Origin of the sequence: Chryseobacterium sp. Y16C (assembly GCF_022488405.1) — a bacterium.
GTDB lineage: Bacteria > Bacteroidota > Bacteroidia > Flavobacteriales > Weeksellaceae > Chryseobacterium > Chryseobacterium geocarposphaerae.
The window spans coordinates 4,266,606-4,324,276 of record NZ_CP092711.1 but is presented as its reverse complement, the minus strand read 5'-3'; the positions used below and the strand labels follow the sequence as shown (position 1 = coordinate 4,324,276).

Here is a 57,671-nt window from a genome sequence, read left to right as displayed (position 1 = left end):
CCACTTTTTTAAGTAACCTCATGACATAGTCCTTTTTATCTCTTAAAATAGTAAAGTGCTTTTTATCAAAATCAAAGCGCTCTTCTATAAAATCCTTTAGTAACTCTACTTTACTGATATTGAGATCGCCCTTATATTTATATTTTCGTAGTAGCACCTGAAGAAAGAACGGCTGTGCAACAAGATCTCTAAAGCCATTTTGTTCTACTTCGTGAAGAAAAGTCTGAGCATTAACCGAATAATGTGCCTTTACAAAATTTTCTATCTTTCCCGAATCAATATCATCTATGAAGTAAACTGAAAAATCCGTAAGTGTTCCAGGCGAAGTTGCAGTAGGAAGGTCATAGAAATTTGTCCGACAAGAAATAACAGATTTAATCTCCGGATGCCTCGCAAAAAAAGTTGAGATTTTTCTTACAGCTGTATTAAAATTAGATGGTTGTATTTCGTCAAGGCCATCTAGAATTACAAGGCAGGTGCTTTCTGGTATCTTTTCCCAACCTAGTGGTAGAAAGTCTTCAAGATTTTCATCAACATAAGTATTCATCTTTTGGAACACAGGGACAAAAATCGAATCTTTCTGTGTAAAGTATTTTGCAAGATTTGAAAGTTCAGTGGATTTTCCTGATCCTGCATTACCCAGTAAGACTATTCTGCTTTGCTTTTCAACGACTTTCTGAAGATCTTCTCCTTGTCTTTCGATATAAAACAAATTGGTTCTCTCTTTGCTATGGTCAAATTGACTGACAGTACGTTTAATAGCATCCTCCAATACTACAGCATATTTCGTGAAGCTATCTATATTAATCTCGCTAAAATCAGTTCTGATGTATTCGAGGTCTAATAAAAAATCTTCTTTTTTTGCTTTAATGTTATTGTTTCTTATACCAAAAACAAAGTCATTCAATATTGAGTAAATTCTAAAAGGAAACTCTTCAGAGTTCGGAATAGTGTTGTACCATCCCGCTTGAATATCTTCTTTAAAATTTTCAATCTTTAATAGCGACTCTACTTCTTCCTTTCCTCTTGTTGCCCTAGGCTCTTTAAAGAAAAAATAGATCTTAATATTAGCTCCCGCTAAAAAATTTGTCTTAGCAATGGAAAACTCTTCCTCTGTTCCTGATTCATATGGCTTTCCTGTTAGCGGATCAGATCCACCACTCGGAGACCCAAATCGCATCCATAGCAATCCAATGTAGATATCATAATCTTTAAATCTAACATTAATGTCTTCTTGAGGCCTTCCGCCCCACGCACCAACAATATCTTTGAAATCAAGTACTTCAAAGTGTATGTTAACATTATTTCTTTGGAGGTCTTGACTAAGTGATTTACATACTTTCTTGATAATTTCCTTCTCAGGAGTTACATCTCCAGGGCATGACACAAATACCCTTACCTGCTCAACAGTGGTCATTAGTAAAATTAATTTTGTTTATCAGCCTCCTTTTCTTCGTTATTATTATAGGGGTGGAAGTCTTTTATGCTTCCATCAGGCTCTATTTGTAGTCGATAGTAAGTTCCATCAACATAAATAGCTCTTTGTCCCATTCTTAAATATGCCATTTCGGGATTTTGGCGAAAGAATTCTTGTATATTCTGTCTATCCTGATTTACTACCATTTTAAGTACGTGTAGTATATCTTCATATTTGTATTGAAATACAGTTTTCCCACTAAATCTATCACCTATCTGAGTTTCGCTTGTATGTCGCGCATAAATATGGACAAAGCGGTCAAAAGGTAAATAGATAGGGATCTCACCTAATGCAATGATTTCTTCATCAAACTTATAGCAAGCCTTTTTCAATTCTTCCAATTGCACCTCGTAATGATCTGCAATTTCCTTTATCTTCTCATGAGACTTTTGAATTTCTAAATCAATTACCTTTTTTTTATGCAATCTTTTATCTACACTCAATTTTACGAATTCAGTAACTTCTGGCTCAGTCATTGTCAACTCCTGAAGTTTTGTTTCAAGTTCTATTAATCTGACCTCATCCTTAAAATTCTGATCGGTTATTTTTAAAAATTCTTGATAATCTTCTGCCTCTGTATACCAATGTTTAAGTGCGTTCTAAATGCCCAATATTCAGCTTTTTGCTTAGGTGTTAATCTAGTTCCCTTTTTATAGAGAGAATTTAAAAATCCGAACCTTACTCTATTTAGTTCCTCCCAGCCGCTAAATGAAGGAGCTTTAATTAGAATTTGATTTTCAATATTCTTTTTTTTGGTTATACTAAATCTATTCTCTCTTTTCCTATCAAAAAATGACACAAGATTAATACTACTTGCCTGAATTCCTTCTTTGTCTAAAAAGATCACATCTTCTTCTGATAAATTTTCGAGTTCGGAAGGAATAAATTTAATTTTTTTATTGTTGCGTGGCATTGCGAAAGTATCTCGAATTTTTTCACAATCTTCTCGCTCCTGTTGAGTATAGCGGAAGACTCCCATTAGCTCACTCCCGAATTTTTTAAATTCATCAGAATTTCGGTCAAAACGTAGTGTGACGAAGGTGTCGTATTGTCCAAAATCAAAGTAGATTTCTTCGTAAGAAAAATTCATATTATTTAGATTATTAGTGAGCTAAATATACGCAAATAATATACTTTCATTCCCAGAAATGTTAAAAATGCTTGAGAATATTTGCAAATGTTTACTTAGTGAAGTTAGTTTGCTTCAAATTTAACCTATTAACTTGCTTGTTTTTAGTTCTTCACTATCCAAATTTTAAAATTGTCTCTTATAATCCAACACATTTTTTAGAACTGACATGTCTTCACTCACTTTTTTATCCAAAATTTTTGCATAATGCTGTGTGGTCTTTATATTCTTATGTCCTAACATTTTACTTACACTTTCGATAGGCACACCATTAGCCAAAGTAATGGTGGTCGCGAAAGTATGACGAGCAATATGGTATGTTAATTCTTTATCAATATCACAGAGATCTGCAATTTCCTTTAGATAAGCGTTCATTTTCTGATTGCTAAGTACAGGTAGCAATTTACCACTATTTAAGCAGGCAGGATGATGTTTATACATTTCAACTATTTTCTCAGCTTGCGGAAGCAAAGGAATGTTTGAAGTTGTTTTCGTTTTCTGTCGTTTTGTAAAAATCCACTTATTCCCATCCAAGCCAACACTAATATTTTGATGTGTCAACTTTTGCGTATCAATATAAGCTAAGCCAGTAAAGCAACTGAATAAAAAGATGTATCTGACTTGTGAAAGACGTTCGTTCTTCAAATCTTTCTTAAATAATTTATTTATTTCTTCCTCGTTAAGGAACGCTCTTGTTACTTCAGTAAAAGTTGAGCTGTAGTGGATAAACGGATCCTTCTCTATCCAGCCACTTGCTAAAGAGATTCTGATGATCTTTCCAAAATTTTTAACATATTTAACCGCCGAATTGTTGTTACATTTCTTTTCCGTTCTGAGAAACATTTCGAAATCGTTTAGAAATGTATAATCTACTTTCCTGATATCAATATCGGAAAGATTATACTTCCACAAAAGGAATTCCTGGGTATGACTTAGACAAGTGTTATATCGAGTCAATGTACCTTTTGCAAACTCAATTCCAACAAGTTTCTCCATACGGTCATTATGGTCTTTGAAAATATTAATTAAAGTTCTAACTCGCTCATGATTACCAATCAATTTATTCTTAAGTATTTCACAGGTGACAGTATCATCCGTTCTCAGCAAAGTATTGTAGGTGTCAAAAACCTTTTGTTCGAAAGTTTTGAGATATAAGTTGTATGATTTGGCGGCCTCTGATGAACCAATTACTTTCTGCGCTCTCGAATTCCACTTCGTTGTATGCACAGAGCGTTTAGTACTTATTTCACATATTTTACCGTCAATCGTAATTCTCAGATAAATGGGAGCTTCACCTAGTGAGTTAACTTTGGACTTTTTAATATAAAAAAGTAGGTTGAATGTCTTGTTCATATATTCTGTTTTTAATGGTTTAAAATAACTTCAGTAAAAACATATTAACAAGATATTCACTTTCTAAACAGGCTTGTAGACAGCGTTACCAAACATTTAGTGACCTTGCTCAACCAATTTGGACAGGTCACTTCCATGGGTCACTTTAGAGTATAAGTGACACGACCTTTCCATCAAACATTTTAATAATTTAGTGACCTATTTTTAATAAATTTTGTAGGTCACTGAAATAGGTCACTTCTTAAGTCACTAATCTTAAAAAAATACCTCTTTGAAAGTTTGAATTTTTCAGTGACCTATTTTATCAAATCTTTTAGGTCACTGAATAGGTCACTTTTATTTTGTTAATTATTAGCTCAATTTCAACAGACATAAAACAAAAAAACGCTTTAAAACCTATGTTTTAAAGCGTTTTGCACTATTTTAATGTAATAGTTGCGATCCGGACGGGACTCGAACCCGCGACCTCCGCCGTGACAGGGCGGCATTCTAACCAGCTGAACTACCGGATCAATTTTTTAAAAGAAATTGAGAAAACTTCTGCGATCCGGACGGGACTCGAACCCGCGACCTCCGCCGTGACAGGGCGGCATTCTAACCAGCTGAACTACCGGATCAATTTTTTAAAGAAATTGAGAAAACTTCTGCGATCCGGACGGGACTTGTTCTTATTTGAAAAACTCCCTATCCATAAGCTTTATATCGTTCTCTTATTTTTAGGTCACCGAATAGGTCACTTTTTTAAATAAGATTAAGATTGTTTGTTTTTACTGGTGCAAATATAGGTCTTTTTTCAGTTTTTGCAAATAAATTTACATATAACAGTAAAAAAGGTTTATAAACCTCACGTAATCAAAGGTAAATATTACATCCAAAAATCGTAAGTTAAGGAAAAATATTTCTTTCTTTAAACATCCATCCACTTTCTCATATTTGCTTGTAGTCGCATATTTTTGTTGATTGTTGAAACATCAACTCTGTTATTAGGTGTTTTTTTCACCCTTTTAATATGTTCTGCAGTAGCCCAAACTGCATTTTCAATTCTGTCCTTATCTCCAGAATTTATCCTTTGGTTAAAGTCTTCGAGAGCCAGAAAAAAATTATGCTCCATTTCAGATCTTTTTTTTGGTGGAATCATATACTTTAATTAAGATTAATGTCTTGGAAAACGGGCAGACATAGCCATAGCCCTAACTATCTCAGAGATTGTATTTAGGTCAAACCGTTTATTAGGTGAACTTCGAACTTTAAACAAGTCCTGTACAACACCCTTTGTTTCCGGAGAAAAAGTCAATTTTCCTGATTTAACATTTTCCACCAGTATATTTAGTTCTCTCTCAAAATCAATACGAGAATCCCTATTTCCTTTTCTACTTTCAAACATAATTAACTATTTTATATAACTCTTCTATATTATCTGCACTAACTCTCTTGCACAGAGCTTTGTTTAATGAATGCCTCACGATTTCATTATAGGTACCTTCTATCATAGTTTGATCAGGAAAACTTCTTCGTAGGTATCTATCCGACCTTTTTACGTCTTCTTTTTTCTCCGGAAGACAAAATTCATTGATAAATTGATCAATATCATTCGAAAACTCAGAATTAAGGAACATTTGTGAATTCAAATCATCAATGATATCATGAATATATACTAGATGGGAGTCATCTTCAAAAGTAACCTTACCTGTTAGAATTATGGTATTAGGTAAAATACGTTTAATTGCTAGATACAAATTTGCAAAATCTACTCGATTAAGTTCGATTGACACATCCAGCAAATTTTTCTTGATGGTTACATGTTGTACAGCTGCAAGATCCGGAATCAACCGAATATTTTGACTTAAAAACTCTTTTATAGCATCTGGTGAATCAGTAGCAATATTTTTTATAATATAACTGCACAACTCAGTTGATGGTTTAGGAATGTCCGATATACAAGTTTCAAATAAGATTTTTAACGTAAAATCTGTAGAGATTGACAATCGTTCCAAAGCACTCATTGTTTTATCTCTAATAACTTGAACCGGATGATTTAAATGCCAAATTATAAATTCAACTACTAACTCATCGTTATTTTTCGCTGTTGTTTCTTTTTCAATCCACTTATATTTGTTTTTAATCCCCGAAGTCGGTCTTACAATATAATTGAAATGATTTCCAACAATTTGATGAATTTCAACAACCTGCTGATGATCTAATTTACCTTGTAAAAACGCCATCAACTCTTGACAAATATACCAGTACTCATTATCAAAATTCAATATATTGGGTCCAAGAAGTTGGACCACTGACTCATGATCTTCAAATAATTTTTTAATATTTGCTTTAGCCGCATCAGTGCTGGTTGACCAATTGTTCATCCATATACTTCTTTGGTCATTTTCGAAGACCCGAAGCCCTTCTTTAATTTTGTCCAACTTGTTATAAGGCCTCCCATCTTTTAAAGAATCATTAAAAACATCATAACTGTCCTTCCCTTTTTCATGCGTGATAGTTTCATGCTCTTCAGGATTATAATCAGCTGCCCAGTTAATATTGTGAACTTTTAAACATTCTCTAAGCTTGATAATATTTGCAGAAGATAATGTTGAGCCTAATTCACCGAGCATCTCTCTACGAGAATCGATATCAATTTCTTCATCAGCGATAAGGATTGCTACAGAGGCACAAGCTTTGTCAATATTTCCATCTTGCAGATTTTCTATTTCATTGAGCACATTTCCTATTTGTTTTCCAAAATCGTAACTATACCTTGAGATATCGTCATTAATTACAAAAATTTCGCAAAGAGCAAGCTTCAAATATGGGTTACAATCAATAGTCTTAAGAATTACCAAGATACCGTTTGTATCGCTAATATTTTTTGCACCCAGCGTATAACCATCACCCAACCTTGGCGCATCAAAATGTGATGATTCCGCATTATGATTTAAAATATTTGGAGGAGGAAGCAATTCGAATTTATAATAATCAAGAGCCTTTTGAACATGTTCATTCTCTATTAAGGAACCTATAAACTCCTCTTTACTGTTTCTGACGTATCTTTGAAATGTCATTTCGCCGGAAGCCTGATCTAATATTGAAGCGTAATCAGCCAAGGTATTGTTTGGCGCTTCTTTAAAATCTTCTAATGCAACATTAATGAGCATTAGTTGCGATTCTTTATACCAAGTAGGTCCCATTGAAGTATTAAGCATTTCTTGAAAGACTTCTTTAGACTGATCCGGCAAATTAAGTAAAGCATAAACTTCCGTTATTTTAAGCAAATCTGCAGTTCTTTCCCATCTGTTTTGCACACCATCTAAAACATGTTTTTTCCAAATTTGCAATAATGGAGTTACAATTTTTTCTTCACACCTTAGAAGCAGTAGAACATGAATAATTTCACACAACGACGTTCTGTACCCTTCAGAAAATAACCCAAGCTGGCTAACAGTATGATTTTTTAAGGTATCTAAAAAGGTTGTTAGATTCTCAAAATCAAATTCATGAAAAAGATGGACAAGCTTTTTAAAAAGTTCAGGCATTAACTTTTCTGGAAATTGATACCCTCTATCCCAGTAACTTCTAAAATCAAAGTTAAAATTAATGGACTCTACTATTTTTTCAAGTGTACTACGAATAAAATCTTTCTTTATATCAAGTTGATTGGAAGCTTTAAAAAAGTAAACCAATCCTTCAAAATAGTAGATTTCTGATATTAAATCAAAAAGATCCTGTTCCCAAGTTTTAGTATGCCATTGTTTATCTTTTACTGTGAAGTCCTCAGCATTATCTTTGAAACCCAAGCAATTACTTTTTAAACATAAATTAGTGAAGCTGTCCATATCCACATCAACACCATTATCAGCTCTCAAAATAGTTTTCCTTTCGTCCTGAAGATATTCATCAATTACATTCCTTAAAAGGTCTGGCTTAGTCATTGATTTAAGTAAAGAGGAGATAAGAATTCGTCTTGCTTGGGGTGTTGGAACATACCTGAACTTTTCCAACAAATTTTCAGTTGTATTGGACAATTTAGTCTCAATCTCCAGTGTATTAAAATCCGGCAAATTATAACCGTTCAATTCTTCACGGTAAATAAGTAATGAGGTCGCATAAATAACCGACCAGGTATCGTCAATAGCTATTCTACCATCACCTACTACCTCCTCTACATCAAGGACAAGATCAAAATTTCTAGCTAGAAAGCCATTATTCCAAGCTGTAGAATGATTGATTACATATTTAAGCAGAGGCGATTTTTTTAAACCAATAGACGTACTTCCTGTATCCTCTTTAGCTTCGAATAAGTTTAGATATTCCCAGGTCTCGGCCTGCGCATTTTCAAAATCAGCCCTAGTTCTTAAAATAATTGATCTCGCTTTCGATATGAATAGTGATGGTCTTACTCCTTCTGAACTTTTCATACCTTCATAAACAGATTTTCTGTACTCTCTCTCTATTGCATCATTTAAGATTTCTGCTTCATCATATGCATCATTCTCATAGAAATGTTGTAGAAATAATGTCGCATCGCTGATGCTAACCAACAAAATATTTCGTCTTACTAAATATTTAAGGGCATTAGAATATTCTTGTTGAGCGATTAGGGCAAGAGCCATTTCATAGGCATATTCGACCCATACGCTGTTGTATCTGAAATCAATTCTTTGTAGTAATAGCAGTAATCTTAAAAGATCTGTTGTTTTTCTAAGTTGAATAGACATATCAATAGCCCTCTTTATATCATCAATAATAAAATCAGGCTCAACATGACGAACTGCTAAATTATCTGCCCATTGCTGATTACAAGCAATTATTGCTTTATAAGGATTACTAGACATGGCATTATGATAAACCAGATTAACCACAGAATATAATCTATCCGGAAACTTTTCACAGAATTCTGCAACAATGTCATTGCATTGCTTTTTGTATAGGGGTAGTTTTTTAAGAATGTAGTCTTTAAATGAATTATGGTATATTTCTAATTTATCATTTTTTATCAGGTGAGAAATCTTAGGGATTACTGCGTAATAATGTCTTTTGATATCTTCGGGTAAGATATCGAATAAATCCTCTTCAGAGACAGCCTGCCTCAGATGTGATAAGATTAAGCAAATCCAAAGTTTGTTGCTATCTTCATAAATACTCTCCCAAATTACATTATAGTAGTTTTCAATATCTCCGCCTATTAACGGTATATTTTCAATCCATACTTTCAGCTCGTCTTCATCTTTTATAAGCTCAGAATTTAGTATAAAATTTATCAGATAATTTAAATATAGGGGATGTCCCTCAGATTTGATCACAATTCTTTGAATATTTCCATAATCAACCCTTCCCTGAAATTTGTTTTCACAATAGTACTCGCAAAGGCCAATTTCCAAAGGCTTTAAAACAACACTTTGGCTTTCGTCTATTTTGTTCCTAATGTCAATAGGCAGAATATTTTTTGAAGTACACGAAAGTACAATTCTCAAATTTTCAGACAATATATCAGGAATAACTTCCAGAAAATCTTTAAGCTTATCAACATCATCTAAGCCATCAATAAAAAACAAACCTAACTTGTTCTTATTAATCAGATAATTGTCCAGCGCTTCAAAACTATCTCGCAAATCAACTAATCTATTTTCAAAAGGCTCTGAGCTTTTGGGAGGTAGTTTTCCCGTTATTTCTATTGAAATGGATTCTTCAAGCCAATTAAGAAAATTTTCTTTTGATACCCTTAAACTCTTTGGTCTTTCATCATTTGGAACCTTTGTAAAATATCTACCTAACAATAAACTGTTATCTTCAGGAGCATATGAAGCAACATTAGTTGTTTTACCAGTTCCGGGATTTCCTTCTATAATAATCCAATTATTTTGATTTAGAATAACTTTGTTCAGCCTGTCGACAAAATCATGGTTTGTCACAATTTGAGATATTTCTTTTGCAAACTGAGACGGTATCTCATTTAGTTTTTCTTCTTTAAAAACAGGTATAGAAAACTCTGCAAGTAATTTTGAAATTTTATTAATTGAAATTGATCCAATTTTGTCATCAATCTGTTGCAAAGCTACACCAATCACTCTTCCAGAAGATATAATAGGGGCACCAGATAACCCCTTATAATCGAAACCAGATTCTATATTCGAACTATTTACTATAAAATCGTACCTCTCATTTTTTACTTCCTGATTTACAGTTCCGAATATCCTGACGCCTTCTTGATGACCTAGATAAGGAAAACCAAAAGAATTCCAGGCTTCATTTATTCTGATTGAGATTTCAGTCAGTGGCAGAAAAAACAAATTTTTGCTACTTACTTTTAGAAGGCAAATGTCATTGACTTCGTCGACATGAAAAATTGAAGCTTGCTGTGTCTCTTGATTATTGCTATAAACAACTATGGAGTTTTCGTCAATTTTTGAATCTAGTAATATATGATAAGCAGTTATAATAAGATTATCTGTGATAAAAAAGCCTGTTCCGCTTTCCTTATTTTTATAAACAATTTGTACTACAGAAGATTCGACTGTAGCCGAACTGATGATTCTATTCATAATTAAAGATCAAATATAATTGGACTATTAGTTTTGTTTTGCAACATTTTGTAGTTGTATTTTTTTTCTAAATCTTCATCTTCAAATTCTTTCAGCGAATCAAGATTATAATTAATGTAAATATTCCGAGTAAATGTAGATTTTCGATGTATAATTCTTGCGATGGTTTCCAAATCAGGATGATTATGAGTAACTCCATTAGTACTTATTATATATTTTTCCGAATCTATTAATTCGAGCAATTCTCGACAAGTATTATTTTTACTACCATGATGAGATATCTTGATTAAATCAAATTTAACCGGAAAAACTTCGTTTTTATAATGCTCCTGAATATTTTTGGCCACTATCGAAGGATGTGAGTCGCTAAGAAATAATAACCTCAACTTATTATATTCAATTACAAATGCTATTGAGCTGCCATTGGTTGCAGTATCATCTTCAGAAAAATCTTCTTCTGCAAGAGATTCGACATCAATGTGGTGACAAGCACTAATATTTTTTTTTCGTAATCTTTTTTTCTCCTTTTCAAGTGATAAAATATATTCAAAAACGTCTTCGTTAAAATCAGACAAATCTTGATCGGACGAAAATCCTTTATTAAACAGTTCTTTTTTCCAATATTTTTTCAGTTCTAATAGCTTATCGTCATCGGGCGACAAAATTCTGAACATAACCTTATCACATTCAATCACTTTGGTTCTATCGAAAGAAATATAATTGTTAGTGAAGAAGTCATTTTTATTTTGAAAGTTATTCTTTTTCAACAATGAGGCTAATGTTGAGCCCTGAACGGCAGAAATATTTTTAGATGATAGATCCTCTTCATCCTTTAACTGATAGTTGATGCACATTGTATCAATTGACTTTCCATTAAAATTAAGACCATCATCAATCGATTTTAAGTGGGAATAGGAATTATGCCATACGTTTTCTACTTCAACAATTTTATTTCCAGTATTCTCTTCAAAAAATTTTATTATTCCGGATATATGATCATTGTCAATGTGTGTCACAATCAAATGGTTCAGAGGCCTGTTTTCTTTATTTAATTGCAGTAATTTAGGCTTAATATACTTTTTATAGGTTGATACATACCCTCCATCAATAAGTATGCTGTCAGAAGCAGTTTCCAAAAAAAAGCTATCCCCGTTATTAGCAGGAAAAAATGTGATCCTCATTTATTAAATAATTAATATTGTTAGCAGGTTGTTTTCTATGGATTTGATGAACGTAAATTTAAGGAAAGTAAATGCACATTTTTAAATAAAAAATAAAAATTCAAAATATTATTTGTTTTACAGGCCGTTTAGTTAAGTTGTGTAAAATCAGTAGAATTTTTCGTAAAAAAAATCAAATACATTCCACCTTATTTCTAAACCTAATTATTTGAAATAATAGAAAACTAATGTAAAAATCATTTACTAAAAAATCATTGTAAACTAATATTTTAAATTTTGTTTGAATAAATTAGCTTTTTATAAGCAAAATAAAAAAACAAAGCTAAGTTTAAATGAATAGACTTTATATAATTGGCAACGGATTCGATAGATACCACAATCTTCCAACAGGATATAATGATTTTCACCAGTTTGTTATCAAAAATCATCCGAGTTTAGAGAATACTTTTGAACGATATTTTGAATTAAGTACAAAATTAAATACTGACAATAAAAAACTATGGGCCGATTTTGAAAACGATTTGAGCACATTTAATTGGAAAGCTTTCTTTGATGAAAAAAACCAAATTGATGTACTTGACGACAGTTTTAGACCAAGTTTCATCTATGGTCTCGAAGATGACTTAGAACAAGAAACTGATATTTTGATCAGCAGTATTAGAGAAGCATTTGAAGATTGGCTGACTGATTTAAGTCTAGAATCAACTACACGAAAGCTCTACATTGAAGAAGATTCATTGTTCATAACCTTTAATTATACATTAACATTGGAAGAAGTCTATCAAATTACAAGAGAGAAAGTATTGCATATACACGGAGATGTTGAGAATGATCAAGGATTTTTAGTTTTTGGACATAATAAGAATCTAAAAGCGAAACCAAAATTTGATAAATATGGAGAGACGACGAGAACTCCGTTTTCTGACTCTGAAGCCATTGCGCAACAGCCTTTTTACAAATTACAAAAACCTGTAAAAGATGTTATTAGCGAAAACGAAAACTTCTTTAAAAATCTAAAAGACATCAATGAGGTTAAAATATTAGGACATTCACTTAATACGATTGACCTACCTTATTTCAAAAAAATTAAAAAGTACGTTCTCGGATCCCCAAAATGGAAAGTCAGTTTTTATAGTGATGCAGAAAAAATTAGACACTTACATAGTTTACAAAAAATTGGAATAGATGAACATAGAATAGAATTTTTTAAAATGTCTGATTATGATTTACTTTAGCAATTATTATGGAATATAGTTTTAGAGAAAAAAATTACAAGGTTTCCAGATTTAAAACCTTCCTGACAAATCAATTAAAAACGCAATCATTTGAAACAGTTTTTAATTTTCTAAGCGAGTTCATAGAGCAAAATAATTTTGAGTTCAGTGATCTATTATCAATTCTAGACAGATACATTGATTACTCAAAAAAAATAAGTCTTGAGAATACAAAACTGTTCGCTTTTGTCGATAGTAAGATCAAAAAACTATCTGACCCTAACAACACAGAAAACCTGTTAGCTATATCCCGTTTGTATCACAAAATTGAATCTAAATATGCATTGAATTTCATTGAATATAATCTTGATAAAATACCAAATAACACTAAAGAAAAAGTGTTAATATTACTTTTCAAGGCAGGCATACTCTTAGAAAATAAAGAATCTGATAATGCTTTTTCGGTGCTTAGAGATTGTTCTAATCAATCTTATAATTTGTATATTTTTGATTCTTTAGAGCTAAAAAGAACAATCTACGAAAAGATGTCAATCATAGGTGAATTGGAGAATAAGAGTGATGTCGCAATTAACTATTATACATATTACTGCGCTTTCCAAGCAAGTGTAGAATTCCTGCATTTCCCCTATTTAGATTCTTATCGGAATTTTAGAATTCCGTATTCAATAGTTGAAAATCCTGACCAAGAAATTATTCAGATAGATAAACATTTGAAAGCAAAAAATTTTGATATTCGTTCTTTTAATTCATTTTTACAAAAACTGTATCACAATGAAATTCCAAACGCATTTAAGCTCGAAAAAATTGATATTGATACTTTTACTGTCTCAAACCTATCAATAAAAGATTTGACATATTACTCTACTTATTTTTCGACACTTTCCGTTAGAGAAGTAGTATCAACAATAGAAATAATTGTATCTCGGGAAATGAAAAATTTCGTTTAAGAATTTTTAAAAAAATACCATTGAAAAAATGAAATATTATTTAGATACTGTAGCAGTAAGAAGGTTGAGCAAAGAATTACCTAAATTAAAAGATAATTCATATACTTCAGCACTAGTCATATTAGAATTAATATCTGGAATTAATGAAAGAGAATTTAAGATAAGAAAACAAGTCATAAAAAATTTACTTGAATGTGGATTTCCAATAATATGGAAACTACCTGAAACAATGAAAGCTGAGGCCTTTCCAATTATTGAAATAAAAGAAAAAAGAACACTCGGTCTACTAAAAATTTGTTACGAGCTACTTAGAAGTGAGAACCTCGAAACATTAATATTAAAGACTGAAAATGAAGTTTATAATATTGATTTTTTTAAAGAATGGGATAGTACTCATTCTTTTGAATTTGTTAACGCAACATCTAAAGGAAACGAAGAACTAAAAAAAATATATTATGACGAGCGATTAAATAATGGAGAAGCTTTTGAAAATTATGCAAAACAATTTGTAAAGTCTTTAGCTTCAGATTCTGAACTGAATAATTATATTACAGTTAAAGGAATGGCAAGTAATTATGCTGCCCAGGCTTCTATGAATGGTGAAAAAGTTTCCGAAGAAGAAATACATAATAGTTATAATCATAGCATAGACATTTTCTTAGAGTATTTCTCTCTTTTTTCAGCTAAAAAAAGTGGAGAACTAGGTACACCAGCAAAAAATGACTATGTAGATTTAAATCATTTATTGTATCTCCGTGATAACCTCAATTTTTTTATTGTGACCGATGATAAAATGATTTTAAATATTATTACCAAACAATCCATGACAATTCAAAAATTTAAAGAGATAAATGGTATTTTGTAATTCACACATTTTGAAGTAAAAAACTAAATCCTGCACATTTTGCAGGATTTAGCTCTAAACTACATTCTAAAGTTTTTCAAGGCCAACAATATCTAGCCTGCAAGTGTTTTATTAAAATTTACTTTCCTTTTAATTTTGTTTGTAGACGAAGGAAGTTTTGTAAATTTTAAAAAACTTATTCAATAAATTGCGGAAACCCGTAATTTTTCAGTAATAAAATAAAATACTTTAGCTAATTATATTCAACATGTACAATTTTATTCATAAAAATTAATAATTTTATAAACTTACAGTTCAACTAAAACTAACCATGTATATATCTCAGATTAAAATTACCAATTTCAGGAATTTTGAAAATACCACCGTTGATTTTAATGACGGCATTAACGTAGTAATAGGTCATAACAATGCCGGAAAATCAAATTTGGTTTCCGCTCTTTCATTAGTTATGGATAATTCAAAGTCAAAACGTCTTAATATTGACGACTTTTACAAACTGATTCCTACAGCACATTTATTGACCTCTCCTCCAAAAGTGAGCATTGAAATCACAATAAAAAAAGGATCTTACGAGACTGAGGATGACTTAGTAACTGTTTCAACTTGGCTAACCAAATTAGAGGAAGATTACGAAGCTAAATTAACGTATGAATTCTTTCTTCCCGAAAAGCATGTCGAGAATTATAGAGCATTAGTTAGGGAAATTCCTGAGAACGAAACCCAAAATAAAAATATTTGGAATACGATTAAGCATGATTTCTTAAGACTTTATGTAGTAAAGGTTTGGGGAGGAAATGTTGTGAATCAATCCACAGCAGACGTAGACTCATTACAAAAATTTGATTTTCAATTCCTAGATGCCATTAGGGATGTCGAAAGAGATATGTTGACAGGGCGAAATACTTTGCTGCGAGATGTTTTTGATTTTTTCATGGATTATGATATCAAAATCCATCCAACAAAAACAGCACCTGAGAAACATACGGATATTAAAGAAAGAAAAATTGAGTTTTCTGAAAAAGCTGAAGAATTAGTAGGTTTGTTACACAGGAGAATTGCATCCGGAAAGGAAGAAATATTATCTTATGCAAAAGATACGGGAGCGTCATTTAACAATGCTGTTCCAGATTTTGAAGGAATAATATCAGAGACAGAGTTGTATAGTGTTCTAAAGTTAATTGTAGAATATGAGACAGGAATAAAAATTCCTGCAACACGCAATGGTCTTGGTTACAACAATTTAATTTACATGTCTCTTCTTTTAGCTAAAATGCAGGTCAATAATGACGTTAATTATCTGGATAGCAATGCAAAAATATTTTCAATGCTGGCTATCGAAGAGCCAGAAGCTCATCTACATCCGGCAATGCAATTCAAGTTTTTAAAATTTCTCGATGAAAATAAAACTAAAAGAAAAGTAAGACAAATCTTTGTCACAACACATTCAACACACATAACATCTGCAGTTGGGTTAGACGAAATTATTTGCCTGCACAATAATGAAGGAGAAACTATTGTGGCATATCCCGGAAAAACATTTGTTAATGCAGAAGGTCAACCTTTAGATCATAGCAAGAAGTATGTTGAGAGATTTTTGGATGCAAGTAAGTCAGATATGCTTTTTAGTCAAAAGGTACTATTTGTTGAAGGACTTGCCGAACAAATCCTTGCGACGGTATTCGCAGGTTACGAAGATAAATCTTTAGAAGACCATCATGTAAGTGTCATTAATGTTGGAGGAAGATATTTTAAACATTTTCTTTATTTATTCGATTCTGAAAAAGATTTCTCAATATCAAAACCTGTCGTATGTATGACTGACAGGGATCCTGAAAGAAAAAACAGAACAGTAGAAAGATCAAATTTTCAGAAGTGTTATCCATTTGAATATAATAGTGAAGCTGAAACCTTCGATTACCAGCAAAATTCTTTTAGCAACGAATACCAGCCGGAGACTCACCCGAACATTACAGTATATTCTCAAGATTCGGAGTTAGGAAAAACATTGGAACATGAAATAGCATTTTCAAATCCATCATTAAAACTAATTCTAACGGATTCTATGAAAAATAGAAATGAGCTAGAACGTCTAATGGATTTGTACGATCACGAAGATTCAACACTTGAAAATTTCTTTGAAATCCTACGTGAAAGTGATGAGAATGAGAGAATAATTTCCGGCATTACTCTCAACACCTCGCTTGATTTAGATGGTAAGAAAAGATCGATAATTGCAGCAAGATATCTTAATTCCATTGGTAAAGGCGAAAATGCTTTAGAATTGGCAGTTGTGCTAAAGGATAATTTATTAAAAAAAGGTACTGAAGAATATGTAGAGTTCAATGTTCCTCAGTATATTAAAGATGCAATAGAAAAGTTATGCCAGTAGAAATATCATCCGATTCCTTAATAGAGATTAATAAACATTTTAAAGTTAAGGCTGGACCTGGTGCTGGTAAAACGCACTGGCTAGTTGAGCACATTAAAAATGTTACAAGAAATTCCACACTAATTTCCGGCGCAAAGAAGATTCTTTGCATTACATATACCAATATTGCAGCTGAAACAGTTTTAACAAGGCTTGGAAGTTCGGCAACTCAGGTTGAAGTATTGACAATTCACAGTTTCTTTTATTCCCATATAATTAAACCTTATCTATCATTCATTGCTGAAGAATATGATTTTGATGTCAGCTCGCTAGATGGTCATACAGATATTATAGTTTCTGATTACTCATTTTTGCAGGAGTGGAAGGCATTAACCGGTCAAAAAAGAATTACCGATGATAATTTAATTACTTACGCCTTTGAAAGACTCAGATGGTTACTAGTAGACGATGAATTGATTGTCAGAACAGATTATCCTGTCAGATTTGGGGGTTATCCTATTAAAAACAGCTCATATTTTGATTACAAAAAAATGACTTGGCAGAGGGGTATACTTCATCATGATGATGTATTGTTTTTTGCCTATCAGATTATCAAAAAGTTTCCTTTTGTTATTAAAATAATCAATAAGAAGTTCCCTTACGTATTTATTGATGAATTTCAGGATAGCAACCCTATACAGGTAAACATAATCGAAAAGTTATCAACTGGTTCTATAATTGGAATCATCGGTGATGTAGCGCAATCCATATATGCATTTCAAGGTGCATCACCTGCACTTTTCGATGGGTTTACATTACCTGAAATGGAGCATTATTTTTTAAAATTTAATCGCAGAAGCACTAATGAAATCATTGATTTCCTAAATATTATCAGGCAAGATCTTCCTCAAGATTATCATAGAACGGTTTCTATATCAAAACCAGTACTTTACGTGGGTGATATGGTCGAAGCTCTGAGAAGAGCCAAAACCTCTTGTCCTGATGGGTATGTGTATACATTATCTAGAAATAATATCACTTCCAATGCTATGAAATCAGAAATAAACGGCTCTGGAATGGACGATAAGCTTTTACGGAAAATCAAGTTAGAAGACTCGACTAAAAAAAGGGCTGATATAATAACAGCGTGTATTACTGCTGTTGCTCTCGGGCAGCAATCTAAATTTAAAGAATCCATAAAAGTTTTAGAAAACGTAATAAATTATAGACGTAATAGGTTAGAAGGAAAAAAGAAAGCTTTACATTACTTAACGATCTTAATGGCAAAATTCAATGACTATAAAGATCTTTCTATGCTTGAATTCTCAGAATTTATCAGACTGAATATTAACGATAGTATTCCAAAAGCAACAAAAGGAAAAGGAAAGATTTTTTATGAAAACAACACATTCCAAAGCGTCTACTTATGTGTAAATATATCTGAAGATTTAAGCTATCACAGAACAGTCCATAAGGCAAAAGGAGATGAATTTGATAACGTTCTATTAATTTTAAAAGAAGAAAAAGATTTAAAATTTATGTATGAACCAGATTTATACAATTATACACAGGAAGAACATAGAATTTATTATGTAGGAGCAAGTCGTGCAAAAGATCAACTTTTTATTTCAGTTCCAACACTTGATGCTAATGTTGAAGACATAATAAAAGATATGGTAAACGTTGAAAGATTTTAATAGAAAATTCTATTATCGGAAGAATAAAAGTTGTAAATTTTATTTTAACATTTTTTAACATTTGGCATATAATTCGTATTTATCATAGAGTCTAAACTAGCCCAACAATGACATTAAAAGTAGTAGGCAAATTAAATTAAACTTTATGAGTAATTCAAACAAAAACTGGCCAAGTAAAACAGAGGGGAGACCTTCAGGAGGAAACAGAGATAACAATCCTCCCAAAACATCGGGAAACGGCAGTAAGCCTTCTACTTCTAAGAAATAATTTTAAAAGTCTGAATATTTATTCAGGCTTTTTTATAATCTTTTTTTGAGAGAAATGAAATTTATACTAAATTTCATTCAAAACTATAAACTATGATATGTGCTTTATGTAATACCAACGAAGCTAATAAAAAGAACACACATTATCTAACGGATTCAATTATAAGAACCTGTTTAAATGAGGATGGATCTAACGTTAGAGAAAAAGGATTTTACTTTAAGATGTCTAGTAAAACGCCATATGTAAATTTTAATTTTCAGCGAGGTACATCTATTCAAAATCTTGAGGAAACTTTGGGAAGACTACCCACGGAAGATGAAATTGAGAAAGCAAAAAAAATTCCCTACTCCGTTGATTTTGTATTTTGTAATGAATGTGAGGATATTTTCACAAAAATTGAAACACCTTTTATCGAAAGAATTTTACCTACTCTAAGAGAAGAAGATCATGAAGAAACGAACGAATTGGAATTAGAAGATGTAAAGGTGATTAAAATGTTCTTCTACTTACAAATTTGGCGTACTTCTATAAGTGTGGATTCATTTAAAGTAAATACTGACTCATTGGAAAATTTGAGGATTTCAATTCTTAACTATGAACAATTAAACATTGAAGACATTCCAAATTTTCCCATTCACCTAACTTATCTTAATGTCGTTGGAGAACAAATTAATTACACATCAAATATTATTTGCACAATCAATGAACAAAATTCAAATATTATAATAATGAATGATTTTGTTCTTCAATTTTTTGAAAATGCTGAATCAGTAAATAAAATTGATTTTCATGGCTTATATGATTATGATAATTACTTAGAGTTGGTTAATAAAGACAACTCAATTTTTAAATTTAAAATTTTCAATAATGAAGAACGTGTCGCATTTATACTTAAGTTACAAAGAATAGAAAAAGTACAAAAATCTATTTCTGCTCTACAACAAATGTTTGTAGAACTTTGGGTTTCAATTTTCAGCAATGTACCGGCTCCTCCAATTGTTGATTTGTATGTGGCATATTTAATTGTTGATAATAATGATTTGCTTTTATTAACAGAAGAGGCTGTGACTCACAAGACCACTGAATTTATTGCAGAATTTTTAAGATAAAAAAAACTAAGAATTTATGAACAGTATAAATGAGATTGATTGGAAAATTTACGAATCCCTCACAAAATACATTTATGAGACCCTACGAAAAGACTATAAGATAAATATTGAAGGTTATGGACATAACTGTAGAATTAAAGGTACTTCGGGCGTAATGCATCAAGTAGATGTTCTAACTTCCGAGGTTGATGGTCTGCATACATATAGAACAGCTATTGAATGTAAATATTGGAATAATAAAGTTAATAAGGATACAGTAATGAAACTGCTCTCAATTATTAATGATTCAGACATACAACGTGGAATAATTGTCTCTAAAAACGGTTTTACTTCTGATGCTCAAAAATTTGCTGAACATCATAATATAAAAATCGTACAATTAAGAGAATTGAATAAGCATGATGATGTTCAAGCGGAAGTTGAGTGCGGAATCATTGACTTCTTTTTTAAAATAAATATAAGAAGACCTGAAATCACAAAGATAATGGCAAAAACAGTTAATGACATTGAAATTTCAATACCTGAAAATCTGCAATATCAAGCTCTTATTGAGAACAGAGATGGAGTAAAAATTAAGCTATTTGAGTCAATAATTGTTTTTAAAGATTTTCTTCATACTCAGAAAGAATTTAAAACAATTTCAAAATCTTACAGTTTTCCAGATCACATAATATATTTATCAAACGACAAGCATTATATTAATAGTATTACTTATGAAGGTTTACTGACTATAATAAATAACGATCACATAAAAACTTTTTCTCTGGTCGACAAGGTTTGGATGATTATGAATCAAATTTTTGAACAACAGAAATTTCTAATTACCAAGAATGGAATTATAATAAACAAAAATGAAAATTTCTCTGATAAAATTTAAGTATTTTAAACATTTATGGTTTCCCATAATATTGATTACAATTTCAGATTTATATTTGAATAAATTATAAAAATGAAAACATTCTATTACTTATCTTTATTACTATTTACGTTATCCTGTTCAAGTCCTACGCAGAGAAATACATTGAAATTTACAAAATATGAATATGGTGACAAGTGGCCATTTTCAGTGAATGAAATTGAAGTATACTGTTCAGGTTATAAAGAAATTTATTGTAAAACTAGTAATGGTAAGACCTATGCTTTAAATGGATCAGCTAAGGGCGTTTCCAACAATGACCCTACTGTAAGTAAGGTCGAGGAGATTTGGTTGGATGATCCAAATTGGGATGGGTTAAAGATTTCATACAGCGAATTCATTACTAAAGGTTTAGAGCTTTGTGAAAATCGATAAAAATATATACTCAACGTAAATTTCATCAGCTTAAAAAAAAGAAACAATTTAAAAACTATATGAATGGCTAACTACAGAGATCCCAAAAAAATTTATAGTCCTCAGGATATGATTACAGATGTTGATGTAATTTTCGAGGATCACGATACCGTTTCAATTGCAAAAATCAAATGGAACAACAGCAATGTAATTGGAATACGTTGGAATATTGCATTACGAGAATGGGATGATACAGATAAAATTAATGGTACAAAAGAATGCTTAGGTATGCCTATTTCAAGAGGATATCCGACTTGGTTTATTCTTCCAGATCAAATTTTGGATAAAAACTCCGATATACGCAAAGCTATCGACAGTATTAAATTATAAAATCTAAATCATATAAAATCCTGGCAAGAGTCAGGATTTTGAGTTCTCCTAAATGTTATGTTGGTAATACAAGTCGAAACGTGAGATTGATTCTTTCTTTCATAAAAAAATTTGATTTGGCAATTCGATGTTCCCAATTCTCCTGTAGATCACCTTTCATTATCAATAAGGAACCATGAGGAAGAGGCAAACTATATTTACTCCGATGATGATCTTTTTTTCTAAAATCAAAGTTTCTGGTTTGTCCTAAACTGATAGATGCAATGACAGGACGTTTTCCATATCTGCTCTCTTTATCTCTGTGCCACGCTACAGAGTCATTGTTATCACGATAAAGATTTAAAAGAACACCATTAAACTGATAACCAAACTCTTTTTCTATTTTTTCTTTTAAAGAGAACAATTCAGGTGTCCAAGGATGTGCACCTGAGACATTACCATCCAAATCAGAAGATGAATTATCACTAAACCAAGCTGTAAGACGCGGAGTTAAAACCGTTTTGTCATACATTTTCTGAGTACGCTGCTCCCAAGGAGTGTTCTTAAGAAGTAAATTTTTAAGAAAATCAGCTTCTTCCCTGCTCAGAAAGTTTTCCTTGTATTCCAAAAGATCTTTTGGAAATTCATAAAATTCTTCTGCATCAAATAAACTCAGCTGGCTCATTGCAATTTTCTTTTGAAATATTTATATTTGTTATATCCCGTATAAACGGGATTTTTTTCATCATTTGTGTTTTTAGCTTCCCCTCGGGGAAGTTTTTTGATTAATGAACTTTGGCATTATTCAAAATGAACTCAATTCTTATCCCGAATTTTTTCTTTAATCTGTCTTATATCAGTTTTAATCTCTGTAATGAAATTTTGAATATGATGTTCTGCAAATTCATCAGGTTCGTATTCTTTTGTATTGATACTGCACGCAAATTCCCAGATTTCTTTAATTTCAGGTAATGGAATTTTATATGGCTCATAAAATTGATTATCGGACTTAACCCAAATACTATCTGCTTCGTGAAACTGGAATCTTTTGTAAGTAATCCCATCATTGGATGTAATAAAAATGTAAGTTCTATCCGCTTTCAATTCAGAGAGATCTTCAATATATTTTCCTACAATATAGGTTCCATCTTTATAAGGTGGCATAGAATCGCCGCCAGCTGGAAAAGCTCTAAATTTACCATGGTGTAAAAATGGTAACGAAATAGTCTCAAGACTTTCTATATATTCCGGATCACTATATCCGTTCAGATATCCCATTGAAGCTTTTTGCGGAATAATCTCAATCTCATTGTTTCCATCTTGATCTACCCTAATAGGCAGCACAATCCTATTATCGGGAAGCTCCATAATCTCATCGATTGAAAATTTGCTGATATTTATTGTTAAAAGTAAATCGATGCTGACATTATAATATTTAGAGATTCTGATTAAAATCTCTTGAGGAGGCTCCGTGGCACCGTCTTCATACTTACCATATCTGCCTCTGGTAATTAAAAGATCATCCGCAACCTTTTGTTGTGAAACATCTAGCCTACCTCTTAAATACCGCATGTTTTCTGAAAAAATTGACATTGCTATAATTTATAGCAACAAATATACAAAAAATTGCTACAAAACGTAATAATTTTGAAGCATGGAAAAATCAATTGTTCATATGGATCTGGATACATTCTTTGTCTCTTGTGAGAGGCTGAAGAATTCCAGTTTGAACAGTATTCCTGTAATCATAGGAGGTGGAGACCGTGGTGTAGTAGCATCCTGTTCATATGAAGCAAGAAAATTCGGTGTTCGTTCTGCGATGCCTATAAGAATGGCTTTACGTTTATGTCCCGAAGCTCAAGTTATCAAAGGTGATATGGAATATTATTCCAATATGTCGCATTTAGTAACAGAAATTATTCAGGAAAAAGTACCTGTACTGGAAAAAGCTAGCGTAGATGAATTTTATCTTGATCTTTCCGGGATGGATAAATTTTTCGGATGTTATCAATGGACTTCCGAAATTGCGAGTACTGTTATGAAAAACACAGGCTTACCTATAAGCTTTGCACTTTCTATCAATAAAACGGTTTCAAAAATAGGAACCGGAGAGGCTAAACCTACAGGAAAATTAGAATTAAAACCCCAATTCATTCAGCCATTTTTAAATCCTTTGTCTATCAGAAAAATTCCTATGGTGGGTAATGTGACTTTTGAATTGCTTTCAAGGCTGGGTGTTAGAAAAATAGAAACATTATCTCAAATGCCTCCTGATGTATTGCAGCAATTGATTGGAAAAAATGGAGTTGAGCTGTGGAAAAAGGCTAACGGTATTGATAATAATCCGGTCGTTCAGTATTCAGAAAGAAAATCAATATCTACGGAAACAACTTTTGCAGTAGACACTATAGATGTCGATAATATAAGAAGCATTCTTTCGGGAATGGTGGAACAGCTTTGTTATCAGCTGAGAAACGAAAAATGGCTAACCTCAACGATTTCTGTTAGAATTCGATATGCCAATTTTGATACGGAGACCAAACAATGTAAAATTCCCTATACCTCAGCAGATCATACCCTTTTAAAATATACATTGGAATTATTTAGAAAGGTTTATACAAGAAGGATGAGAATTCGTCTCGTAGGTGTCAGGTTTACAGGACTTGTTCATGGAAGTCATCAGATGAACCTTTTCGAAGATACGGAAGAAATGATATCCTTATATCAAACTTTGGATAAAATTAAAGACCGATTTGGAGCTAAAAGTGTAGGAAGAGCTTCAGGTTTTATAAATTAATGAATAGTTTATGTTTCTCAATTGCCATACTTATCATAGCTTACGTTATGGAACCATTTCTGTCGAAGATTTGGTTCAGCAGGCTGTGGATTATAAGCTGAAAGTTTTGGCATTGACTGATATTAACACAATAACGGGAATCTATCAGTTTTATAAATTGTGTCAGGAAAGAAACATTAAGCCAATTGTTGGGGTTGATATCAGGGTTGAGAATGAACAATACTTTATATGTTTATCTAAGAATCCAAAAGGCATTGCTGAGATTAATCGACTGTTGACCGATTATATTTGTGAGGGTGTTAAAATTCCAAAAGCAAATCCTCAACTGGAAAATTGTTTCGTAATCTATCCCTTAGGAAATATCCCAGAGAAATTATTAGAGCATGAATTTATAGGAATAAGACAAGAAGAATTAAATCTCCTTATCAATCGCAAATTTAAGTCTCTGATTCATAAAATGGTCATTCTTCATCCAGTTACGATAAAAAAAAATGAGGAATATGAACTTCATAGAATCTTACGGGCTATTGATTCCAACATTTTACTAAGTCAAGTCAATCCACATGACTGCTGCAGGAAAAATGAAAGTTTCGTTGCCAAAAAACAGCTTTTAGAAAAATTTAACCATTATCCTCAAATCTTGGATAATACAAAATACTTAGTAGATAACTGCAGTTTTGATTTCGATTTTAAAACACCTAAGAACAAAAAATATTTTACAGACAGCAAGGAAAATGATTTTAAATTATTATCAAAATTAGCTTATGAAGGATTAGTAAAAAGATATGGTCAGGACAACAAAGACGCAAAAGCAAGACTGGAAAAAGAATTGGCAGTTATTGATCAGCTGAACTTTTGTGGCTATTTTTTAATTACATGGGACATTGTTCAATATAGCATGATGAGGGGTTTTATGCATGTTGGCAGAGGAAGCGGTGCAAATTCAATTGTCAGCTATTGCATTGGAATTACTGAAATCTGCCCTTTAGAATTAGACCTATATTTTGAACGCTTCTTAAACCTTAACCGTAAAACGCCTCCTGATTTCGACATCGATTGGAGTTGGGTCAATCGGGATGCAATTTTAGCTTATATCTTTAATAAATATGGGAAGGATCATGTAGCTTTTTGCGGTACCAATGTCATGTTTAAAAGAAAATCCAGATTTAGGGAAATCGGGAAAGTTTTCGGTCTTCCTAAAGAGGAATTGGATCAACTTTCAAAAAACTCAAACGAACAGCACGATCAAAATTCAGTTGTTCAGGAAATCTATAAATATGAACAGTTATTAATAGGTTTTCCTAACCAACGTAGTATGCATTCCTGCGGAATTCTGATTTCTGAAGAGCCAATAACTAATTATTCGGCTTTAGAATCTCCTCCAAAAGGTTTCCCTATCGTTCAGTTCGATATGCATACTGCTGAAGATATAGGATTGGAAAAGTTCGATATTCTTTCACAGAGAGGTCTTGGTACCATCAAAGATACTGTTCAGTTTCTGGAAGAAAAAAAAGGGATTTTTGTAGATATTGAAGACACTAGAATTTCTAAAAATGAAGCCAAGTGTAATGAATATTTAAGTTTAGGAAATACAATCGGATGTTTTTATATTGAATCTCCCGCTATGCGGGGATTATTAAGAAGGCTAAAATGCGACAACTATAAAGTATTGGTTGCTGCATCTTCTATTATTCGCCCAGGTGTAGCGCAAAGCGGTATGATGAAGGAATATGTTTTCAGGCATAATCATCCAGGGCAATTTGAATACTTCCATGAAGTTTTTGAAAAAGAACTTGGGGAAACTTATGGCATTATGGTCTATCAGGAAGATGTTATAAAAATTGCTCTCCATTATGGAGGAGTTTCCGCTGCCAACGGTGATGTTTTAAGAAGAGCTATGAGTGGCAAAGGAAGGTCTCTTTCAGCCCTCCAGAAATTAAAAGATGATTTCTTTGAGTCCTGTAAGAAAAAAGGACATCCTGAACAGCTTTCAGAAGAAGTCTACCGACAGATCGAATCTTTTGCTGGATACTCTTTCTGTAAAGCACATTCAGCATCTTATGCAGTAGAAAGCTATCAAAGCTTATATCTAAAAGCCTACTACCCTATCGAATTTATGGTATCCGCAATCAATAATGGTGGTGGGTTCTACCGGACCGAAGTTTACATTCACGAAGCCAGAATGTCAGGAGCTCAAATCAATAACCCATGCATCAACCTGAGTTTATATCAGACAACAGTATATGGAAAAAATATCTATCTGGGTTTAATGCATATCGTAAAAGCTGAAAAAAATTTAATGCAATTCATTATAGAAGAAAGACAGGAGAATGGAGACTATCAATCATTGGAGGATTTTGTCAAAAGAGTGGATATTGGTACTGAAACCTTGAAGTTATTGATTTTGGTGGGAGCATTCAGATTTACGCGAAAAAGTAAAACGGAGCTGATTGTAGAATCAAAGTATTTATTATCAAAAACTACCGTTATGAAGTCCTTTATGCCATCATTATTTGAGACACCTCAAAAAAACTATGAGTTGCCAATTATAGAAAGACATCCTCTTGAAGATGCTTTCGATGAGATTGAAATTATGGGACTTCCTGTATCTAACTCAATATTTGATTTATTAAAAACAAAATACAGAGGTCATGTATTGGTGAAGGATTTACCCAAATTTCATAAAAAGCAAGTTAAAATGCTGGCTTATCTCATCTCAAGAAAACATGTTCCGATCAAGAGAAAAGATCATCCTTTGGGAAAAGACTTTATGTATTTCGGAACCTGGATTGATTGTGAAGGTAAATATTTCGATACAGCTCATTTTCCTAAAAGCCTAGAAAAATTCCCTTTTAGAGAAGGTGGTGTTTATCTTCTTCTGGGAACTGTTGAGATTGATTATCACTTTCCCACAGTAACCATTACCAAGATGTCAAGGATGCCACTTAGGGATGATCCTAGATATGCCATGGATAAAGATAAATCTAAAGAAGTTGAAAACAGTCTTCGTGACGATGTAAGTTTAACTTTCCGAGAGCCCTATCCCAAAGAACATGAAATTGGGCTACCCAGAAAAAAATACAGATAATTGCAATCCAATATTCTATTAATATATCTATTACTCTCAAATATATCTTCCCAAAAGAGTTTCCGAATCTGAGAAAAGGAATTCATTATATTCATCACGGATTCTACTATTTAAAAAGTGAATTTCATCAGCATTTAAAATTTGATGCTGATACTTTTCATCTGATTCTATAAATGTAATCTTAATTGCGCAGTTTGGGGAAATAGGATAATAAAAAAGTAAATCTTTTGATATCCCATCTTCATCAGTTTCATTACCCAAAAGATTAATCACAGGTTGATCCCCCGTTATAAAAGAAATATCCGACTCTACACTTTTTTCTAAGAAAATATATCGAATCCGCGAATCAAAACATATACTCTGACCAACTTTAGCCGCATTAATAATTGCCATAGGACTGAAAATTACATCAATATCAAGATTATCATCTTTAAAAGCTTCAAGCAGAGAATCTCTTAGTTTTTTAGTTCTATAATATTGATAACAGATAAACATTAAAGTCTCATATTTTAACATATCATCGTCAAACAATTTTATATCTTCAAAATTCCTACAGTTGATTAATGCCATACCAGACCTTTCTATTTCGGTATGAAGCACTTCAAAACCATTTTTCTCTAGAGCTTCAAAGTCATTATTTTTAACATTAAGTTTTTCATTGATTTCTTTTACACCTGTAAATATTTCTGTTATAGTAATGATATCATCTATAACTTTCCCGATAGGACCTTTAACGTTTTTGCACTGGGAATCTAAAAATTTCTTTTCTTTTCCTGAAATCTTATAAAACCTATTAAAATAATTCTGTTGAGCAACATTCATCAAATTAGATGGTACAATTTTTAGAATATGCTTATTATAAGAATATATTTTATCATTAAGTGTCCACGCTTTCAAATAAGCGCGCCACACATAGTGCTGTCGTTTTGTTATATTTTGAGCCATTTTAGTTTTTGATTATCTTTAAGTTTTAGTAAGACTCTGTAATAATAAGAGTAACGGAAAGTATTACATCATTTTAAGATTTAGATTGATTATACTTCTCATACAGTAGCTCATAAGTCTTAATTGCTTGTTCACTATCATTTTTATCAAACTTTTTCATTTCGGTATTAAATTCGAGTAAATTTTCTTCATAGCTTTTGCTATTTAGTTCACTTAAATTAATTATCGCATTACTAATAAATGTTTCTGCCAAATAGTTAGCCATAATAGATCTATATGAATCATAAAATTCAGAATTTGTAACTATTTTAATTTCTTGATCAATAGTAATATTATTGATATAATCTCCAAATATATTTTTCGCTTCAGCAGAAAGCTCTCCTTTAAACAATAATAAGATTGGCTCACAGAAATAAAAAAGATAAGGATTATTAAATTGATTAGCTGAAGAAATAAAAGAACCATTAGTATTAGTTTTATCAAAAGTAATAACCAAATTAAAGTCTTTTAGAAATTCTTCGGCGGCTAATTTATCTCCGTAAAGGTAACCGTTTAAGTAAAGTCTTATATTCTCCAAATCAATTTTTTCCATGAAGAATTCCCCGTTCTTCTTTCCTGAATCCATACAGAAACGATATATAATTGAATATAGATAGAAATATATTTTCTTGTTATCAAAATTTAGAGGAGTTAAAATTTCAACACCATGTTGATTCGTTTTTACAGTAAAGTTTTGCTTGTATTTTTCTTCCCTAAATTTTTGAAGAAAATTTGTAGAAAAGGCACCTTCTATCTTAGCAAGATTATCCTCACAGTCCTGACATAGAATAAAATCTTCTTTATAGTGATTTTCTTTTATTTCAGTAGAAGTATTTTTAAGGTTGTCTCTTCCAAAATAAACATCAATCTCAACATTTTTTGCATCTATACTATAAGATTCTTCTTTATAATGTTTTCCAACACAATTTTGAATAAGACTAGCAGGAACAATATGTGACCCTGTTGCATTAGCATCGTTTGAGCAAATAATACATTTCATAATTTATTAGTTTTTGTGGTTATGCTCAAATATAAGTAATAATACAAATATCTATCAAGAACAATCCGAAATAAAAACCTGTAGAATTAAGAAAATTTGAAGACTTATAAGTTTAAAATTTATTACCTTGATACATTATAAACTATCTCTTAATTTTAGCATTACTTAGTATTTTCATATTCTCTTCATTGCTAATTTGTTTACTGTTTTTAAACTCTGGAATATTCAATTTTTTATCACTTAAGGCAAATAACCTCAAATTTTCTTCTGACCTTTCTTTTGCATTATCTACACTTTGATTCTGCCTTAACTTTTCTTCTTTTTCTTTCTTATACTGAACAATTAACTCTACTTGGATATTAGGAAGTTCTTCTATTTTTTTATCTAATTCACTAATTTTATCTTCAGTGCTTTTGGTTTGAACTTCTATTTCTTCAACGTTTACACCTTTTTCAGCTAAAACTTCGATTGTTTTTTGAACTTCAGATTTAGCCAAGTCAATCGTTTTTTGATAAGATGGAAGCTGATTTTTCCAGTAATCAGTGTTTCCATCGACATTTTTAGAATAACCCACGATTCTGCTATATGACTCTTCGGCTTTGGTTACCATCTCCTTCACTTTTAGAAAGTCATTGTGTTTTCTGAGAACAAAGGCAATATCTGCAAGATGCTTATTTTTTTCAATTTCAATTCTTTTCTTTAAAAGTTCTATTTCAATGTTGGCTCTAGTTTCAGGATCAGTAATAATAGAGGTCTTGAGTTCCTGCGTACTTATATCAGAAACGTCTAATACATTTGCTCCTTTCTTCATTGCTTCTAAATATCTTGCCTGTTTAGATTGTAGCTTTTGAAGCATAAACACATCAATGCTGTCATTAGTCAGCATAAAATTAACCCTAACATTTTCGTGTTTGTTTCCTTGCCTCCAAGCACGACCTTCAACTTGTCTCAAAGTTGTAAAGTTGTATGGAAGTGAAAGCATATATAGATCAGTTGTGTTTTCTTGTAGGTTCATTCCCTCCTGAATTGCTTCACTACCAATGATGATTTTAATTTTTCCCGAATTAAAATCATCCTGAATTTTCAATCTATTAGGTTTAGTCGTTGCCCCTGTAATGACACCCACTTCTTCTGGCTTATAACCTACTTCGGTTACAAGATAATCCTTCATTTTTTGAAATTCTGAGACCGCCAATTCAGAATAAATGATTTGACCTGAATCTGGAATATCATTTTTATTCTGCCTTATCAGATTCATTGTATCGATCAGCTTTGGGGAATTTTCAATAAATTCTTTTACTGAAGGTAATTCTCCATCATAATAGGGCGATAAGTATGGTGAAATTGCAATAAGCCTCGCATTTAGAATGTGAGTCAAAATTGCTCCCTTTTGAGTTTCTTCGAAATTTTCTTTCAGTAAATCGTATTGCTCTTGAGTTAAATCATTTTGCTCAATCTTATACTCCTTATTGATTTTGTTAGGACGGATCAATTCTGGGTTGTCCTCTTCTCCCTTAATATCAATAAACTCAGATAAAAGCTGTTGAAACAAGGAATTATTTTTAAACCTCCGAACATTGGCTTTGAACTTGACATCTCCTCTAGCATCAATTTCCATATCAGTATCAGCCTCCATAAAGGTTTCAAAGAATGTATTCACATTAAAGTAGCCTGATTCTTCCAACCGCTTATTAGCAATCAGTGATAAGATTGAATAATATTCCAATGGTTTATTGGTAAAAGGCGTAGCAGAAAGCAATGTAACATTTCTGCCATCGTACTTATTCTGTATATATTGCGAAGCCATCCAAGTATTCATACCCAGTTTGGAAGTCTGTTGATTTTGGCTTCTAAAATCTGAAGCAAATCTTCGATCCTCTATTCTCACTTTTCCCACAATATGATTGGCGTTGTGTACTTCGTCAAAAGTCATATGATCAAAACCAAAATCTTCCCAATCATAGATTTTACCACGCTTCATTTTCCCTTCCAACTCCTTCTCTTTTTCTAACTCTATCTGAAAATCTCTCTCGCTGATAGAGTTCACACTTCTTAATTCGCTTTCGGAGATGTAAGAATATTTTGAAGCCAAATCTTGGGTAATGTTTTCTGAAAAACCAATATTATTGAAGCCTTCATAGGTAACAATAGTTATTTCTCCGTCCCTGTTATCAAATTTTGAAAGATCATAATCCTTTCCAAGATTACCCAGCACATTCACTTTTGCATTTGGAATAGTTTCAAAAACTGTTTCTACCCACTGTTTTAAAATGCTGTCATTAGGAACAACAATCAAAGGTCTTTTAGCATTTCCACGCTCCATCGCTTCGTGCATTGACAATATTCCAGAAAGCGTTTTTCCAAAACCAACTTCGTGCGCCAATAAACCCACTCCTTTTGTGGTCAATCTTCCAATTCCCGCTTTCTGAACTTCAGTTAGCCTAAGTTCTTTTCCTTTGAAGTTTTGAAAAATTTTGGAGAATAGTGGAAACTTGGAATAATCCGGCACATAAATGCTATTGAAATTTCTATTAAAATCCTTTATAAAACGTTCCCTCAATTCATCTGATAGTTCTTCACGAATGAATTTTTGAAAAAGATCATTAGCTGCCACTTTTCGTCTTTCACGGACCAACGCATTTCGCTCTTTATCACTGCCTGTAACGGTTTCATTATCTACGAAACTTTTGACCTCCCAAGCTGAAGAACCTGCAAACGCATCACTTGATAAGTCTCCTACAAAATCTTTAAACTTTTCTGCAAGATTATAGTCAACAATGACGGTTTCTACGAGCCTTGTGTTACTATTGTATCGCTCTTTTTCGACCTGACCAAGTGCAAACTTGTGTACAAATTCGTGATTGGGACTAATAAATATGTCATCCAAAGATTTAGGAATGGGTACAACACTAAGAAGCAGATTCATTTGCTTATCATATTGGTCTTCCGTTCCACCAACTGCATACTTGTCTACAAAGTCCTTTTCTAACTGCTCCAGCTTTGCATAAATATTTCCTTCTGCGTAATAAAAATCGTGTACCCATTTTCCGTCAATGAAATTGGCAAATTGATAGTGTTTACCATAATTATTCAAAGTCCCGTCATAATTGGTATCTCGAAAAGCTTCAATTTGTTCTTTGGAAATCGATGAACTGTTTTGAAGTGAGGTATTAACAACTTCATCTGACTTCGAAAATAGATATTTTAAAACCCCTTTTTTAATTTCCGGTTTTGTCTGAGTTCTGTATTCTGAATCTTTCCTGTTATAGGTTTGAATAATCTTCTCGGATTTATCAAAAACATCCTTTAGCTCTTTGAAAGAAAATGAATGAACATCTTTCTCTATTTGTCTTTGCAGCTTGGTATATTTTTCAATTTCTTTAATAACAATCGGTGATTTGAATTTAATTTTCTGAAAAGTTGAAAGAACTTCTTCTATTTTCGCTTGAACTTCATTTAGACCTATTTCAAATTCAGAATTAGTTTCTTTAATATTAGCGATTGAATTACCCAATTTGGATTCAGACTTCTCGAAAAATAGATCTTCAAAAAGATTACCAATTCTTTCTGTTCCTTTTTTAAATTGGAGCTGTTCCAAAATGGCTAGAGCATTGTCCAAATTGCCGTGAACATACTGCTCCATCCTTCCAAAACGATTACTTTTCTCCCGAATTTCTCCTAAGATATTTTCAGGATTTTTTATGAAATAATCAGAAACATCCTGAGTAATTTTTTGCGATGATTTTTTAAGGATAATAATGTCAGTTCCGATCTGAGTTCCGGCAAAAGCTCCAGATGGTAATCTGTAAGCTTTCATAATCTCGGCATTTTCTAACTTCTTCTGTCTGTTCAACCAACCTGAAGGAAGTACCATTGCCATAAGTCCATTTGACTTTAAAGAATCTAAAGATCGTTTGACAAAATAATCTTCGAACTTACTAATTTTGGGTTCTTCACCTAATCCTTTGTATAGACCACGATGTTCTCCATAAGGTGGATTACCAATAACTAAATCATATTTATCAGCGTATTGGTTACGGTCTGTTTTGTAACCTTTTTCATTGATAAATTCAGTTTCAAATGAACGTAGATTGATGTCAGCTTCAGGATGGAAAATTTTAGCTATTTTGGCTGTGGTATCATTGATTTCAAAAGCCGTAATATTAATTTTTAAAGAAAGGTCTTTTATAGCATAAAGAAAATTTCCGGTTCCAACACTTGGCTCTAAAACTGAAATCTCCTTTTGATTTTTGAATTGGTCTTTAATGAGATTACGAATCGTTTCTACAATCTTGGAATCGGTGTAATACTCATCAAGAATCCCACGCCCTTCCTTAGCAGTACCGCCACTTTTATACTGATTACAAATATTTTTTATGTCATCAGTAATCTCAACATTTTGATGTAAAGCAACTTTTTTGTCCTCGGAAACAAAACAAGCTGCAGAAACCACTTCTGCAACTTGTTCATTGGTCAGTTTTCGACCTCTATATTTTGAAACGAGGGAATTTAATTCCTCAATATTCTTGGAGTCATCTACTCTTCTTTCGATTCTATCGGATACAACTCTCCCGGGTAAGATTCCGCCCAAGGAATCTTTTCTTCCTTCATTCTCTTTAACATTGCCAGGTTTTGCTCTGTAAATGGGTTCGCTTCCTCCGTTTCCACTATCGCTCCGCTCTGGCTTTTCAAGTCCATTTCCAGCATTGTTGCTGCCCAAAGTTTGTCCTCCTGAGTGATCTCCGTTTTGTTCGGATTGGCTTCTTTGGAGAGATTCTCCAGAATTTCGTTCAGAAAATTTGGATCCCAAGTGCTGAGTGTCGGAAATTCTGTTTGATCTAATGCTAACATCTGCATTTTCTTCATTTTTTGGTTCAACTAAATTAATATTTTTATTTTGAAGATTTAATTTGTTTTCAAGATATGTACTCAAGTCTTTATTTCCGGCTTGGGAAATCTCATACATACTTCGAATATCTTTAACATTTTTCTCTTTAAATTCTAAAAGAATTTTAAGCGTAGCCGCATCTCCTATCCTATCTGCTTCCAAACAAAGAAAAATTTTCCCATCAAAATCTTTATAACGATTAAGAAATTTATTTGTATTAGTTGCAGAATTAAGCGTAATGAGGGTCCTGTTATTGTTCTGATTATTCAGTTTCAATAACTCCAGAAATGATAGTTTATCGGCTTCCTTTGAAAAAACTATAAGTTCATTCTTACTTCCATTTACAATAGAAATATCATCCGTAAAATTTGAAGAATCCAATGACATACTCAATTGCTTTTTCTATTTGTTACAAAGTGGTTAAAATCAAATAGTTCTTTTGCCTGATCATCCCAATTTTTTCGGGGTAAAAGTTGAAGGGTTACAAAAATGTCGCTTTTCTTATTATAAGAATCTATGCGCTCCAATCTTCCGTGATAATCGTTTTCAACGTGCTTGTAAAAAGAGTAGGGTAATATAGTATCGGTAGGATACACATAAAAACGTGTATAGTTCCAAGGAGAATTTATTTCAAAGCGTTTATACTTTTTATTGAATAACACTGTATCCGACAAATTTCTTCTGTTTCTGTAATTGAGAATCCAATCCTTTGAAAATATAGCTCCCGTTTTTTTGTTCCAAATCGATAATGGTTTTTGCTTTTGAGAAACTTCTGAAAATATGATATTATTCTGGGATTGATCCAGTTGATAACACGATGAATCCTGAATGTAATACAACTGTTTATTAACATCAGGAAATGCAGTATCAGGAACTAATTCTATCAGTTGATTTTGAGAATAGTTTATTTTTGATAAGTGAAAGCTCTCCATTTGATCTAAACCTTTAGAAGCATCGAAATAGACATTGGAAATAAGATCAATCCCTCCTTTTTCAGAAACAATTTCTTTGTGGCAAGAAACTATTGTTAAAAGGAATGCAGTTAGTAAAAATATTAATTTTTGCTTCATTTCAATTAAATTTAAAAAGCGGCAAATCTTTTTAAGACTTACCGCTTCTGATGAAAATATAAATAAGTAAAATCTTTATCGTTTAATGCTTTGTTCCCTAACATTCGCCTTTTCGTGCTTGTTATCCTGCTCCAAGCCTTCTAAGGGTTTGTTTGTATTAAGCCTGTTCATCTCATTGTCGTAAAGCTTAAGGTTTCTGTTTTGAGGATCAAGTACAGCTTTTCCTTCTATGACCTGATCATTTTCTTTGAACTTCACTTTTAGTATATTTCCTTTCTCCAAAGATTTTATGGCACTCCCTTTCCATTCAGGTTTGTCAAATACGAGATTAGATTTTTCAACAATCTTTGCCGTATCAACGCCATAGTTTTTGTAGAAATTCTGAAATAAATAATTTCCTTTGTCGGTTTTCGGTTCATTGAAATTAAATTGAACAAATGCAGGTTCTATTTCATTATTCTTTTTCGGATTATAAAATTCAATTTTCACACTACGACCTTCCAAAAGATTAATTGCTTCTTTGGCAGTGAATGAGCTGTTCTTGCTCACTGAAAAATTATGAGAGAGTTCCTCGTTTTTTTCATTGATCAATTTCGCATTATAAGAATTAAAAAAAACTCCTCCATTTTCGGTTTTATTGAATTTTAATACAAAATCAATCTTATTTTTGGGTAACGTTTTGTCAGATGTCGTCTTAATTTCAAACTCTTGTTTCTTTGAATTAATACCTTTTTCCAAATCTTTGTGAAGTTTTTCATCTTCTCCAAAACCAAGATATTTCATTTGGTCTTTTAGGTATTTTACTTGATTAAAGTCTTGCTGTGTTTCCATAATGTGTGGGTTTTGATTGTTAAACTTTATATCATTGACTGTTAATATTCTATATTCTGGTAAACTCTCTTCGTCCAGATAAGTTTTTAAAATTTCACCATTGCTTAATAATTTATATGATTCTCCATTCTCTTTTTTTTCCAATAAACCAAAAGCCAACTCAGATTTATCATTTTTTGATAGGAGATGTCCGTCAATAACATCCGGAATTTTATCTAATTGTTCCTCTGTCAACGAGTAATCTCCATCCGTTGTTCCATATTCCACATTTTCGGAAAAACTCTTTCTTTGGTTATCAGATATGTGGAGTTTTTCTAGGATGAATTCATTTTCTTTATTTAACCGTCTGTAATCAAGTAGATTATTTTTTTCGTCTTCTGAAAGCTCCGGGAAAATGTTATTTTGTGCTGCTTTTCCTTTCAGATCATTTTCCGCATAGGTTTTGAATTCGTTCAAACTTTTAGATCGCTCATAAAGATCTTTCATATCAGTCCACCGATTGCCTACTGAGGATGACCTATATTCTTGGGTTTGTAAATCATAGCCATAATAGCTATTACCAGTTGGACTTTTCAGAGAACCACTTCCATCATCGTACTCGCGCCAACACCATCCTTCAGGAAGACCAGAGGCAGAAACCAAGTTCTCGTTGAAGTCATCTTGCGAAAACAGATCTTCAAATCCAAGATTGTTTTCTTCCCAATCGAGTTGATGGGTACCTTTTCGGCTTTCGTTAGACTCTTCTTTAAAAGGATTGATTTCGATATTTATTTTATTCTCTGCCATTTCGTATTTATGATAATGATAAATCATTTGTTCCTCGATCTGTCTGTAATCTAATCCTGAGCTTAAATCAGTCCTGCTTTGAAATTCTTTTGCCCAGGAATCTGAAAGGAATTTTTGCTTTGAAACTTCATCACTAATAGGTACTTCAACAAAGGCAGTATTATCTTGTACTATTAAAAATCTGTCATCAGTTCTCTGCTTATCGACAAATCTTACAACTTCGCCAAAGCTTTTAAAATTTGTTTTAATTAAAGCTTTACTATTCGAATTAAAAATGGAATTAACAGTATATGCTGATCCTTGATACATTTGACTTTCTTTAGATTTATAGATTTGCAGAAATTTTTTTTCCTGATCAGAAAATTTTCTTTCTCCATCTCTAAAAAAAATTTCCGGAACTGTATTTTTTATCTCTTTTTCAAAATCTCTGTAAGCCTTGGTTTTTGGAGTAATCACTCTGTCGAACCAGGATAATTTCTTCTCCATAATTTTCATTTATAGATCTTTGAGAATTTATCTTCTGAAGCCTCTTCTTTTCTCTTGTTCCTCAGATTTATCTTCTTTTTTCTCCCTATCTCTGTTAGCGTCTTCATACATATCTCTGTCATTCACATTCAGCTGAACATCTGAGTTGTTGTTTTTGGAGCTTTGTTGTTGGTTTTTAGAAATGGTATTGACAGAATTAATTTCTCTGGAAACTATACTCACATCATTCTTGATTTCCTTAGCTATTTCAGGGTACTGATCTATCTTATCTTGTAAATAACCTTTCAGTTTTAACAGTTCATTCTTGTAGCGGGTAAATTCTTCAGGATCTTTTTTATCAGCAATGATGGCAGTTAGCTCTGTTGCATTTTTGATAAAATCAAACTCAACGGTTTTTCCTGTCTCACTGTCATAGATAAAAGCCTTTTTTTCAAAAGAAGGATTTTCATTTGAAAGTTCTTTTACATTGGTGTACTGAACTTTTTCTTTGCTGTCTTCAATAATTTTTGAAAGACTTTTGTCACGTTCAAGAAAAATGACCTTAAGTTTAGTATTATCATCAGTGAGCTGGAAAGTCGCCCTGTTTTTATCATTGTCCGCGACAATGGTATACCCCTGAAGAAACTTCTGAATGTCATCATCGCTCAGTTTCTTAGAAAATGTATGGTCTTCATTAATGATTCCAAAGCTTTTAAGTTCATCAGTTGGCAAATTGTGTTCTTTCATAATCGTAAGTATTTTAATATTGAATATTTGAGTTGCTGCCTGCTTCATAATAGGTGGCAATTAGATTATTGGCTTTGATCAGATAATTCAGAAATCGAATTGGATTGATATACTTTCCGTTTTCAGTAACAGAAAAGTGGAGATGTGCACCTGTGGAATTTCCGGTATTACCGCTTTTTGCGATAATGAATCCTGCCTTCACAGCTTCTCCGGCTCTGTAGTAGATTTCGGAAAGATGCAGATAGGACGTTTCAAACGTACCAGAATGTCTGACTTTAATATAGTTACCTCCTCCACCTGAATCCCAGCCTGCCGCAGTTACAATTCCATCCAAAACGGCATATACATTTTCATAGTTGGCTTTAAAGTCTGCACCGTTATGTAATTTAGTAGCTCCAAAAATAGGATGAACCCGCCATCCGAAAGGAGATGTAACTACAATCTTCCTATTTAACGGCATACTTATTTTTGAGATAGGTTCTTCTTCATTAATTAAATCAAATTTTTTAATCGACTTTACTATGCTTATGTTTCCCTGATTACTTAACTTATCAACTTCCATTTTTACAGGAGAATCATCATTGTTTGTATAACTTTCTTCTTTTCCCTCCGAAGTTGATACACTGTAACGAAGCACCATTGTTTTCAAAGAATCCATTTCCTTTTTTAAGTTTGTTTTGGTGGGAGAATTGAAAAGTTTATTAATGATATTTTTTTTATCTATCTCTTTTCTATCCCTTTGCTCTTTCTGAAAATTTTGTTTTTCAGAGTTTTCATTAGCTTTAATTTCCTTTCGGGTAAGTGTATTGAACTGAGCAAAAACCAATGAATGGCAAGCTAGAACAAACGCTGTCATAAAGTATTTTCTTATCAATTTCATTTTATTATTCTTTAATATTTTCATTGACGATAAGCTCCACCTCTCGATTGATTTTTCTGAAGTTCGTCATTAAGACTTCCTCTTTTCGATTAATACCCTTTTTGTCTGTAAATGAATAGTAGTTAGGCATCTCTACATAGTTTTTTTCCTCTTGCTTAATGGCCTTCATATCAAGATTGATCTTGCCCTTTATCGCAGAGGTTTTATACTCTTCAACATTGTTCTCTTCACCCTGCGCAATCATTCCAACCATTTCACCGGTTTTGAGGGCAGCAATTTTTCCTGCAGGAATCATAAAGTCCATTTTTTCATTGATGCTTGTCGAAGTTCCTTGCTGAGAAATAGATTGGGAGTAAGACTTTTGTTTGATTTTCCCAAACAATTTTTCAAGCCAATCCAAGGTATTTTTATCTCTTACAGAACCGGAAAGAACATTTCCTACAATGGCAGAAATAGTATCGGCAACTTCCTTTTTGTAAAACTGTCTAAGCTGTGGAATTTCCTGAAGTCCCAGTAATACAGCAACCTTGTTACTTCTTGCAGTTGCAATCACATTGTCTATTTTATGGATGTAGATGGTTGGAAATTCGTCACCTATGACTCCACCCGGTAAATTATGTTTGGAATTGATTAAGCGTAAAGCTCTGTTCAAAATTGATGAATACAAAGCTGAGTTTATATCCTGCGTACTTGGATCAGAAGCTAAAATCAGAATAGAAGGATTTTTTCTATCCGTTATTTTAAGTTCAACTTCATCTCCAGAAAATACCCAAAAACTTTCCTTAGTTGCCAATCGGGAAAGAAAGATTTTCAAAGTTCCAATTTGTCCTTCCAATTGATCGAAAGCCTTGTTATCATAGGCTGTTTTGAATGGTGAAAGCAAAGACAAAATCTCTTCATTAGTAAAAAGTGTATCAAAGATCTCTTTATAACTGCAATTCATAAATGATAATATATGAGGCAGGTCTGAATATTTACCATTTTCTAATCTTGCAAAAAAGTAAATACAAGATGACAAGAAATTAATTGCAGATTGTGTGAAAAACGCTTCTGAACCACCTCCGGAACTGGATCCGCCTTTTTGTAAAGACGAAACCATTGATTCTGCCATTTCCTGAGCTTCAGCTAAGGTCTGGATGTATTTTTTATGAAATGGATTAACTCTTCTTGACTTTTCTACTTCATTCAGATTGATAATATGAAAACTGTAGTTGTAATCTGACTCTTTACTCTTCTTCAATAAGTAATGGTAATAGGCAATTTGTGCCAGATCAGGAAACTTGAAATCGTAAATACAAAGACAAAAACCTTTAGCAATCATCTGTCGAATGGAAGGATTAATTACCCCAAAGGATTTTCCCGAACCTGGAACTCCAATTACAATGGTACCTCGAAAAGGGTCTATGTTAATATAGCCTTTATAGGTTTTGTTATTGTATCTGAAAACATATGGGATATTAATTGAAGTGTCGGTATTTACAAGCTCCTTATTTTGGTCAAAACTCTCTTCTTCCACATTCCATCGGTCTTTTCCCATTTTTTGCTGCATCAGTTTTGAAATACTGTCTGCACCCATCTGAAGGATAACTGCTCCTAAAAAAGAAAGAACGGCATAAATGATTTGATACAAATTAAGCCCTGGGAAAATATGAGGTAACTCTCTATTTCCTGCTTCATTTTGCCAGATCAATGATGAGAAAATCATCAATAATCCTAACACTATAGGGATTCCAATCTCACTGTAAATATTGAGGTCTTTCTTTTTCTTAGCTTTTGTTCCAATGGCAACCAATCCAATTAAAATCACCGTGGCAAATTTTGCATTGACGGGAGGATAGATGAAACTCATCCTAGAGAAGTTCTTCAATAAATTGGAAACTACAGGTACATCAGCATTCAGATAAAACAGCGAAGCACAGTCCAATGCAACCACAGCATAGACCACCTTTTGCAGGAATCCATAGATTTTGATTTGATGTTGTTGCTCTTGCATTTTGTTATTTAGTATTTATAAATGGAGGTCGAACCTCGACTTAGAAGGTGTCAGCTTTTAGAATGTCAGAATAATTGACTTTCATTTCAATGGTTCTGCCCGAAAGCTGTTCCTCAATTAATCTTATCATCATTACCTTAGAATTTGGGTAAGTGAACTTTTTGAAGACATAAATGTTTCTGAAATTCTTCTTGAAATGTTTTTGGGAATTAAGCTGAAAAAGCGGAGTCATCTCGATGCTTTGGTTATTGGTAGCCTTATGGATTTTTTTATCCTCTATGGAAAATTTTAACGCTTCAATGTCATAGCTCAGGTTGGAGTTATTTTTAAATGTCATATCAAGAAAAATGTAATCGCTGATGACATAGACATTGTTGAGCTGAAAACTGAGTTTAAGATTTTTCTCCTCTCGGATTGGATTGCCTTCAGATTTCTTCTGAATGACTCCCATCGCAAATCTTCTGAGCTCAAGATTGGAGAAGACCATTTTATCAAATTCAATAGGCTGCATCGCTTCAGGCTGAATATGAATATTGGTGATTGAATTTAAGTTTTCAGAATTTCTGTAAACCGCTTTATATTGAGCAATAAAAGATTGTCCAACAACGGTAATAATTCCAATTTGATCTTCATTGAAAAAGACGGACAATTTCTTCTTTTGATCTTTTTCTTCAGATGTCTGGTTGTCTGTAACTTTGATTCTTGCAATATTGGTCGTCGGTAAATCTCCAGTCAGTTTTTCAGTAGATAGATCGACATATTGAATAGGCTCCGGAGAAATAATATGCAGGTTGATTCCCTCCGTAATTTCTATCTCCGGTAAATCAGAAATAATCTGCTCTTTGGTTGCTGTCTGTGCATTGAGAGTTGCCGAAAATAGTAAAAGTGTATATAAAAATGATTTCATTGCTTTTAAGGTTTTGGTTGGTTTTGTGAATCTTTCAGTTGTTTTTCATCGATCAGAAATACATAAGAATTGTACTTCAACTTGGCTTTGTTAGTTTTGATGAGATTTGCAATCGACTTAGAAGTTGATGTAAATAGTTTGGAACCAATGGTGGTAAAAAATCCTTCTCCACCCATATCCATTTGGGTTCCCTGAACCGAGTTGCTTCCCATTTCACGGATCATATCCCTAAAAACACTTTGTGGAACATATAATCCCTTCATCCCATCAACATCGTAGATAGAAAGGTTAATCGGAAAAATCTCTCCTTTCGCAAACACTGAGATGATTTTCAAATCGACTCGCTGCATGGTAAATCCTGAAATTTGACCATACAAAATGGAACCTTTACTGATTTTCCTGTTTCCAACAAAGATGTCCTCCAGCAATCGAAATCTTATTCTGCTTCCCAAAAATCCTTTGTTGTTTTCATCAATAACAGCCTTGATAAAACTATTTTCCTTGTCTTTATAAACTGCGTTGAAGTCATTATTTATCCCTGACTTACTGACATTGAAAGTCGAATTAAGGAACTCGTCCATTTTATCTTTGTTTGCTTTAAGCTTTTGCTCAGCCATCAACTTGTTTTGATATTCGGGGTCCCTTGCTTTTTCTAAAGAATCCATCACCAGCATTTGCTGTTTTAGATATTTTACAGGATCTTGCTGTGTAATTTGTTCTTTTGTTTTAGACTTTTCAGTCTGAATATTATCTTCTGCTTTCCCGTAGGATTTATCATTCAGCATCTTTATGATCTCTGTCGATCTTTTATAGTCCTGTTCTTCTTTACCTTGTTTAGGGTTATAATAGGATGATGGATTTCCGTTTGCCTGATATTGATTCTGCCTTGAATTGATAGCTTTTAAAGAATCGATCCTTCGTTTCTGAGCTAACGACAATTGGTCATCATAGCTAAGCAGGCTGTCCTGCTCCTTGTCCAAGCCACCAAGCATTGTTCTGTTATCCTCTTTTTTGAAGAATGCATCATACGCATCATTTTTGGTCATAATCGAATCCTTAGATTCCCCTAGTGATGTGGCAAGCTCCTTTGGTTTTTCCTTGGGCTTATCATCCTTTGTAAACTGAGCTCCTACGTAAGCAAATAGCAGAACAAATGGCAAAGCAAGAAGAGGCAGAACATATTTTTTTTCTTTAAAGTTGATTTTCTTAATGTCCATTTTTTAAGTGTTGGTATTGGTTAAACAGATATTCTATTCTCAAGCTGTCTTCTTTTCTTAGGTCTTGCCTATCTCTTTTTACTTTCAGTGATTGGAGTTCAGCAACTATTTTCTCCAGTTCCTTGTCATTATTGGGTAAAGTATTTTGAATGACTGAACTCTTGGAATAAATAATAGGAGGCTTGATTTTGAATGTCATATCTGAAGGAAAGAAGACCCCTTGCACAATAGATATGATGAAGGAAACAGATAAGAAAGCCATCGAATACATAAAAAATCTCTTAGGATTTCTGACTGCCCAACCAAACAATTTTTGTCCGTTTTTTTTAACAAAAGCATTCATCTTAGTATGAGTTTTTATTTTGGTTAGAAAGTTCTTCGTTATTGATGATTCGCCAGTTTTTGAGAAGTACGCCGTGAGGATTGTTTGGACTTCTTATGATGTCATCAAAAAATCCTTCAGTAAATAATTTTCGTGTAATAACAGAAGATTTTCTTGTTATCATCTGTTTTCCGAAAAACTGAAACTTCTTGTTGTCCATATTCAGAGTAATGGAATCGGTATGGATACTTACCATCGAACTTGAAGCAACGATCTGATTATAAAATCCTTTTTCTCTTAGGTTGGTATATTCTTTCTTTCCGCTGTCATCAATGAGATATAGTGATTTTTGAATATTCTCTTTGATGTAAGAATCATCGGGAGCCAGAGTAAAAAACAATCTGTGGAATAGTTCGATTTGCGCTTTATATTCCACAGGTCTGTTCAAAAGAACATCGGTTTGCTTTGCTAAAACAGGAACTCCGTTATCCAGAATATAAATCGATTTTCGGGAGTCCTGAATCATTCTGTAAGCAAAGAAGAAACCTGCAATGATGATGAAGACAGCAAATGCAATAGCTCCCAATGACACTGCCTTATTGATCTTGATTCTCTGTTCAATATTTTTTATAAGCATTTCTTAAATATTTTTAGTCTGATTACTTTTTATTTTTAATTGCATTATTTACCCTTCCCGATGCAGAATCCGCCACTGCAGACTTCACAGCGGATGCTCCGCCTGTCTTAACCGCCAAAACGGCTGTTTTTGCTCCGCTTGTTATTTTGCCTGCCGCGCTTTTCATTTTAGTCATCGCTCCTGCTCCACCCGCAGTTACAATTGTATCGGCAATCGTTGGAGTCATCAGAACTCCGATACCTGTAACGATGTAAGCCACACAGGTAAAGAGCTGGTTGTAGATCATTCCGGAATTTGAAACATAGACCATCAAAGCATCCAAATTGGTAATGGTTCCGTTGGTTAAAAGTGTATCATATCTTTCGATTTCCATTGTGTAGCCTGAAGCAATCAGCTGTTGACCGATATTGATAATGGTGTAAGCAACAAAAGTGTAAAGATTGATATTGATGAATTTTGAAACCCAGCTGTACAAAGAGTTTTCAAATCCGGGAATCAGTGACATCCCAACTGCAATAGGACCAAGAATGATTAATATATATGCCCAGATCTTTTGAATAAAGAAAATGAGATAGACACATATTCTAAGAATTGAAAGACAGATAAATTCGATGACTTCTGCTACTAATTTCTGCAATTGAAATTCCATTCTTATTTGCCATTCCTTGATGGGCTGCAACAATTTATCAATGCCATCACTGATATCATACCACGAATCATCTGCATCTTCGCTGGTATTATTGATCACTTCCTGCTTGGCATCCTCTTCAGCATTGAGTTTTATCACGGCATCCAATAATTGCTGCTGTTTCTTGAATCTCTCAATTCTCAAGTCATTGACCTCAGATTCGATATCACTAAAAATGGCTATTCCAGGTTCAGCAAGTGCTTCAAACGGAGCTTGCAGTAGATTAACAAATCCCATCCAATAAATCAGTGTAAATCCAATAAGGATAGGTTTGAGCATTGGTGTAATCTCCCACTCACGATCTCCTGCTGCCATTTGCCATCCCATATATCCAAGATACATCAATGCACCTAATCCACCTATCGCTCTTCCAACCAATGCTGAACCTTCGGCACTATCCTGCACACTGTTATCAAGTTTAGTGAAGACCTCCATAAACCATTTTTCAAAAGCACCGTCACCTTTTAAAAACTGCAACAGATTACTGTAATCACTATCGGTCTGGGCAAAGCCCATTATCGGCAATCCTATTGCCAAAAGGCAAAAAAAGTATGTCAATTTTCTATTCATCTCAGTATTTGTGTTTGTATTGCTGCATAACATTTTGAACGATCTGTTTATCTGAAGCAGGCGTCCATTGTGTTGGTAAAGCAGTGGGTAAATGGCTATTCAGAATATTTTTGTAATCCAAAAGCAAAGTTGTTTTATTATTATGCTTTCTTAATTCCTGAACAAATCTTCTCCATTTGATAAGAGTTTCGTGATACATTGCAAACCTTTTTCCTCTTGGTATATCCATCGAGCGGGACATCAAATACTTATCTTTAATGAGATCCAGTTCTTCCTGCAGTCTTTTTAATGTACCCGTCGTATTGAGCGTTTCATAGGTCTGCTGATCTTTCAGTCTCCATTCAATAAAATTCTGTGGCGTATCCGGAAATTCAGTGATTGGTTTTAACATTCGCTTGTAGTACAAAAGCCAGAGTGGGTCGGCATCGACAGTTGCTGAAGTCCAATGCGCAAGATCCTGAACACTTCTTTTGTAAATTGTATCAGAAGCAGCTTTAATTTTCTTCGCTTCTTCTTCCTGAAACTTAAGTTGGGCAAATCGCAGGTTTTGTTCACCTGTTGGTTTGAGTGGTCTTATATCGTCACCGTCCTTATAGTCTCGGTTAATTTTAGGAGCCCACATCCCCCAAACTGTTGCATAGGCAAAATTGGTTTGAATACCGAGAAAATATTTTGGATAAGGTCGCCAGTCTCCCCAGCTTTCAAACGTCATCCTTTTATGCTGGGCAACGATAGAAGGGTCATTCAATCTCTTTACACTGACCTGACCAAAAACAATTATTACAGCAAATAGGAAGAGGAAAATTTTTCCTTTTTTAAATAGATTTTCCATAAGTCTAATTGAATAGGTGTTTGTATTTTTGAATAATATCTCCGACAATGGCTTTATCTACATTGAGGTAATTTCTAAGCACAGGGACTTGAAACAGGTATGGGATTTTCTTGGCATTCTTTAATCTTAAAATGATGTAAAGGATGTTACCATTGATATTTCTTACCCGAGTAAATACCTTTTCAATCAGCATTTCCCTATCCATCGCATCCATCAGGAAATCTTTGTCTTCATTCAAGACATCTTGGGTAACCTCCTGTTGGAGCTTAATGACTTGTTTGCCTATTTCGGTATAGTATTTTGAGACTAAGACAGCGTATTCCGGATGTTGTGCCGACAAATCCAGCATCTTGTTGGAATTGGTAACAATCTTTCCTAAGTACTGATACAGATAGATTAATTTTTTGCTTTGTGTAATTGCCGAATTGACATTTTTAAGCTGTTGATAGATGTATTCCTGAATTGCAATAATTTGAGTTGTTTTATTATTGATATCGTCATATAGCTCCTTTTGTTTTTCATAGGAATCCAGAAAAGCCTGTTCACTTGCCAATCGAACACCGTGATTAAGTGTGATCTGTGAAAGCAGTTTATCATTGATAACAATCTGCTGGCTTTTGACGAATACACCAAAAAGCGCAACGATTCCGGCGGTTACTATTTTCTTCATCTTAAAAGTTTTTGATGTTGCTCATAATGCTTTCCACGACCTGTTTATCTCTATTAACATAGTACTGGAATGCTCTTTTGTTTCTTAAGACCTTCGCTTTGATGTCCCTTATTTTTAAAAGCATATGGGTAGAATTTCTACTGATTGCTTTGACTTCTCCTAATGCATAATCAAGCAAAATCTTACGCTCCGATTTTTCCATTTGGTTGATAGCTCCATAAGACAGGATGATTCCGGTGATTAATCGAGTGACCATTTGGAGGTCATCCACAAACTGTACTTGCGATGGCAGAACGGTTATGATAGAATGGGGCGCAGTGCTGATCTCATTGATAATAGCGGTCTGATTATCCGTTATCTTGGTTATCTCCCTGCTCATAGCGATTCCTGTGGGTATTGCCTGAACAGCAAATGATACAATACGCAGCCTGTCCTGTACTTTGGTAATTTTATCCTTGAAATCTTTCCACTGCGATTGATTAACAGTTTCCACAGTCGCATTTATAGTCTGCTTCTGTCTCATTTCTTTTTGTCGGTCGTGCTCTTTCATCGCTGCATTGATCTCTAAGTCCATCATCGGGAAAGAAACATTTTCCTGCTCCCATGCAGGTGTAGAACTACCTCCTGAAGAAGTCATCACGATGTAAATGGGAATAATCAGGATTGGAAAAATCTTCTTCATCTCTTGACTTTTAAAAATTCCTCTTATACTTGTTCATAATATTTTCTACAATACCTTTATCGGTATTGATGTACCCCGCAAAAGGATTGATGGAATTCCAAAACCCTAATCGATTGGCTTTTTCTAATCTTAATTTGATAGCCAAAAGCCATAGTTTCAGATTTTTCACATTTCCCGAAATGTTATGAAGGATTTTATAGCGGTCTCCTGCAGTCGCTAAATTCAGTTCTCCCGATGCAAGAATATCTGTGATATCCGTTACGATTTTCAGACTCTGCTCATACGTTTTTTGCGATGCCTTAGTTCCGAATATGGCATACTGAGGATGCTGTGAAGCTAATTGGACAACCTGAGCAGAATAATCGTAGCATTTGTTTAGCTCAGTGTAGATCTGCTGTACCTGAATTCCATTTTGCAGTGTTCCGGAAACTTCCTTCAAACCTTTTAATATTTTATTTTGAATATCATTGGCGGCTACCATCTGGGTTCCGACCCAAGTTTGAGCATCTTTTAATTTGGATGTTTCCTCGATGACTTCGTTCTGTTTCGCTTTTAGATTTTCTGAATACAAAATCATTGCTGCGGTGACCGTAGGATCGATATAAGTGTTCTGAGCAGATAAAAAACTTCCTAATCCTAAAAAGAGCATACTAAACTTTTTCATACTGATATTTTTTAATGATTAATTCTAAAAAACTGATCTGATGGTCTTCAAGTTCCTGTGAAATGACCTTGAAAACATTTTTCCCTTTGTTCTCATTTTTCATCCTGCGGTAATAGGAAACAATCTTTTGGTCTAAAGGATTCTGATACAGATTGACCAGCGAAACAAGATTTTCAAGGCTGTCTCCAAAAACTTTTAAATCTGAGACAATCTTTATAAGCGCCTCATCATAGCTTCCGTACTTCTGCACATAATACTCTACTGCCGATTTCTCGGGTTTCTCTGTTGTATAGGTCAAGTACTGTTCTATTGAAACTTCGTTACCATAGACTTCACCTTTAGAACCTCGCTTCAGATAAAATTCCTTGAACCTGCTTCGTCCAAACTTGTTGTTAAGGTTATTGATCGTGAAAATCTTATTTTGTTCGACTTTATTCAATGAAAGTAATGCTGCTATCCTATCGAAATTGTCTTTGAATTTGGTCTGGTCAAGAAGAATAAACGTATCGGAATTATTAATGATAGAGTCTTTCACAACAACATTTCCAATGATGTCGTCCAGCTCCTGTGTTACCACCACTGCTTCTCCCCAAAATTTTCTAACTGTTTTATAGAGATACAAAATGTAGCCTCCCATCAGTTTACTGGCAATTGCCTTCCAAGCCTCTTCAATAATCAGAGCTTTTCTGCGGTCTTTTCGAAGTCTCATTTTCTGAATGAAGGTGTCCATAATGATAAGTGTCACAATGGGAAAAAGTTTGGGATTATCCTTTACATTGTCAATCTCAAACACGATAAACGATTCATCAAACAAAGTGTTATCAGCAGATTCATTAAGTGTTGTTCCATATCGTCCACCTTTATAAAAATCACGCAGAACAAATAGAAAAGTTCTCAGATTAAACTCTCTTTCTGTGATACTGTGTTTCTTATTATTCAGATAAAGAGGTAGGAATTTGTCGCAATAATCATAAAAACCATTAAAGGAAAGTTCTTTTGCATCCAACTTCTCTTCCAGTTCTTTGATTTTTATGATTATGGCTTTCCTAAATGATTCATTCCAGTTTTCATCCGTTTTAGGTTGCTTTACAATCTCATTGGATTTTATGAGAATCAATTGGGTTTCATTATAAATTCTCCTTTTCTCTTCATCACCCAGCGTTTCATAAGCTTCGTAGACTGTATAAAATTTTTCATTGTCATAATCAGGATTATTAATGTTTTTATCAGGATGATAGAATTTTAATAGTCTTCTTCCAGCATCTTTGATCTCTTCCGAACTTGCATTGAAAGCAATTCCTAAAACATCGTAGTAAGTTCGTCCCTCATTGACTTCATTCTCATATTGAGCATAAATATCTTCTTCGTGAATGTTGTATTTAATCAAATAAAGAATTAATTCTTCTGAAGTTTTATTCTCATACCATTCAGTTCCAGAGTTGAAATATTGATGGTAATAGGACATCAGCACATTATCCAATATTGATTTCTGGGCAGATGACATTAACGCATCAGGACCTTGCCAGATAAGGAAGATCAGATTAGTTAAAAATTCTATTTTCTCAATATTGAATTCTTTCTTATCCATAAGGAAAGGATTCATCGTGATCGGCTTTTCTTCAGTGTACAGAATGTATCTCCCACCTTTGTATTTGCAGGTTCCGGAATAAGAATCTCCGGTATCGACGATAACAACATCATAGTTGTAGGTGAGATACTGCTCAATAATATTGTTCATTAAGAAACTCTTGCCTGAACCACTTGGTCCTAGAACAAACTTGTTTCGATTATTAATTCTGCCAATTTTCATAGGCAGGTCAGCAGGGTCGACTTTTAATGGAACACCTTGTCTGTCCGTAAACCTCAGATAGAAATTGGATTCTTCATTCACGGGGTAACTCTCTTTAAAAAAAAAACACAAGGCCGCTTCGCTTGTCGTCATAAATAGATCGTATTCTCTAAGTTCCGTGGCATTGCCTGGAATGGCTGATCGGAAAAGTTCCAGTTGATTGTAGGCATTCTTGGAAACGATGATACCTTTTGTAAAAAGCTTATTTTCGACCATTGATTGAATAGCTTCCATTTTTTCCAGAGTGTCGGTTGAAAATAATAAGGAAAAATGCGCATTGACGACCAATTGACCATCAGTAGCGATGTTATGCAGAAGAGTTTGTATTTCTTCCGCTATAATGGCATTAGACGGAGAATTATTGGCTGCGCCTTCGTGCTTTTTCTTTTTCTTGTCCAGTTCTCTCTGTTGTTGTGCCTGAAGAGGAATTGTAATCACCTGATTGTAAATGATGGTTTCGTAATCCTCCAAATCATTAATGAATGTAAAATTATCGACAGCCGTTTCCGATGCTGCGCCATTTCCTCCCAATATTGAATAAGGCTCTATTTCAGAAGGCAGATCAATATTTTCAACATCTACATAAGAAATATTCTTAACGAACTTATTTCCTATCTGTAGATATTCATTGGTTGATTTGATGTTATCGAAAGCGGGAACATCTGAAAACTGCATCGACAATACGCCGGAGATGTAATGTTCAAAATCCTTTTCAAACAAAAACTGCGGTTCACAGTTATTTTGTTTTAAAAGCATGAATACCTTTTGGCATTTATCACGAAGCTCTTTATAACTCTTGTCAGAGAAATGGTAGTGCTTCATTTTCTTTTTCAGCTTATCATCCACAATATCTGTGAAAAGCAATACAGTCTCAATAGTTTTGAAAAGCCTTCCTTCAAAATGTTCTGAGTATTTCTGCTGTAGAAATTGGTTTGACTCTTCAGCACTGTATTTTTTCTTGGAAAAGAAATCGAGTTTCTGGACGATTCTGCCCTCTCCTATAATGGATACAACTTGATTTAAAACAGTATGGAAATTCAGATAATTGTCAGGATCTGCCGAATATTGTTCAACAGGATTTTTTATTTTGATTCCGATAATAGGATTTCCGTACTGCCCAAATAAAACATCAAAGTCCCACCCGAAATCTTTTCCAATATCAAAACCGATAAAAGGAATATCAAATGCTTGTTTTTTTATTTTGGACATAACCTAAAAGTGTTTTATTGTTTATTTTTTTGGGAAAAATCAAAACCTGATCGAAGTTTTTGGTCTTAGCGTACAAACCGTATTTATCCTGTCTTTTGAAGATGAAATAGACGCCTCCTGCTGTAACTGCCAGTCCTAAAAGAGAACCCAGCAATCCGAATTTGGATAATATGAGGGCTGCGATGACACCGACTCCAATGACTCCTACTGCGTAAAAGATGTATTTGCCTTTCAGCCCGAAGAATACAAGGGGTTTTTTAAGCCCCTTGTAGAGATAGAATCCCATATTAGGCAAAGAATGCTGTTACGAATTCCGGAACTACCAATAAGAAGATCATAGCACCTCCATAGCCCAAGATTTCTTTGTTGACATCCTGATCGCCATTCGTCCATTTGTTGTACACTCGGAGACCGCCGATGAAACCAACCAAACCTCCTACTGCTTTTAGGATAAGCTTGATCGGATCCCAATAGTCTTTGATGTCATTGGCTGCATTAGAGATTGCCGTTGCTCCACCTTGTGCAAATGCAGGGGTTACAGCAAAGAGAATTACACAAGCAGTCAATAACTTTTTAAACAGCTTGTAATGTTTCGATTTGTAGGTCATAATGATTAAGGATTTATGTTTAGAATTGTGTTTATTTTCCTTAGAATTAGGCATAAGGGGTGTGCTATCCGCCTTTTATGGGCGGATCGTTTTGGTAGTAAAAAATATTGATTAACCTCTTAGATCATTGATTGATAGACCCTGTATCCGTTGCGTTCCGAAAGAACCTGAACGCTTGTTTCAGCGAGGTTTAGAAAGTTTTTAAATTGTTTATGTAAGGCGTCAAGGTTTGGGGATGGAATCTCTTTTTTTTCTTGCTCTTGACCAATGTCTTCCTGTTGGGTATCAGGTGATACAGTTTCCTTTTGTTCTTTTTCATTTGGCTTTTCTTGTATTTCGGGAACGTTATAAAAATCATCAATATCCTGTTCAGACTCGAACTTCTTTCGAATGTAATCAAGGTCACGGCTTTCATCTTGCTTCTCCACCTGATTAGCCGGGAATAGCTCTTTCTTGTTAAAAGAATTAGGAGTATTGATGCTTTCTACATCATCGATCTCTATTTTCCGGACTTCATTTTTGTTATCCTCAGAAAATTCCGCTAGAGAATACTCTTCTGTCTCATCTGTTTTTTTTGAACTGTCTTTTTTCAAAAAAAGATCATACAATACATTGCCTGCATAATAAAGCAGATAAATGGCTATGATAGAAGTAATTATTTTAATCATATTCTGTAATGAGTTTATAGTTATCCTTTATAATGTAATTTCAAGGCATTTATTAATGTGGTCAATTAATTCGGTGAATGATTTCTCTACAGCATATTTCTGCTGATTAGTTAATTTTCTGGTATCAAGAATTTGTAGACAATTTCTTTTGAATACAGGATTCTTCAATAGCAGTCCATACCTGCTAATTTCGGCATCCATTCCCTCCTGATTTTGGTATAAATAGCCTTTATCATATCGAGAGCGAATGAATACCCTTTCTGCCTGACTTTCCAAGAGTCCCAAAAAATTAATGAAGACCAAAGTTGATTTTGCTGAAACATTGGAATATTCAAAGGGAATGACAATAAAATCACTGTAAATAAGCAGGTCGCTATACTTTACATCCAAGGTTCCTGCAAGGTCGAATATGTTGATCTCTTCACTTTCTTTCAATGCTATCAAACTATCAAAATCCGAGAAGGGCTGCTTATTCTCTTCATCAATGATTTCAACATCATATAGTTTAGGAGTATCAAGTAACTCATCTTCTTTCCATTTATGATAAAATGACTTCTGAAAATCGAAATCGAAGACCTTGATCGTTCTTTTAGAATGGGCAGAAACATAATTGGCAAAAGCAATCGCCAGAGTTGTTTTACCCGTTCCTCCTTTCTGTGTGGCAAATGTGATTATCATAATTTTACATTGATTACAGATTTTTAAAATTAAGACTTCATTTTATCGTCCTTTCTTTTTCCTTCTCCTCTTCAATTCATTTTCTGCCGGATCTTTAGAATTGCCTGAACTTTTCATCAGTTCAAAAAACATCTCATTGACAGCTTTTTTCAATTCATTCCCTTCTCTATTTTCCTTAGTAGTTTCTAATTGAGGATTTAGGAATTCCTGATATTGCTTTTCCCCAATCATCGGTTTCAATTCGCCGATGTAATGAAGTCTCGAATGAATGACGTAATATTTTCCATCTTCTGATTTTACAATACTGACATCTTCTTTATTGTGGGTTCTCAGGTATTCTTTTAAATCATTTCTGATAGCTGTGAATGTCTCCTTATTTTTCAGCTTTTTATTCCCAAAAAGCATAAAGTCTTTTATTTCATTTTTTAGATTTTTATGTTTCAGAAACCTTTGCAGTACTGCTTTAGTTTCATCATTTGGAATATTATAATCTTTCAGACTTTCAAACAGTTTCTTATCCAATTTCTCGGAAGTGAACTCAAACAACTCATTCATTTTCATTACTTCACTTCCTTTATAAACTGCGCCTGTTTTATGGTCAATCACAGTATAGCCAAAAGGTTGAAACTCGTCTTTAAAGTGAAAAACCAGGTCAATCCCAAAAACATCTCTCAGCTTCTTCTGAAGCTCACTTTCAAACTCAATTTTCGGTGTCCAATCAGCTTTTCGCTTTTCTTCGGGAAGCATCGCTTCTAGCTTTCTAAAATCCTCAGCTTTGAAAACCTTATTGGAATAAATATCTTTATACTTGGAAAAAATGGCTTTCAGTTGCTTTGTTCTTCTTTCATTCTTTTTGTTATCATAAACAAGCTGGACTCCTGATAATGTTCGCTGGATTACTCCGTTTTTTAAAATGGTCAAAGATTTTGCATCATTTGTGTTTTTGCCTAACTTAAAACCGCTTCTGTTAAGTAAAGTTTCAAACTGACTGAGAGAACTTATTTTATAGTCCAACAGCATGTTCAATACTTCCTCCGATTTGATTCCGTAGAGTTTTTCCAAAGTAATAGCCAAAGCTTTTTGAGCTTTCAGTTTTTCATAGCTGTCATTGATCTTTTTTCCTGTCTGCTTATCCACCCGGGTCGTAACGATATGAATATGATTATTCTCTGTATCATTGTGGAAAACCGTAACAAATGGTTGTTTCCCGTATCCCATCTCATCCATAAAGTCTTCGGCAATCTTGGCAAGTTCTTCTTTGGAATGTTCATTGAACTTTGTTGAGATCGTTGCGTGAAACTGTGGCTTCAGAACTTTCTTGTTTCCTGCTGAAATAGCTTTTAAATAATCTCTTACTTGTTGTTTATCACTATTTTCATTTATAAAAGAAGGAAAGTTTTTCATCATCATTAGTTCTCCCTTTCCCTTGTCTATTTTTTTATCATTGTAATTGACTCCCGGAAAATCGGAACCCGCCGGATCCATTATCTTGACGATCATTTTGATAGCAAAGAATAAATGTTTTCAAATATTTTGTTTTGCTCTTTTTTAAGAATTATTATCTCTGAAAGCCTTTCATTAAAAACTTTTAAATTCTCAGAACTGATGAGTTTTTGTGTATTTACGATCTTTGCAACCTGATTGATATTGGTCTCGATCTTGACAAAAACATTGTCCTGTTTCTCTATGAATTCTAGAACTTTTCTTCTTTCGTCATCCAAAATCCTGTTTTCGACAGAATTGATGATTAAACTCGTAAGAGAGATTTTCCTTGCCTCGCATATTTTTTGCCATTCTTGTTTTTTCTGATCAGTGATTCTAAAAATGATGGTATTATTTTCACGATGTTCCGTATTCATTTGAAAAAGAAAAATACATTTTAAACTTCTTAAATTGGAATGAAAATAAGCGCTACTATTGCAAGCACACCTAGAATAACAGAGTTTGACACCTCCCATTTTTTCATTTGTCTAATTGTCGATCTATCAATGATAATCTGTTTGTTTTTACCTGATGTACCATAAATGAAATCTTTATCAAAATCCGTGATTTTTAGATTAAATACTTTTGCATTAAAATCTTGAACTTCATAGGTTCTACCGACTTCTATTGAACTTTCAATTAGTGGTTTGCCAGGATTAGCTATAATGGTTTAGCAGGAGGTCATTGAGATGCATAACAACAGAATTAAAAATATTTGGTAAATTCTCATTACTCTATTTTGTTTTTTAAAGTGCCTCCCAGTTTGCCACACCATTGACACTCTTAAGAACATAAGTTCCTACAGGTGGTGGTTGAGGAATTACTTCAGTTGCAAAACCAAATGATCCATCAGATTTAGCTACTACCCTTTTCGTATATGAAGAATCATTATCTGCATAGGGCATTTGTGAAGGAGTGACACTCAATTTTCCATTGATGTTGAGCCATCGTTCAGAAAAATCCCCCGAAATCAACGCGAATTTGTAATCCGTATAATTATTCGTAATACTATCCCAAAAGCTGGTTGAACTTGTTGTCACGGGGGTTGAATGTATAGCTAATTTATTATTGATACTTCTGTTACCTGCGGCAGGACTTCCTGCTCCTACACCAATGAATATATTATTGGAACCTGTTCGGTTTCCTGTACCAGATAAATATCCTATCGATATATTATCATTCCCGGAAGTGATATATGACATTGCTCCGGCTCCGATTCCTATATTTCTGTTTCCTGAAATTGTTCCGTTTACAATGCCATTCAGTGCTGAAACACCTGCTCCATAATTTAATTTGCCTGTAATCTCCCCCTGAGACATTGCGTAAAAACTTGCAGAGTTGCCTTTTCCTGAAGTGATCTTAGAATCTGTTGCAACGATGGAATTATACTCGCCTGTAATTTGACTTCGGGAATTTCCAAGTATATAATTTTCCTTACTATCAAAATCAAGATGAAGGTTACTTTTGACAACAAGTTCCACTGTTGAAGAGTTTCCTCTAAGGGCAACATCTTTTAAAGGATCTTCCTGAACAAAAGGCATCCATACTGTGCCATCGAAATAATACAAACCTGATTTGGTAATATGGAGAACCTGACCGCTTAAGTTAGTTGATGGTGCTGTCACAAATACGATTGTTCCCTTTTTCGATGTAGAATAAGTTTTCGCAGCCAACTGTTCTCCGGTGATACGGGGTGGAATAATTCCGTCGTAATGAGTTGTATCGTTGGGCTTTCCTACAACTTCTAAAGTCGCTTCCGGTGTTTGAGTATTGATTCCGACCTGAGCCTTTATTGTTATTCCAATTAAGGATAGGAAAAGATAAATTAGAGCTTTCATTGTTGTATTGTTTTTATTAAAGTTTATTTGTTTTTATAATCTTTTTCATTCAACATTTTCTTAAGGATTAAAATTTTGAAAATTCTAATTTAAATATGGTTTTCTCCAATTAGAATAGACTTGTACTTCTCCGTAAGTATAATAATATGAAGACATTACATTTAAGGAGCTTTGTGGAATTTGAATACTAAAATTTTCAAGTAACGCTGGAAAATATTGTGTTGAATTTTCTTGATGTAGTAAAACTATTTGATAGGGCAGAAATCCTAAATCACTACATATATCTCCTATATTGATAAAAGCATTTTCTGTTATTGGTGCTGAGACATAAGATCTGAATACTTGAAAGCGAATATTAACAATGCCATTTACTTTCTTGAAAGAAATATTACCACTTAGTCCTCCCCAATTTTTAGTACCAACTTTGTAAGACTTTGAAGAAGTTAAATAACCGTTTGTATTACCCCACTGATTTGTGGGTCTTGACCAAGTTGATGTTGCGGCTAAACTTGTTGTGCTATTTGAGTCAAACGTCAATAAAATATGATACTCAATCGGATCAACTTGTGAAAGCGATTGCCAGAAATTACCATCAAAGCAGTATAGACCTGCTTCAACAACGTATTTAACCTGTCCGACTACATCAGTTGGAGGAGTTGTAACAAAAACAATTGTTCCTTTTTTTAACGAAGTATATATTTTAGCGGCTAATTGATCCCCTGTTATACGGGGAGGAATTACGCCATCAAAATGATTAGCATCCGTAGGTTTTCCTACAATATCTAAAGTAGCTTCTGGTAGTTTCGTATTAATACCG

General features: G+C 33.4%; 49 protein-coding genes and 2 tRNA genes (2 of these 51 cut by a window edge). 12 read left to right on the top strand and 39 right to left on the bottom strand.

Annotated elements, in window-relative coordinates; translation table 11 throughout:
- The 10 genes from MKS83_RS19630 to MKS83_RS19585 form a co-directional block, all read right to left on the bottom strand.
- Positions 1-1,417 carry the start of an NACHT domain-containing protein gene (locus MKS83_RS19630; protein WP_240580976.1) on the bottom strand. 2,837 nt of this gene lie to the left of the window's left edge, so 1,417 of the gene's 4,254 nt are visible here — the first part of the coding sequence; its start codon is at positions 1,415-1,417; its stop codon lies beyond the left edge, outside the window.
- Positions 1,418-1,425: 8 nt separating this feature from the next.
- Positions 1,426-1,953 (bottom strand): hypothetical protein, encoded by a 528-nt coding sequence (locus MKS83_RS19625; protein ID WP_240580975.1) that lies wholly within the window; start codon positions 1,951-1,953, stop codon positions 1,426-1,428.
- A gap of 71 nt (positions 1,954-2,024) precedes the next feature.
- Positions 2,025-2,567: a hypothetical protein gene (locus MKS83_RS19620; RefSeq protein ID WP_240580974.1), complete on the bottom strand. Its 543-nt coding sequence runs from the start codon at positions 2,565-2,567 to the stop codon at positions 2,025-2,027.
- Positions 2,568-2,732: 165 nt separating this feature from the next.
- A complete protein-coding gene (locus MKS83_RS19615) occupies positions 2,733-3,959 on the bottom strand; it encodes a site-specific integrase (RefSeq protein WP_240580973.1) in 1,227 nt (408 codons plus the stop codon).
- Between the two features lie 438 nt (positions 3,960-4,397).
- Positions 4,398-4,471, bottom strand: a tRNA-Asp gene (locus MKS83_RS19610).
- A gap of 31 nt (positions 4,472-4,502) precedes the next feature.
- Positions 4,503-4,576: transfer RNA gene (locus MKS83_RS19605), tRNA-Asp, on the bottom strand.
- Between the two features lie 290 nt (positions 4,577-4,866).
- The gene (locus tag MKS83_RS19600) at positions 4,867-5,097 is read right to left on the bottom strand and encodes a hypothetical protein (protein ID WP_240580972.1); all 231 of its coding nucleotides are present in this window, start codon (positions 5,095-5,097) and stop codon (positions 4,867-4,869) included.
- Positions 5,098-5,112: 15 nt separating this feature from the next.
- Positions 5,113-5,343 (bottom strand): hypothetical protein, encoded by a 231-nt coding sequence (locus MKS83_RS19595; RefSeq protein ID WP_240580971.1) that lies wholly within the window; start codon positions 5,341-5,343, stop codon positions 5,113-5,115.
- Positions 5,336-10,495: a serine protease gene (locus MKS83_RS19590; protein WP_240580970.1), complete on the bottom strand. Its 5,160-nt coding sequence runs from the start codon at positions 10,493-10,495 to the stop codon at positions 5,336-5,338. Before MKS83_RS19590 ends, MKS83_RS19595 begins: the two co-directional genes overlap by 8 nt.
- A 2-nt stretch (positions 10,496-10,497) precedes the next feature.
- On the bottom strand, positions 10,498-11,676 hold the full coding sequence (locus tag MKS83_RS19585) for an MBL fold metallo-hydrolase (protein ID WP_240580969.1): 1,179 nt from the start codon (positions 11,674-11,676) through the stop codon (positions 10,498-10,500).
- A gap of 332 nt (positions 11,677-12,008) precedes the next feature.
- On the opposite strand from MKS83_RS19585, the gene MKS83_RS19580 reads away from it, so the two are divergent.
- The 10 genes from MKS83_RS19580 to MKS83_RS19540 all read left to right on the top strand — a co-directional run bounded on the left by MKS83_RS19580 (position 12,009) and on the right by MKS83_RS19540 (position 21,825).
- The gene (locus MKS83_RS19580; protein ID WP_240580968.1) at positions 12,009-12,911 is read left to right on the top strand and encodes a bacteriophage abortive infection AbiH family protein; all 903 of its coding nucleotides are present in this window, start codon (positions 12,009-12,011) and stop codon (positions 12,909-12,911) included.
- Between the two features lie 8 nt (positions 12,912-12,919).
- Complete coding sequence (locus MKS83_RS19575; RefSeq protein WP_240580967.1) at positions 12,920-13,858, top strand: hypothetical protein; 939 nt, start codon at positions 12,920-12,922, stop codon at positions 13,856-13,858.
- Between the two features lie 28 nt (positions 13,859-13,886).
- Positions 13,887-14,723, top strand: coding sequence for a hypothetical protein (locus MKS83_RS19570; RefSeq protein WP_240580966.1), 837 nt, complete (start codon positions 13,887-13,889; stop codon positions 14,721-14,723).
- A 310-nt stretch (positions 14,724-15,033) separates the two neighbouring features.
- A complete protein-coding gene (locus tag MKS83_RS19565) occupies positions 15,034-17,112 on the top strand; it encodes an ATP-dependent nuclease (RefSeq protein ID WP_240580965.1) in 2,079 nt (692 codons plus the stop codon).
- The gene (locus MKS83_RS19560; protein WP_240580964.1) at positions 17,103-18,788 is read left to right on the top strand and encodes a UvrD-helicase domain-containing protein; all 1,686 of its coding nucleotides are present in this window, start codon (positions 17,103-17,105) and stop codon (positions 18,786-18,788) included. The genes MKS83_RS19565 and MKS83_RS19560 overlap by 10 nt, the downstream gene beginning before the upstream one ends.
- A gap of 145 nt (positions 18,789-18,933) precedes the next feature.
- Positions 18,934-19,056: a hypothetical protein gene (locus MKS83_RS22240; RefSeq protein WP_262916674.1), complete on the top strand. Its 123-nt coding sequence runs from the start codon at positions 18,934-18,936 to the stop codon at positions 19,054-19,056.
- A gap of 92 nt (positions 19,057-19,148) precedes the next feature.
- On the top strand, positions 19,149-20,165 hold the full coding sequence (locus tag MKS83_RS19555; protein WP_240580963.1) for a hypothetical protein: 1,017 nt from the start codon (positions 19,149-19,151) through the stop codon (positions 20,163-20,165).
- Positions 20,166-20,181: 16 nt separating this feature from the next.
- Entirely contained in the window at positions 20,182-21,042 is an 861-nt protein-coding gene (locus MKS83_RS19550; RefSeq protein WP_240580962.1) for a restriction endonuclease, read from the top strand.
- Between the two features lie 72 nt (positions 21,043-21,114).
- Positions 21,115-21,456, top strand: a complete 342-nt coding sequence (locus MKS83_RS19545; RefSeq protein ID WP_240580961.1) for a DUF2511 domain-containing protein — start codon at positions 21,115-21,117, stop codon at positions 21,454-21,456.
- A gap of 63 nt (positions 21,457-21,519) precedes the next feature.
- Positions 21,520-21,825, top strand: a complete 306-nt coding sequence (locus MKS83_RS19540; RefSeq protein WP_240580960.1) for a hypothetical protein — start codon at positions 21,520-21,522, stop codon at positions 21,823-21,825.
- A 55-nt stretch (positions 21,826-21,880) separates the two neighbouring features.
- Here MKS83_RS19540 and MKS83_RS19535 read toward each other — a convergent pair whose 3' ends face one another.
- Positions 21,881-22,489, bottom strand: a complete 609-nt coding sequence (locus MKS83_RS19535; RefSeq protein ID WP_240580959.1) for an alpha-ketoglutarate-dependent dioxygenase AlkB family protein — start codon at positions 22,487-22,489, stop codon at positions 21,881-21,883.
- A gap of 131 nt (positions 22,490-22,620) precedes the next feature.
- Positions 22,621-23,397, bottom strand: coding sequence for an XRE family transcriptional regulator (locus MKS83_RS19530; RefSeq protein WP_240580958.1), 777 nt, complete (start codon positions 23,395-23,397; stop codon positions 22,621-22,623).
- A 61-nt stretch (positions 23,398-23,458) separates the two neighbouring features.
- Between MKS83_RS19530 and dinB the strand changes: the two genes are divergently transcribed.
- Both dinB and MKS83_RS19520 read left to right on the top strand, forming a co-directional pair.
- Positions 23,459-24,601, top strand: a complete 1,143-nt coding sequence (gene dinB, locus MKS83_RS19525; protein ID WP_240580957.1) for a DNA polymerase IV — start codon at positions 23,459-23,461, stop codon at positions 24,599-24,601.
- A 10-nt stretch (positions 24,602-24,611) separates the two neighbouring features.
- Entirely contained in the window at positions 24,612-27,689 is a 3,078-nt protein-coding gene (locus MKS83_RS19520; protein WP_240580956.1) for a DNA polymerase III subunit alpha, read from the top strand.
- Positions 27,690-27,725: 36 nt separating this feature from the next.
- Here the strand turns inward: MKS83_RS19520 and MKS83_RS19515 are convergent, their stop codons facing one another.
- From MKS83_RS19515 to MKS83_RS19390, 27 genes are all read right to left on the bottom strand, one after another.
- Positions 27,726-28,634 carry a DUF4238 domain-containing protein gene (locus tag MKS83_RS19515; protein WP_240580955.1) on the bottom strand — a complete coding sequence of 303 codons (909 nt, stop codon included), beginning with the start codon at positions 28,632-28,634 and terminating at the stop codon, positions 27,726-27,728.
- 73 nt (positions 28,635-28,707) lie between these two features.
- Positions 28,708-29,673 carry a hypothetical protein gene (locus MKS83_RS19510; RefSeq protein WP_240580954.1) on the bottom strand — a complete coding sequence of 322 codons (966 nt, stop codon included), beginning with the start codon at positions 29,671-29,673 and terminating at the stop codon, positions 28,708-28,710.
- A 142-nt stretch (positions 29,674-29,815) separates the two neighbouring features.
- Positions 29,816-34,948 carry an Eco57I restriction-modification methylase domain-containing protein gene (locus tag MKS83_RS19505; RefSeq protein WP_240580953.1) on the bottom strand — a complete coding sequence of 1,711 codons (5,133 nt, stop codon included), beginning with the start codon at positions 34,946-34,948 and terminating at the stop codon, positions 29,816-29,818.
- Between the two features lie 2 nt (positions 34,949-34,950).
- Entirely contained in the window at positions 34,951-35,631 is a 681-nt protein-coding gene (locus MKS83_RS19500) for a hypothetical protein (RefSeq protein WP_240580952.1), read from the bottom strand.
- Between the two features lie 75 nt (positions 35,632-35,706).
- A complete protein-coding gene (locus tag MKS83_RS19495) occupies positions 35,707-37,734 on the bottom strand; it encodes a hypothetical protein (protein WP_240580951.1) in 2,028 nt (675 codons plus the stop codon).
- A 27-nt stretch (positions 37,735-37,761) separates the two neighbouring features.
- Positions 37,762-38,460, bottom strand: coding sequence for a hypothetical protein (locus MKS83_RS19490; RefSeq protein ID WP_240580950.1), 699 nt, complete (start codon positions 38,458-38,460; stop codon positions 37,762-37,764).
- Positions 38,461-38,473: 13 nt separating this feature from the next.
- A complete protein-coding gene (locus MKS83_RS19485; protein WP_240580949.1) occupies positions 38,474-39,340 on the bottom strand; it encodes a M23 family metallopeptidase in 867 nt (288 codons plus the stop codon).
- 4 nt (positions 39,341-39,344) lie between these two features.
- Positions 39,345-41,333, bottom strand: coding sequence for a type IV secretion system DNA-binding domain-containing protein (locus tag MKS83_RS19480; protein ID WP_240580948.1), 1,989 nt, complete (start codon positions 41,331-41,333; stop codon positions 39,345-39,347).
- A 40-nt stretch (positions 41,334-41,373) separates the two neighbouring features.
- Complete coding sequence (traN, locus tag MKS83_RS19475) at positions 41,374-42,240, bottom strand: conjugative transposon protein TraN (RefSeq protein ID WP_240580947.1); 867 nt, start codon at positions 42,238-42,240, stop codon at positions 41,374-41,376.
- 5 nt (positions 42,241-42,245) lie between these two features.
- Complete coding sequence (gene traM / locus MKS83_RS19470; protein WP_240580946.1) at positions 42,246-43,457, bottom strand: conjugative transposon protein TraM; 1,212 nt, start codon at positions 43,455-43,457, stop codon at positions 42,246-42,248.
- Positions 43,447-43,800, bottom strand: coding sequence for a hypothetical protein (locus MKS83_RS19465; protein WP_240580945.1), 354 nt, complete (start codon positions 43,798-43,800; stop codon positions 43,447-43,449). The genes traM and MKS83_RS19465 overlap by 11 nt, the downstream gene beginning before the upstream one ends.
- A gap of 1 nt (position 43,801) precedes the next feature.
- The gene (traK, locus tag MKS83_RS19460; protein ID WP_240580944.1) at positions 43,802-44,416 is read right to left on the bottom strand and encodes a conjugative transposon protein TraK; all 615 of its coding nucleotides are present in this window, start codon (positions 44,414-44,416) and stop codon (positions 43,802-43,804) included.
- 22 nt (positions 44,417-44,438) lie between these two features.
- A complete protein-coding gene (locus MKS83_RS19455; protein ID WP_240580943.1) occupies positions 44,439-45,674 on the bottom strand; it encodes a hypothetical protein in 1,236 nt (411 codons plus the stop codon).
- Between the two features lies 1 nt (position 45,675).
- A complete protein-coding gene (locus MKS83_RS19450) occupies positions 45,676-46,506 on the bottom strand; it encodes a hypothetical protein (RefSeq protein WP_240580942.1) in 831 nt (276 codons plus the stop codon).
- Between the two features lie 4 nt (positions 46,507-46,510).
- A complete protein-coding gene (locus MKS83_RS19445) occupies positions 46,511-47,176 on the bottom strand; it encodes a hypothetical protein (RefSeq protein WP_240580941.1) in 666 nt (221 codons plus the stop codon).
- Position 47,177: 1 nt separating this feature from the next.
- Entirely contained in the window at positions 47,178-47,858 is a 681-nt protein-coding gene (locus MKS83_RS19440; RefSeq protein WP_240580940.1) for a hypothetical protein, read from the bottom strand.
- 10 nt (positions 47,859-47,868) lie between these two features.
- Positions 47,869-48,522 (bottom strand): hypothetical protein, encoded by a 654-nt coding sequence (locus tag MKS83_RS19435; RefSeq protein ID WP_240580939.1) that lies wholly within the window; start codon positions 48,520-48,522, stop codon positions 47,869-47,871.
- Positions 48,509-51,580, bottom strand: a complete 3,072-nt coding sequence (locus MKS83_RS19430; RefSeq protein WP_240580938.1) for a TraG family conjugative transposon ATPase — start codon at positions 51,578-51,580, stop codon at positions 48,509-48,511. Before MKS83_RS19430 ends, MKS83_RS19435 begins: the two co-directional genes overlap by 14 nt.
- Complete coding sequence (locus tag MKS83_RS19425; protein WP_240580937.1) at positions 51,552-51,866, bottom strand: DUF4133 domain-containing protein; 315 nt, start codon at positions 51,864-51,866, stop codon at positions 51,552-51,554. The genes MKS83_RS19430 and MKS83_RS19425 overlap by 29 nt, the downstream gene beginning before the upstream one ends.
- 1 nt (position 51,867) lies before the next feature.
- Positions 51,868-52,188 carry a DUF4134 domain-containing protein gene (locus MKS83_RS19420; RefSeq protein WP_240580936.1) on the bottom strand — a complete coding sequence of 107 codons (321 nt, stop codon included), beginning with the start codon at positions 52,186-52,188 and terminating at the stop codon, positions 51,868-51,870.
- 119 nt (positions 52,189-52,307) lie between these two features.
- Entirely contained in the window at positions 52,308-52,856 is a 549-nt protein-coding gene (locus tag MKS83_RS19415; RefSeq protein WP_240580935.1) for a hypothetical protein, read from the bottom strand.
- A 27-nt stretch (positions 52,857-52,883) separates the two neighbouring features.
- Positions 52,884-53,534, bottom strand: a complete 651-nt coding sequence (locus MKS83_RS19410; protein ID WP_240580934.1) for a ParA family protein — start codon at positions 53,532-53,534, stop codon at positions 52,884-52,886.
- A 42-nt stretch (positions 53,535-53,576) separates the two neighbouring features.
- A complete protein-coding gene (locus MKS83_RS19405; protein ID WP_240580933.1) occupies positions 53,577-55,034 on the bottom strand; it encodes a relaxase/mobilization nuclease domain-containing protein in 1,458 nt (485 codons plus the stop codon).
- Positions 55,031-55,393, bottom strand: a complete 363-nt coding sequence (locus MKS83_RS19400; protein ID WP_240580932.1) for a hypothetical protein — start codon at positions 55,391-55,393, stop codon at positions 55,031-55,033. The genes MKS83_RS19405 and MKS83_RS19400 overlap by 4 nt, the downstream gene beginning before the upstream one ends.
- Positions 55,394-55,422: 29 nt before the next feature.
- Entirely contained in the window at positions 55,423-55,680 is a 258-nt protein-coding gene (locus MKS83_RS22360) for a bacteriophage spanin2 family protein (protein ID WP_410679622.1), read from the bottom strand.
- An 82-nt stretch (positions 55,681-55,762) separates the two neighbouring features.
- The gene (locus tag MKS83_RS19395) at positions 55,763-56,854 is read right to left on the bottom strand and encodes a hypothetical protein (RefSeq protein ID WP_240580931.1); all 1,092 of its coding nucleotides are present in this window, start codon (positions 56,852-56,854) and stop codon (positions 55,763-55,765) included.
- 84 nt (positions 56,855-56,938) lie between these two features.
- Positions 56,939-57,671, bottom strand: the 3' portion of a protein-coding gene (locus MKS83_RS19390; protein ID WP_240580930.1) for a hypothetical protein. 59 nt of this gene lie beyond the right edge of the window; the window shows 733 of its 792 coding nt (coding positions 60-792); its start codon lies off the right edge, out of view — the gene reads right to left on this strand; the stop codon is at positions 56,939-56,941.

Excerpts from the sequence above, each read along its gene's own strand:
- MKS83_RS19625 (WP_240580975.1), bottom strand. The coding sequence starts at position 1,953 with ATGACTGAGCCAGAAGTTACTGAATTCGTAAAATTGAGTGTAGATAAA.
- MKS83_RS19620 (WP_240580974.1), bottom strand. The coding sequence starts at position 2,567 with ATGAATTTTTCTTACGAAGAAATCTACTTTGATTTTGGACAATACGAC.
- MKS83_RS19615 (WP_240580973.1), bottom strand. The coding sequence starts at position 3,959 with ATGAACAAGACATTCAACCTACTTTTTTATATTAAAAAGTCCAAAGTT.
- MKS83_RS19600 (WP_240580972.1), bottom strand. The coding sequence starts at position 5,097 with ATGATTCCACCAAAAAAAAGATCTGAAATGGAGCATAATTTTTTTCTG.
- MKS83_RS19595 (WP_240580971.1), bottom strand. The coding sequence starts at position 5,343 with ATGTTTGAAAGTAGAAAAGGAAATAGGGATTCTCGTATTGATTTTGAG.
- MKS83_RS19590 (WP_240580970.1), bottom strand. The coding sequence starts at position 10,495 with ATGAATAGAATCATCAGTTCGGCTACAGTCGAATCTTCTGTAGTACAA.
- MKS83_RS19585 (WP_240580969.1), bottom strand. The coding sequence starts at position 11,676 with ATGAGGATCACATTTTTTCCTGCTAATAACGGGGATAGCTTTTTTTTG.
- MKS83_RS19580 (WP_240580968.1), top strand. The coding sequence starts at position 12,009 with ATGAATAGACTTTATATAATTGGCAACGGATTCGATAGATACCACAAT.
- MKS83_RS19575 (WP_240580967.1), top strand. The coding sequence starts at position 12,920 with ATGGAATATAGTTTTAGAGAAAAAAATTACAAGGTTTCCAGATTTAAA.
- MKS83_RS19570 (WP_240580966.1), top strand. The coding sequence starts at position 13,887 with ATGAAATATTATTTAGATACTGTAGCAGTAAGAAGGTTGAGCAAAGAA.
- MKS83_RS19565 (WP_240580965.1), top strand. The coding sequence starts at position 15,034 with ATGTATATATCTCAGATTAAAATTACCAATTTCAGGAATTTTGAAAAT.
- MKS83_RS19560 (WP_240580964.1), top strand. The coding sequence starts at position 17,103 with ATGCCAGTAGAAATATCATCCGATTCCTTAATAGAGATTAATAAACAT.
- MKS83_RS22240 (WP_262916674.1), top strand. The coding sequence starts at position 18,934 with ATGAGTAATTCAAACAAAAACTGGCCAAGTAAAACAGAGGGGAGACCT.
- MKS83_RS19555 (WP_240580963.1), top strand. The coding sequence starts at position 19,149 with ATGATATGTGCTTTATGTAATACCAACGAAGCTAATAAAAAGAACACA.
- MKS83_RS19550 (WP_240580962.1), top strand. The coding sequence starts at position 20,182 with ATGAACAGTATAAATGAGATTGATTGGAAAATTTACGAATCCCTCACA.
- MKS83_RS19545 (WP_240580961.1), top strand. The coding sequence starts at position 21,115 with ATGAAAACATTCTATTACTTATCTTTATTACTATTTACGTTATCCTGT.
- MKS83_RS19540 (WP_240580960.1), top strand. The coding sequence starts at position 21,520 with ATGGCTAACTACAGAGATCCCAAAAAAATTTATAGTCCTCAGGATATG.
- MKS83_RS19535 (WP_240580959.1), bottom strand. The coding sequence starts at position 22,489 with ATGAGCCAGCTGAGTTTATTTGATGCAGAAGAATTTTATGAATTTCCA.
- MKS83_RS19530 (WP_240580958.1), bottom strand. The coding sequence starts at position 23,397 with ATGTCAATTTTTTCAGAAAACATGCGGTATTTAAGAGGTAGGCTAGAT.
- dinB (WP_240580957.1), top strand. The coding sequence starts at position 23,459 with ATGGAAAAATCAATTGTTCATATGGATCTGGATACATTCTTTGTCTCT.
- MKS83_RS19520 (WP_240580956.1), top strand. The coding sequence starts at position 24,612 with ATGTTTCTCAATTGCCATACTTATCATAGCTTACGTTATGGAACCATT.
- MKS83_RS19515 (WP_240580955.1), bottom strand. The coding sequence starts at position 28,634 with ATGGCTCAAAATATAACAAAACGACAGCACTATGTGTGGCGCGCTTAT.
- MKS83_RS19510 (WP_240580954.1), bottom strand. The coding sequence starts at position 29,673 with ATGAAATGTATTATTTGCTCAAACGATGCTAATGCAACAGGGTCACAT.
- MKS83_RS19505 (WP_240580953.1), bottom strand. The coding sequence starts at position 34,948 with ATGTCATTGGATTCTTCAAATTTTACGGATGATATTTCTATTGTAAAT.
- MKS83_RS19500 (WP_240580952.1), bottom strand. The coding sequence starts at position 35,631 with ATGAAGCAAAAATTAATATTTTTACTAACTGCATTCCTTTTAACAATA.
- MKS83_RS19495 (WP_240580951.1), bottom strand. The coding sequence starts at position 37,734 with ATGGAGAAGAAATTATCCTGGTTCGACAGAGTGATTACTCCAAAAACC.
- MKS83_RS19490 (WP_240580950.1), bottom strand. The coding sequence starts at position 38,460 with ATGAAAGAACACAATTTGCCAACTGATGAACTTAAAAGCTTTGGAATC.
- MKS83_RS19485 (WP_240580949.1), bottom strand. The coding sequence starts at position 39,340 with ATGAAATTGATAAGAAAATACTTTATGACAGCGTTTGTTCTAGCTTGC.
- MKS83_RS19480 (WP_240580948.1), bottom strand. The coding sequence starts at position 41,333 with ATGCAAGAGCAACAACATCAAATCAAAATCTATGGATTCCTGCAAAAG.
- traN (WP_240580947.1), bottom strand. The coding sequence starts at position 42,240 with ATGAAATCATTTTTATATACACTTTTACTATTTTCGGCAACTCTCAAT.
- traM (WP_240580946.1), bottom strand. The coding sequence starts at position 43,457 with ATGGACATTAAGAAAATCAACTTTAAAGAAAAAAAATATGTTCTGCCT.
- MKS83_RS19465 (WP_240580945.1), bottom strand. The coding sequence starts at position 43,800 with ATGAATGCTTTTGTTAAAAAAAACGGACAAAAATTGTTTGGTTGGGCA.
- traK (WP_240580944.1), bottom strand. The coding sequence starts at position 44,416 with ATGCTTATAAAAAATATTGAACAGAGAATCAAGATCAATAAGGCAGTG.
- MKS83_RS19455 (WP_240580943.1), bottom strand. The coding sequence starts at position 45,674 with ATGAATAGAAAATTGACATACTTTTTTTGCCTTTTGGCAATAGGATTG.
- MKS83_RS19450 (WP_240580942.1), bottom strand. The coding sequence starts at position 46,506 with ATGGAAAATCTATTTAAAAAAGGAAAAATTTTCCTCTTCCTATTTGCT.
- MKS83_RS19445 (WP_240580941.1), bottom strand. The coding sequence starts at position 47,176 with ATGAAGAAAATAGTAACCGCCGGAATCGTTGCGCTTTTTGGTGTATTC.
- MKS83_RS19440 (WP_240580940.1), bottom strand. The coding sequence starts at position 47,858 with ATGAAGAAGATTTTTCCAATCCTGATTATTCCCATTTACATCGTGATG.
- MKS83_RS19435 (WP_240580939.1), bottom strand. The coding sequence starts at position 48,522 with ATGAAAAAGTTTAGTATGCTCTTTTTAGGATTAGGAAGTTTTTTATCT.
- MKS83_RS19430 (WP_240580938.1), bottom strand. The coding sequence starts at position 51,580 with ATGTCCAAAATAAAAAAACAAGCATTTGATATTCCTTTTATCGGTTTT.
- MKS83_RS19425 (WP_240580937.1), bottom strand. The coding sequence starts at position 51,866 with ATGGGATTCTATCTCTACAAGGGGCTTAAAAAACCCCTTGTATTCTTC.
- MKS83_RS19420 (WP_240580936.1), bottom strand. The coding sequence starts at position 52,188 with ATGACCTACAAATCGAAACATTACAAGCTGTTTAAAAAGTTATTGACT.
- MKS83_RS19415 (WP_240580935.1), bottom strand. The coding sequence starts at position 52,856 with ATGATTAAAATAATTACTTCTATCATAGCCATTTATCTGCTTTATTAT.
- MKS83_RS19410 (WP_240580934.1), bottom strand. The coding sequence starts at position 53,534 with ATGATAATCACATTTGCCACACAGAAAGGAGGAACGGGTAAAACAACT.
- MKS83_RS19405 (WP_240580933.1), bottom strand. The coding sequence starts at position 55,034 with ATGATCGTCAAGATAATGGATCCGGCGGGTTCCGATTTTCCGGGAGTC.
- MKS83_RS19400 (WP_240580932.1), bottom strand. The coding sequence starts at position 55,393 with ATGAATACGGAACATCGTGAAAATAATACCATCATTTTTAGAATCACT.
- MKS83_RS19395 (WP_240580931.1), bottom strand. The coding sequence starts at position 56,854 with ATGAAAGCTCTAATTTATCTTTTCCTATCCTTAATTGGAATAACAATA.